This window comes from Micrococcus sp. TCR-5 (assembly GCF_052220525.1).
Lineage (GTDB): Bacteria > Actinomycetota > Actinomycetes > Actinomycetales > Micrococcaceae > Micrococcus > Micrococcus luteus.
Window position 1 is genome coordinate 56065 of record NZ_JBQPDO010000005.1, and the last position, 56374, is coordinate 112438.

Here is a 56374-nt window from a genome sequence, read left to right on the forward strand (position 1 = left end):
GGCGTCGCCGTCGGCCTCCATCGGCTTGCCGGCCTCGAGCCACGCGCCGGAGCCGCCGGCCACGTTGATGGCCGAGTAGCCGCGGCCGGTCATGAACTCGGCGGCGCGGGCGGAGCGGCCGCCGGTGCGGCAGATCAGGTAGTAGTCCGTGTCCGGGTCCAGCTCCTCGAGCCGGTCCGGCAGCTGGCCCAGCGGGATGTGCTGGGCGCCGGCGGCGCGGCCCAGGGCCCACTCGTCGTCCTCGCGGACGTCCAGGATGGTTGCATCGGCGGGGATCTCGTTCACATCGACGGTCTCGAAGGCGCTCATGGCTTCAGCGTAGCCACCCGCCCGGACGTCCCAGGAAGGCCCCGCCGTCCATGACCCGGGCCACGCCCGTTAGGCTCGGCCGCATGCAGACCTCCGACGCCGCACCCGCCGCCGACGACGACCGCACCCCCTCCGCCCCCGGCCCGGCCCGGCTCCTGGACCGCTCGGCCGTGCGCCTGCGGGAGGACCTCGCCGCCGGGGCGCTGAGCGCCCGGGAGGTCACGGAGGCGGCCCTCGCCGCGGCCCAGGCCCACGCGGACCTCGGCGCCTTCGCCCTCCTCGACGCCGAGGGCGCCCGGACCCGTGCCGCCGAGCTGGACGCGGCCCACCCGCGCGTCGGGCCCCGGGCCGTGCCCGGTCCGCACACCTCCCCCGCCCCGGACGACGACGGCGCCCCCGCCTCCCTGCACGGCCTTCCGCTGGCGTACAAGGACCTGATCGACGTGCGCGGGATGCCCACGCGGTTCGGCTCCGCCCTGCTGGCCGACGCGCCGCCGGCCGCGCAGGACGACCCACTCGCGCTCCGCCTGCGCGGGGCCGGCACCGTCACCCTCGGCAAGACGACCGTGCCCGAGTTCGGCCTGGACTCCTACTCGGAGAACCTCGTGACGGCGCCGGCCCGCAACCCCCTGGACCCCACCCGCACCGCGGGAGGCTCCTCGGGCGGGGCCGCGGCCGCCGTCGCCGCGGGGATCCTGCCGTTCGCCCCGGGCTCGGACGGGGGCGGGTCCATCCGCATCCCCGCCGCGGCGTGCGGGCTCGTGGGCCTCAAGCCCGGTCGCGGGGAGCTGCCGATGGACGAGCACGCGGACACGGTCCGCAACCTCACGGTGTCGGGCCCGCTGGCCCACACGGTCGAGGACGCCGCCCTGCTCTACGACGTGATGCTCACCCCCGAGGGCCTGCCCGGCCGGGTGCTGTCGGACCTGCGCCGCACCGTGGAGACCGCCCGGGCCGGGGACGCCGTCGACGTCCGCCGGATCGGCGTCACCACGGCCTCGCCGTTCGCCCCCGACCTGGAGATCTCCCTGGCCCGGCCCGCCCTCACCGCCCTGACGAAGGCCGCCGCCGCCCTGGACGCGGGCGGCCACGCGGTCGAGGACCTCTCCCCCTACTACGGCGAGGACTACCACCGGGACTTCCGCACGGTGTGGACCGCCGGGCTGCTCCGGGCGCCGCTGCCGGAGGACGCCGAGGCCCACGTGGGCGCGGTGGCCGCGCACTTCCTGCGCACGGCCCGGGCCGCAGGGCGCGCCGAGCTCGACGACGCCGCCCACCGGCTCGAGGAGTGGGCGCGCGGGGTGCGGGCGCAGTTCGCCGCCGTCGACGTGGTGATGACCCCGGTGCTGGCCACCGCGCCCCCGCCGGTCGGCCACTTCCTGGCGATGGAGCCCGAGGCCAACTACGAGGCGCAGTGCGCGTTCACGCCCTACACCTCGATGGTCAACGTGCTCGGCCTGCCCGCGGTCGCGGTGCCCGTGCTCCGGGACGAGCGGGGCCTGAACTGGTCCGTCCAGCTCATCGGCCGGCCCGGCACGTCCGCGCCCCTGCTCGCCCTGGCCGCGCACCTCGAGCTGCTGCTGGCCGGCTGAGCCGGCCGGTCAGGTCGAGGTGTAGTCGCCCAGGGACATGCCGGCGATCACCAGGATCACGAGGAACACGACGGCGAGCAGCAGCAGGGCGAGGGACACGTAGTTCATCACGAGGCCGGCGATCGCCATGCCGCGGCCGTGGGGCTCGCGCTTGAGGCCCAGGTGTCCGAGGACCACGCCCACGATCGGCGGGAGGAGGAACGTGAACCCGCCCACCACGGAGATGATGCCGAGGATCATGGACGCCACCGAGCGGCCGATGCCCTCGGTCTGGCCGGGCTGCAGCGGGGCTCCGAAGCCGTGGCCGGGCGTGCCCTGCCCGTAGCCGTAGGCGGGGACGGTGTTCGCGTCCTGGCCGTAGCCGTACGGCTGCCCGTAGGCGGGGCGGGTCTGCTCCTCCTGCTCGGCGTACGAGGGGGCCCGGTCCCAGGCGGCGCGGTCGGCGTCGCCGGCCGGGGCGTCGGGCCAGCCGGCGGCGGAGGAGCCGGTGCCGGAGGAGCCCGCACCGGCCTCGGACCCGTACCAGCTCGGCCGGGCGGCCTCACGGCGCGGGTCGTGGGAGGCGTGGGGGTCGGTCATGACGGTCCATCCGGTTCGGGGCGTCGCGGTCCGGTGCCGAGTCTAGGCGGTGCCCCCGGACCCGGCCCGCCCCCGCACCCCTGCTCCACGGCCGGCCTCACCCGGGCCGGCCCACCGCCTTGAGGTACCCGGAGAACCCGCCGGGGGTCCGCCCCTCCAGGCGGGACGAGGTGAGCACACGGGTGGTGTCGGTGGCGATCACGCGCACCCGGCGGCCGTCACCGCCGTCGCGCTCCCCCGCCAGGGCCCGCACGGCCTCGGCCAGACCGACGTCCTCGTGCTCGGCCACCGGCGGGAACCCGCCCACGGCCTCGTACAGCGACCACGGCAGTCCCAGGTTGGCCCCGTGCACGTGCGGGTGCCCCTCCTCGTGCCGGTAGCCGCGGAGCCAGGCCTGCCGCAGCGGCCCCTGGTGCACGTCCACCGTGCCCAGCACGAGCACCTCGTCGCGGCCGGCGGCCACGGTCTGCGCCAGCAGCCAGTCGGCGGGGACGCGGCTGTCCGCGTCGGTGGAGGCGAGCCAGAGGCGCTCGGCGGGCACGTCGGGGAACAGCGCGCGGGCCCGGCGGGCGCCCTCGAGGCGGGCCCGCCCGACGCCGGCCTGCCCGGCGGTCGGCTCCCCCAGTTCGAGGACGTGGATGCGCGGGTCGGCGGCGCGGGCCTCGAGGGCGGCGGCCACCGTGGCGTCGTCGCAGCGGTCCGCGGCGACCACGACCGCGGCCGTGCCCTGCGCGTGGTGCTCCTCCCAGCGGTCCAGGGCGGCGGCGAGGGCCGCGAGCGCGGCCGGCAGCCGCTCCTGCTCGTCCTTGGCGGGCACCACGACGACGGCGTGGGTCGCGGCGGCGGCCCGCACGTGGAGGCTGAGCCGGAAGTCGTCCTCCACGAGCTCGGCGCGCAGCCGCCAGCGCGGGTCGGCGGCGACGCGCGCGTGCACGGCATCCCCGTCCAGCGGCCAGCCCTCGATGGGATGGCGCCAGTGGCACAGCAGCAGCTCGCCGCCGGGGGCGAGCGCGGCGTCGGCGTCGTCGATCAGCGCGTCGAGCTCCTCGGGCTGCAGGAAGTAGCCGATCTCGGAGGCGATCACGAGGTCCGCGCCGGCGACGTCGGCCGGCCAGTCCGCGGGCAGCACGGCTCGGCGCACCTCGGCGTGCGGCGCGCCGGCCAGCCGGGCGGCGGCGCGCTCGACGGCGGTGGAGGACGCCTCGAGGCCGACCACGCGGTCCGCGCGCGCGGCCACGTCCGCGGTGAGCACGCCGATGGACGCGCCCGCCTCCACCACGGTCCCGTAGCGGGGCCGGGGCAGGGCGGCGAGGGTGAGCGCCCGCTTGCGGGCCTCGTACGACGAGCTGAGGTAGCGCCACGGGTCCTCCTGGGCCCGGTAGAGCCGGTCGAAGACGGCGGCGGCCCGGTGGGCGTCGGCGTCGTCGGGGCCGGAGACGCGGTGGGCCTCGAACGGGCGCTCGTGGTGGGCGAGCACGGCGGGGCCGAGGATCGCCTCGTCACCGGGCGCGTCGGAGAGGGGCCGGACCTGGGAGGCGTGCGCGTCGAGGGCGGCACGGCGGGCGGCCCGGTCGTCGTCGGTGAGCGGCAGCCGTCGGTAGCGGCGGGCGGGCAGGTCGGCCGGGTCGGCCCAGTGCCAGAACCAGATGGGGAAGGCGTAGAGCGGCAGGTCGCACTCGCCCGCGACCGCGCCGACGGCGCGGCCCACGGCCTCGTGGTCCGCGTGGCCGTCGCCGGGGTCGTGGGAGGCGAGCACGGCGGGGCCGGGGTGGGCGTCGAGGGCCGCGGCGACGGCGTCGCGCACGGCGTCCTCGTGCTCGGCCACGCCGGAGTCGGGCAGGGCTAGGGACGCCCACGTCAGCCGGTCCCGCGCCGGAGAGCCGGGGCCTGCGGAGGCGGGCAGGCCGGCGGCGAGGGCGTCGAGGGCGTGCTCCATCTCGTCCCGGCGCAGCCGGACCAGGTCCTCGGGCGTGTGCGTGGGCGAGTGCGGGTGGGAGGCCTCGCCGGCGGTGGCGACCAGCACGTGCACGCGCGCCCCGTCGCGCAGGGCGGAGCGGATCAGGCCGGTGGCGGCGAGGGTCTCGTCGTCCGGGTGCGCCACGGCCACGAGCAGCAGCGTCTCCGCGTCCCAGACGGGCAGGCGCAGCTCCGGCAGCTCGCCGACGCCGCCCTCGGCCCAGGCCGCCTCGGACGTGCCGTCGTCGGTGTGGGAGAAGCTCACCACGTCCAGCCGCCGTCGGTCTCGCCGGTCAGGAGCGCGGCGCCCAGCCGGGCGTCGTCGCGGTGTCCGTGGTGCTGGCGCAGGTAGACCTGCAGGTCGGCGACGGCGCGGGCGTGCGCGGCGCTGCCGGTGAGCGGGCCGGGGCCGGTGGCCTGCCCGACGACGTCCATCACCTCGGTGCACAGCTGCGCCACGGTGCCGCGGATCCGGTCGGCCTCGACCATGCCGCGGCCGTGGTCCAAGCGGCCGGCGTCCACGTCGTCGGCGGCACGGGCGAGCAGGGCGGCCATCGCATGGAGCAGCCGGTCGACGCGGCCGAGCGCCGCCTGGCCGATCTGGTCCGGGCCCGGTCCGCGGCCCTCGGCCTCGGCGGCCGCGCGGGCGGCGGTGGCGTTCCGCAGGGTGCGGGCGATGCCGACGGCGCCGCCGAACCACACCGCCGCCGCGCCGATGCCGCCCCATGCGAAGCCGGGCCGGCGCAGGTACCACTCGGCGCCGCCGACGGCGCTGCCGGGGACGGCGTCGAAGGCCAGGCCCACCGTGCGGATCGGGGCGAGGCCGAGCGCGGGCCAGGCCGAGTCGGTCTCGGCGACGCCGGGGTGGGACAGGTCCACGAGCACGGCGCGGCGGGTGCCGTCCGCCTCCCGGCCGGTCACGACGGCGGCCGCGCACCGGTCCGCGAGCGAGCACCACGGCTTCTCGCCGTCGAGCAGCCAGGCGGTGTCGGGGCCGTCCGGGACGGGGCGCAGGGCGGGGGTGCGGCCGCCGGACTCGGAGGCGTAGACGCCGAGCAGCCCGGCCGGGGCGGGGACGCCGGCCTGGGACAGGATCGAGAGCGCGTCCAGATGGGGCTCGAGCACGCGGGCGGCCGAGAGGTCCTGCGCGGCGACGGAGGCGAGCAGCTCCCACTGCTCCCGGGTGCGCCCCGCGCCGGTCAGCGGCAGGTCGAGCGGGGCGGCGTCGTCGCCGGACACGGCGCCGGACGCCGCACGGAGCAGCTCGACCATCGCGTCGACGTCCCCGTCGCAGGCCGCGGCGGCCGCGAGGAGGGCCTGCTCGGCCGGGCGGTCCACGGCTCCACCCGGGACGAGACGGACGGGCTCGGGCTGGGCCATGGGTGGGGACCTCCTCGTCGACGGCGCCCGGGCCGGTGCGCCCCGGGGTCGAGGATTCACCGTAGTCAGCACGGGCACGGCGGGGAATGGCCGGTGCGCCGGGGGCGAAGCGGCCCGCTCTTTCTTGACATGTTCCAGAGAACCGGATGGGATCGACTGGCATGGAGACCACGACGCGGGACGAGGACGAGCGCACGCTGCTGCGCGGCGTCGGCCTGCGCGTGACCCGGCCCCGCCTGGCGGTGCTGACCGCCCTCGCCGACCACCCCCACGCGGACGCGTCCACCGTGCTGGCCGCCGTGCGTCGGGCCCTGCCCGGCACCTCGCACCAGGCCGTCTACGACTGCCTCCACGCGCTCACCGAGGCCGGGCTCGTGCGCTCCCTGCAGCCCGCCGGCTCCCCGGCCCGCTACGAGATCTGCACGGGCGACAACCACCACCACCTCGTGTGCCGCGGCTGCGGCACGGTCGTGGACGTGCCGTGCCGCACCGGCTCCGCCCCGTGCCTCGACGCCCCCGAGGGCCACGGCTTCGCGGTCGACGAGGCCGAGGTCTACTACTGGGGGCTGTGCGCCGGCTGCCGGGAGTGACCGCCGGCGTCGCCCCGGTGGGCCGCGCGTCTTCCCCCGTCCGCCCGCCCGTGCCAAGGTGTGGCACATGACCGAGAACACCGCCGCCCTGCCCGCCGCCGAGCGTCCCGGCACCCCCGCCCTGCCGCAGGACCTGATCGACGTCGACGCCCTCCTGGAGGCGTACCACACCGGTCACCCGGACGTGACGGACCCGGCGCAGAAGGTCGTGTTCGGCACCTCCGGCCACCGCGGCTCCGCGTTCACGACCTCGTTCAACGACGACCACATCGCCGCCATCACGCAGGCCGTGGTCGAGTACCGCGCGCACCACGGGATCACGGGGCCGGTCCTCGTCGGCAAGGACACGCACGCCCTGTCCGGGCCCGCGCAGGACACCGCCGTCGAGGTGCTGCTGGGCAACGACGTCGAGGTGCTCGTCGACTCCCGCGGCGGCTACACGCCCACCCCCGCCGTCTCCCACGCGATCCTGCACCTGAACGCCGGGCGCGAGCTGTCGCCGTCGGGCTTCGCGGTGGACGGGGACAACGCCGGCCTCGTGGACGGCCTCGTGATCACCCCCTCGCACAACCCGCCCGCGGACGGCGGCTTCAAGTACAACCCACCCCACGGCGGCCCCGCGGACACCGAGGCGACCACGTGGATCGCCGACCGCGCCAACGAGCTGCTCGCCGCCGGGCTGGCGGGCGTGCACCGGGTGGCGAGCGCCGACGTCGCCGGCCACGCGAAGCTGGGCGGCTTCGACTTCCTGGACCGGTACGTGTCCGATCTGCCGCAGGTGATCGACGTGGAGGCGATCCGCGAGGCGGGCGTGCGCATCGGCGCCGACCCCATGGGCGGGGCGTCCGTGGCGTACTGGGGCGAGATCGCCGACCGCCACGGGCTGGATCTGACCGTGGTGAACCCGGAGGTGGACCCGCGGTTCGGGTTCATGACCCTGGACTGGGACGGCAAGATCCGCATGGACTGCTCGTCGCCGAACGCGATGGCCTCGCTGATCGAGCGGATGACCCCGGACGCGGACGGGCAGGCGCCCTTCGACGTCGCCACCGGCAACGACGCCGACGCGGACCGGCACGGGATCGTCACCCCCGACGGCGGGCTGATGAACCCGAACCACTACCTCGCCGTGGCCATCGACTACCTGTACCGCCACCGCCAGCAGTGGCCCCAGAGCGCGGGCGTGGGCAAGACCCTGGTGAGCTCCTCGATGATCGACCGCGTGGCCGGGGACCTGGGCCGCGAGCTCGTGGAGGTGCCGGTGGGCTTCAAGTGGTTCGTGCCGGGCCTGCTGACGGGCACCGGCGTGTTCGGCGGCGAGGAGTCCGCGGGCGCGTCCTTCGTGCAGTTCGACGGCAGCCCGTGGTCCACCGACAAGGACGGGCTGCTGCTGTGCCTGCTGGCCGCGGAGATCATCGCCGCGACGGGCCAGTCCCCGTCCGAGCGGTACCGCGACCTCGTCGCCCTGCACGGCGACCCGGCGTACGCGCGCATCGACGCCCCCGCGACCGCCGAGCAGAAGGCGAAGCTGAAGACCCTCTCCCCCGACGACGTCCCCGTGACCGAGCTGGCCGGCGAGACCATCCTCGCGACGCTGACCAACGCCCCGGGCAACGACGCCCCGATCGGCGGGCTCAAGGTGGTCACGCAGCACGCGTGGTTCGCGGCGCGGCCCTCCGGCACCGAGGACGTCTACAAGATCTACGCGGAGTCCTTCCGTGGCCCCGAGCACCTGACGCAGGTGCAGGCGGAGGCCCAGAAGCTGGTGGACGCGGTCATCGGCTGAGCCCTCCCCCCCGTCCGCTTTCGTTCGGAAAACGGCGGCGTGTCGCACCGCTTTCGTTCGGGAAACGGCCGGGCGCGTGCGCCGTTTCCCGAACGAAAACGCCGTGGCGCCCGTCGGGGCGACACCAGCGGCCGAGGGACGACGACGGCGCCCCGCCCTGCCGCCGCACAGGGCCGCTCGGTAGCGTGGCCGGCATGAGCACGCAGCCCCCCGGTCTGACCACCGACTCCCCCGCCGACGATCCGGTCCGCGAGCCGTTGCCCACCGAGGCCCTGCCGATCGCGCCGGCCGGGCCCCGACCCGAGGAGCCGCGGGCCGCCGTCGAGCGGCTGCGTGCCGCCGCCCGCTCCCGCGCCGCCCACCCGCGCGCGGTGCGGGTGCGCCAGCTCAAGGGCCTGAAGCGGATGCTGACCGAGCACGCGGACCGGTTCGTCGCGGCGCTCGGCACGGACCTGGGCAAGCCGGCCACCGAGGCGCTGATCACGGAGATCGTCTCGGTGCGCTCCGAGGTGGACCACGCGCTGCTGCACCTGACCGACTGGATGGAGCCGCGGCCCGTGAAGCTGCCGCTGGCCCTGCGGCCCGCGAGCGCGGAGGTCCGGCCGCGGCCCAAGGGTCTCGTGCTGGTCATCGGCGCGTGGAACTACCCGGTGCAGCTCGCGCTCGCCCCGGTCGTGGGTGCGCTGGCGGCCGGCAACACGGTGGTGCTCAGCCCGTCGGAGAAGGCCCCGGCCACGGCGGCGGCGCTGCGGGAGCTGGTGCCGCAGTACCTGGACTCCGCGCTGGTCTCCGTGGTGGCGGGCGGCAAGGAGTGCAACACCGCGCTGCTGGCGGAGCCGTGGGACCACATCCTCTACACCGGCGGGGAGCGCGTGGGCCGGATCGTCTACGAGGCGGCGGCGAAGACCCTCTCCCCCGTGACGCTCGAGCTGGGAGGCAAGTCGCCGGCGGTGGTGACGCCGTCGCGGAACACGGGCGCGATGGCCCGCCGCATCGCATGGGCGAAGTTCACCAACGCGGGCCAGACGTGCGTGGCCCCGGACTACGTGCTGGCCGTCGGCGAGGCCGCGCTGCGCCAGGTGACCGCCGAGATCCCCGCCGCCCTGCGCGAGTTCTACGGCGACGACCCCCGCGCGTCGAAGGACTACGGCCGGCTCATCTCCGCCGAGCACGCGGAGCGGCTGCGGGAGATGCTCCAGACGGACCTCGACGCCGGCGCCGAGCTGCTCGTCGGCGGCGACGTGGATGTGGCAGGACGGTACATGGCGCCGACCGTGGTGACGGGCGTGCGGCCCGACGGCGCGCTCATGCAGGAGGAGCTGTTCGGCCCGATCCTGCCCGTGCTGACCGTGGACACCTTCCAGGACGCCCTGGACTTCATCGCGGAGCGCCCGCACCCGCTGGCCGCCTACCTCTTCACGGACCGGCCGAGCTACCACCGCGCGTTCGACGACCAGGTGCAGGCCGGCGGCCTCGGCTACGACGTCGGCCTGCTGCACGCCGGCATCGCGACGCTGCCGTTCGGCGGGATCGGCGCGTCCGGGATGGGCGTGTACCACGGCATCCACGGGTTCGAGACGTTCTCCCACCTGCGCCCGTCCATCACGAAGTCGGACCAGGTGGACACGCTCAAGACCGCGTACCCGCCGTACGGGCGGATGAAGCGGGCGCTGCTGCCGAAGATGCTCTGAGGGGGCGGGGGTCAGCGATGCGGCCAGAGTCCGCGGCGGGCGTAGACCTCGGCGAGGACGTCGGCGCGGTCGGTCATGATCCCGTCGACACCGAGGTCGAGCAGGCGCTCGATCTCCGCGGGCTCGTCCACGACCCACACGTGCACCGGCAGGCCCGCCGCGTGGCAGCGGCGCACGAAGTCGGCGGTGGCCACGGGCACGCGGCCGTGCCGGACGGGCACCTGCACGCAGTCGACGTCGAGGGCGTACCGGCGCAGCCAGCGGGTCAGTCCCAGCGGGCCGAGCGTCACGAGCGCCGCGATGGCGGCCGCCCCGCCCGACGTCGCCACCCGCTCCGGCCCGTACGCCCGCTCGGGGTGGCCGAGGCGGGCGAGGGCGCGCCGGAAGAGGCGGCGCTGCGAGTCGTGGAACGAGGCGACGAGCACGCGGTCCCAGGCGCCGTGCTCGGCGAGGATGCGGGCCAGGGCCGGGGCCGACGCGCGGTCCTTGAGGTCCACGTTGAGGCGCGCCTCGGGGAGCGCCGTGAGCAGTTCGGTGAAGCGCAGCAGCGGCTCCCCGCCGACCGTGACGTCCGCCAGCCGCTCCCACGTGTGGTCGCGCAGCCGGCCGCGGCCCGTGCTGACGCGGTCCAGGGTCTCGTCGTGGAACACGACGAGCTCGCCGTCCGCCGTGGTGCGCACGTCCAGCTCGAGGTAGGTGAATCCGGCGGCGTGGGCGTCCACGAACGCGGCCAGGGAGTTCTCCCGGTCGACGGCGGCGCCCCGGTGCGCGAACCCCAGCGGGTGGCCGCGACGGGCGGGGACGGAGTCGGTGAGGTAGGCGGGGGCGGGACGGGGCGAGGTCGGACGCACGGGATCACCGTAGCGGGGACGGACGGCCGAGTGCCCGCTGCCGCAGCCGGGAACGCGAGAGGTCGGAATGAGCGTCAGATCCGCCCTCATTCCGACCTCTCGCGTGACCGGAGGGGCCGAAGCGCCCGCCCTCAGTCCTCGACCGGGAGCTCCAGCATGGGCCGGTGCTCGTAGAAGGTCTGCAGCACCACGGTGGTCCGGGTGGACACCGACGCCGTCTGGCGGATCTCCGTCACCAGCGCCTCGAGCTCCCGCGGGGAGCCGACGCGGACGAAGAGCATGTACGCGGCGTCGCCGGCCACGGAGTGGCACGCCTCGATCGCCGCGATGGACTCGAGGAGCTCGGGGGCGTCGTCGGGCTGACGCGGGTCCAGCGGGCTGATCTCGATGAAGGCGGAGAGCGGCTTGCCCACGGCCTCGGGGTCGAGCAACGCGCGGTAGCCCGTGATCACGCCCGTGCTCTCGAGCCGGCGCAGGCGCGCCTGCACCGCGGAGGTCGAGAGGCCGACCCGCTCGGAGAGCTGGGCGAGCGTGGCGCGCGGGTCATGGGAGACGGCGGCCGCGAGCCGCGCGTCGACAGGGTCGTCCATGCGCCGCACGCTATCAGCCGGCCCCGGCCGCCGGGTTGACAGCCCCGTGCCCTCATGGAACCCTTCCGGCAAGTGATCCGCCTCACCGGATATTTTCCGGCGATTCGACCTCAGGAGGGTTCCATGTCCACCACTCTGCAGCCCGCCCGGACCGACGTCGTCGTTCCGGAGACCCCGGCCGACGCGCGCACCGTCGAGACCCACCCGGCCTGGCTCCGCCTCAAGGCCGCCGCCACCGCCCTCCAGCCCCTGCAGGTCAAGGACGGCTCCATCCCGGACCCCGCGGACCACGCCGCCGCGCGTGAGCACGTGGAGACCATCGTCGCCGCCGTCGAGGAGCTCGCCCCGCTCTTCCCGCACGACGCCGCCTACCTCGCCACCCTGCCCCGCGACTTCGCCCGCTGGGCCGACGGCGGCTTCGCCGAGCCCGACTTCCTGGACTCCCTCGTCGCCTTCCAGCCGCAGGACCACCGTGTCGACGGCGTCCGGCACCTCGTGGTCTTCCCGATGTACACGCAGAACGGCTCCCCCGACCGGCACGTGGAGGCCCTCGTCGTCGAGACCATCTGGCCCGAGTTCATCGCCGCACTGGAGGCCGGCGACTACGGCAACCGCCTCTTCCTCTCCCTGCGCCTGATCGACTTCACCCCCGGCTACGACACGAACTCCGCCGTGCTCTTCCCCGAGACCGTGGCCATGCGCGAGATCCCCACCTTCACGTGGGGCGCCATCTTCCAGGACCGCGAGGCCGCCCGCTTCCGCCGGGTCGTCACCGCCGCCGCCGAGGTCACCCAGCTCGAGCTCCCGGCCGAGCTCGCCGAACTGCTCTCCAGCCAGGAGCTCGCCGAGGGCACCTTCGTGATGTGGGACCTCATCCACGACCGCACGCACATGCGCGGCGACCTGCCCTTCGACCCGTTCATGATCAAGCAGCGCATGCCCTTCTTCCTCTACACGCTCGAGGAGATGCGCTGCGACATGACCGCCTTCCGCGAGTGCGTGGCGATCGAGCGCCGCCTCACGGCGCGCGCCGCCGCCGGTGAGCAGCTCACCGCGCTCGAGGAGCAGACCCGCCGCCACGCCGGGCTCGTGCAGCACGCCGTCCTCTTCGACCGCGTCTTCCGCTTCGCCCTCACCGGCTCCCGCGTCCGCAACTACGACGGCCTCGGCGGCCAGCTGCTCTTCGCCTGGCTGCACCGCAAGGACGTGATCCAGTGGCGCGACGTCGAGCTCAGCGTGGACTGGGACCGGCTCGCCGACGCCGTCGTCGAGCTGGGCGACGCCATCGACACGCTCTACTGGGAGTCCATCGACCGCCCCAAGACCGTGCACTGGCTCCAGGCCTACGAGCTCGTCGCCTCCGTGGTCACCCCGCACCCGGCCTCCGTGTGGGCGCAGGGCCTGCCGCGCGAGGTGCTCGCCGGTCCGCCCAAGGGCTACACCGACCTCGTGCTCGACGACGAGTTCCCGCTGTCCATGTTCTTCGAGGCCCTCGAGAAGAAGATGCGCGGCGTCATCGAGTCCACCGCCGGGATCCGCGGCACGGACGCCTGACCCGTGGCCGCCCTGACCGACCGCGCCGTCCTGATCGCGGGCGCCACGAGCGCCTCGGGCCGGGCCGTCACGCGCACGCTCCTCGACGCCGGCGCGCACGTCGTCGCGACCGGGCGCGACGCCGCGAAGCTCGCCCCCCTCGCCGCACTCGGCGCCGAGACCGCGGCCCTGGACCTCACGGACGAGGCCGCCGTCCGCGGCCTCGTCGAGGACCTGCACGCCCGCGGCACCCGGATCGACGGCCTGCTCCACCTGGTGGGCGGCTGGCGCGGCGGCGGGGGCCTCGCCGGCCAGTCCGAGGAGGACTACCGCGCCCTCGAGGCCTCGTTCACGGCGCTGCGGCACGTGAGCCGGGCCCTCGACGACGACCTGCGGGCCTCGTCCGCCGGTCGCCTCGCGATCGTCTCGTCCACGGCGGTGACCCGGCCGCTCGCCGGCGGCGCGAACTACACCGCGGTGAAGGCGGCGAGCGAGGCATGGACCCGCGCGGTGGCCCAGGGCTGGGCCAAGGCCGCCCGGGACGCGGAGGCGCCGCTGCGCTCGGCGGCCGTCGTGTTCCGCGTGAAGTCCCTCGCCGGGCTCGAGGAACGGCTGGCCGAGGAGTGCGCGCGACTGTGGAAGGCTGAGGCGGGCGCGCTGAACGACGCCGTCCTCACGCTCCAGGAGAAGGGAACGTAACTGACATGCAGAGGATCCACGATCCGCAGGAGCGGGGCTTCGCCTCGGACAACTACTCCGGCGTCCACCCGGAGGTGCTCGCGGCGATCGCCGAGGCCAACGGGGGCCACCAGGTCGCCTACGGCGAGGACGTGTACACGGCCCGCCTCCAGGAGGTCGTGGCCCAGCACTTCGGCGAGGACGCCACCGTGTGGCCGATGTTCAACGGCACCGGGGCGAACGTCGTCGGGCTCCAGGCCATGCTGCCCCGCTGGGGCGCGGTGATCTGCGCGGACACCGCGCACATCCACGTGGACGAGGGCGGCGCGCCCGAGAAGTCCGCCGGCATCAAGCTGCTGCCCGTGGCCACCGACGACGGCAAGCTCACCCCCGAGCTGATCGCCGCCGAGGCGTGGGGCTGGGGCGACGAGCACCGTGCCCAGCCCCTGGTCGTCTACCTCACCCAGTCCACCGAGCTCGGCACGGTCTACACCCCGGAGGAGGTCAAGGCCATCACGGACTACGCCCACGAGCACGGGATGCGCGTCTACATGGACGGCGCCCGCATCGCCAATGCCGCGGCCTCCCTGGGCCTGCCGCTGCGCGCCTTCACCACCGACGTCGGCGTGGACGTGCTCTCCCTCGGCGGCACCAAGAACGGGGCGCTGCTGGCCGAGGCCGTCGTCGTGCTCGACCCGGACGCCGCGGACGGCCTCGTGTACCTGCGCAAGAACCAGATGCAGCTGGCCTCGAAGATGCGCTTCATCTCGGCGCAGCTGCTCGCCCTGTTCGACGGCGACCTGTACCTGCGCTCCGCCCGCCACGCCAACGCCATGGCCGCCCGGCTGCGCGCCGGCATCGAGGCGGGGGTCGCCGACGGCTCGCTGGCCGGCGTCGAGTTCACGCAGGCCACGGACGCCAACGCCGTGTTCGCCGTCCTGCCCGAGGGCGTGGCCGACCGGCTGCGCGCCCGCTTCCGGTTCTACGACTGGGACGCGGCGCGCCGCGAGGTGCGCTGGGTGTGCGGCTTCGACACGACCGAGGAGGACGTGGACGCGTTCACGGCGGCGCTGCGCGCCGAACTCGTCCCCGCCGTCTGACGGACGCGCCCGGCCGGGATACCCTTCTACCACCGTGCAGCAGGGTGGGACGCCGCGGCCTTCGACGCGCGTCCGACCGCTCCTCCACCGAAAGGCCACCGTGGACACCAGCGCACCCCGGACGTCCCCGTCGACGCCGCCCGCCTCCGCCGCCCACATCACCCCCGAGGGCGGCTCCCTGCGGCGCACCCTCAAATCCCGGCACCTGACGATGATCGCGATGGGCGGCGCCATCGGCACGGGCCTGTTCGTGGCCTCGGGCAACACCATCGCGACCGCCGGCCCCGGTGGCGCCCTTGCGGCCTACGTGGCCATCGGCTTCATGGTGTTCCTGCTGATGCAGTCGCTCGGCGAGATGTCCACGTACCTGCCGGTCTCCGGCGCGTTCGAGGAGTACTCGACCCGCTTCGTGAGCCCCTCGTTCGGCTTCGCCATCGGCTGGAACTACTGGTACAACTGGGCGATCACGGTGGCCGCCGAGCTCGTCGCGGCGGCCCTGATCATGCGGTACTGGCTCCCGGACGTGCCCTCGTGGATCTGGTCCGCGACCTTCCTCGTGCTGCTCTTCGGCCTCAACGCCCTCTCCACGCGCGCCTACGGCGAGAGCGAGTTCTGGTTCTCGCTCATCAAAGTCGCCACCGTGGTGATCTTCCTGGTGCTCGGCGTCCTGATGATCGTCGGCATCCTCGGCGGCTCCTCCCCCGGCTTCCACAACTGGACGGACGGCGAGGCCCCCTTCGTGGGCGGCGGCGCCGGCATCCTGGCGATCTTCATGGTGGCCGGCTTCTCCTTCCAGGGCACCGAGCTGGTCGGCGTGGCCGCGGGCGAGGCCGAGGACCCGGAGAAGAACGTGCCCAAGGCGATCCGCACCGTGTTCGTGCGCATCCTGCTCTTCTACGTCGGCGCGATCACCGTCGTCGGCTTCCTCATCCCCTACACCAGCCCCCACCTGCTGGGCAGCGACGTCGAGGACATCTCGATCTCCCCGTTCACGCTCGTCTTCGAGAACGCGGGCGTGCTCGCCGCCGCCTCCGTGATGAACGCCGTGATCCTCACGGCCATCCTCTCCGCGGGCAACTCGGGCCTGTACGCCTCCACCCGCATGCTCTGGGCCCTGGCCGACTCCGGCAAGGCCCCGCGCTTCCTGGCGAAGGTGAACCGGCGCGGCGTGCCCATGAACGCCCTCTACGCCACCACCGTGGTGGGCGCGGCGTGCTTCCTGACCACGTTCATCGGGGACGGCGCCGCCTACGTGTGGCTCGTCTCCGCCTCCGGCCTGGCCGGGTTCATCGTGTGGATGGGCATCGCCTGGAGCCACTACCGGTTCCGGCGGGCCTACGTCGCGCAGGGCCACGACCCGAAGGACCTGCCCTACCGCGCGTTCCTGTTCCCCCTGGGCCCGATCGTCGCGCTGGTCATGTGCGCCGTCGTGATCCTCGGGCAGAACTACCAGGCGTTCATGGGCGACGTGGACCTCGTGGCCGTGGCCACCGCCTACATCGGCCTGCCCCTGTTCCTCGCGCTGTGGCTCGGCCACAAGCTCGTCACCGGCTCGAAGCCGGTCCGCTACGAGGACGCCGACCTCACCCGCGTCCTGGACTGAGTCCCCCACCTCGGAGGTCGCCGTGCCCGCCCCCTCCTCCCACGCTCCCGCCGCCACCCACACCGCCCGGGGCCGCCTGGTCTGGGTGGACGTCGCGCGCGGCCTGGCCCTGGTCGCGATGATGGTCGCCCACACGGCGCCCGCCGGCGGCCCGGGTGGGGTGCTCCACCTCTCCGAGCACCTCACCGCGCCCCTGTTCGCGGCGCTCGTGGGCGTGGGCGCGCGCCTCGAGGCGGAGTGGCTGGGCCGTGGCCGGGCCGTGCCCCGCGCGCTTGTGCGGGCGGCCGCCCTGTGCGGGGCGGCGTGGCTGACCGGGCTCTTCGGGGCGGCCGTCGTGAACGTGCTGGCGCACCTGGCTGTGCTCACGGTGCTCATGGCACTGCTGGCCGCCCTCCCCCTCGCCGCGCACCTCGTGCTCGCCGTCCTGGCCGGCGGAGGCGGCCTCCTGCTCGCCGCCACACCGACGGCCGACGTCGTCGACCGGCTCCTCCCCGCCGCGCAGGCGCTCGGGCTGAGCCGCGCGACGCTGACCCCGTGGGTCTCCGCGTTCCTCACGGACGGCCCGTACCGTCTCCCCCTGTTCCTCGCGTGGGCGCTGCTGGGGGCGGTGCTGGTCGCCACCGTCCACGGCACGACGACGGCGGCCCCGGCCCGGCGCGCACGGCTCACGGGGCTCGCCTGGGCGGCCGGGGGGATCGCGCTGGCCGGCGTCGTGCTCGCCCTGTCCCGGACGCAGACCGGCGCCGCCCCCGTGCCCTACACGGCGACCCCCGCGGAGGCCCTGCTGGACACGGGCCTCGTGCTGACCGTGCTCGGCGGGTGCGCGGCCCTGGCGCCGCGGTGGGCCGGGCTGCTGGCCGTGCCCGGCGCGATGACGCTGTCCGTGTACGTGGCGCACCTGTGGTACCTCGGCTGGGTGCGGGGGCTCGGACCCGGGCCGTGGCGCAGCGCCACGGGCACGGACGACACGTGGTTCAACCTGGCCGTGCTGGTGGCCGGCGCGCTGCTGCTGCCGCTGCTGTGGCGGGCCGTCGTGCGTATCGGCCCGTTCCGCGCGGGGCCGCTGGAGGGCGTCGTCCGCCTGCTGACGGCCCCGTTCGACCGCGCGCGCTGACCGACGTCCACCCCAGCGGGTAGCCTCGAGAGCGTGAGCGAGCGAACCACCTACCTGCTGATCGACGGCGAGAACATCGACGCCACCCTCGGCACGTCCATCCTGCAGCGGCGCCCCCAGCCCGACGAGCGGCCACGCTGGAAGCGCCTGCTCGGCTACCTCGAGGACCGCTGGGACCAGCCGGTCAAGGGCCTGTTCTTCCTCGCCATCGACGGTGAGATCCCCATCCCGTTCGTCCAGGCGCTCACCGCCCTCGGCTTCCAGCCGATCATGCTGCGGGGCGAGGGCAAGGTCGTGGACATCGGCATCCAGCGCACCGCGGAGGCGCTGCTGGGCCGGGAGGACGACGTCGTCCTCGTCAGCCACGACGCCGACTTCGCCCCCCAGCTCACCGACCTCGCGGCCACGCCGGGCCGACGCACCGGGATCATGGGCTTCGAGGAGTTCCTCTCCCACGAGCTGCGCCGCATCCCCGGGGTCGAGTTCTTCGACCTGGAGCACGCGGTGGGCGCGTTCGACTCGTCCCTGCCGCGCCTGCGCGTGATCGACGTCGAGGCGTTCGACCCGTACGAGTTCCTCTGACCCGCCGGGGGTGGCCCGCGGCTCAGTCCGTGGGCAGCTCCAGCAGGCGTTCGACGGTGGCGGCCACCCCGTCGTCGTCGCACGCCCCGACCACGCCGTCCGCCGCGGCCAGCAGCGACGGATGGCCCGAGGCCACGGCCAGGCCGAGACCAGCCCACTGGAGCATCTCCAGGTCGTTGGGCATGTCCCCGAACGCGACGACGTCGACCGGCGCGACCCCCCGGCTCGCGGCGAACTCGGCGAGGGTCGCGGCCTTGTGCACGCCCGGGGCGGACATCTCCACGAGCGCGATGCCGGGCGCGGAGTGCGTGGCACTCACGAGCTCGTCCAGCTCGGCGCGGGCCGCGGCGAGGAAGGCGTCCGGGGCCAGGGTGTCCGAGCGGGCCAGCAGCTTCACCACGCCCAGCCGACCCGGCAGCGCGGCCTCGAGCGTGGCCGCCGCGTGGACCTCGGCCCGGAACTCGGCGCGCTCGGAGAACGCGTGCTCCCAGAAGAAGCCCTCGAGGGTCTCGGCGCCGAAGGACACGGTGCGGTCCAGGGCGCGCAGCCGGTCCGTGGCTGTCCACACGGCCTCGACGGGCATGGGGTGGGCGATCAGGACGTCGTCCGTGGCGGTGTCCACGAGGACGGCGCCGTTGGAGCAGATCACCGGGCCGACGGGGCCGAGCTGCGCGCTCAGCGGGCCGAGCCAGCGGAGGGGACGGCCGGTCACGAACACCACCTCGACGCCGGCGTCGTGGGCGTCCCGCAGCGCCGCGATGGTGCGCGGGCTCAGGCGCCCCGACCGCGTGTGCCGGTACCCGATGATGGTGCCGTCCAGGTCCGTCGCGATCATCCGCGGACGGCGCGAGGGCAGGGGCAGGGCGGGCATGCGCTCAGTCTAGGCCGGGGCCGTGCGGCGGGCCGGGGTGTCCTCCGCGGGCGAGCGGGGGCACGATGGGGGCGTGGACACCGCACAGCAGACCACCGCACAGGACACCGCCCCGGACCCCGCGTCGACGACGCCCCGCACGGTCACCGTCACCGGCGCCGCCGGCAACATCGGCTACGCGCTGCTCTTCCGCATCGCCGCCGGCGGGATGCTCGGCCCGGACACCCCGGTCCGGCTGCGCCTGCTCGAGATCCCGGCCGCCCTGGGCGCCGCGGAGGGCACCGCCATGGAGCTCGCCGACGCGGCCTTCCCGCTGCTGGCCGACGTGGAGGTCACGGACGACCCGGCCCGCGCCTTCGACGGGGTCCAGCACGCGCTGCTCGTCGGCGCGCGGCCGCGCACGAAGGGCATGGAGCGCGGCGACCTGCTCGAGGCGAACGGCGGGATCTTCGGGCCTCAGGGCCGGGCGATCAACGACCACGCGGCGCAGGACGTGCGGGTCGTCGTCGTCGGGAACCCGGCCAACACCAACGCGCTGATCGCCGCCGCCCACGCCCCGGACGTGCCGGCCGCGCGCTTCACGGCGCTGACCCGGCTGGACCACAACCGGGCCGTGGCGCAGTTGGCCGCGCGGGCCGGCGTCGCGGTGACGGACGTGTCCGGCGTGACGATCTGGGGCAACCACTCCGCCACCCAGTTCCCGGACCTCACCCACGCCCGCGTGCGGGTGGACGGGACGTGGCGGCCGGCGCTCGAGGTGGTGGATCCGGCGTGGGCGGGCGAGGAGTTCGTGCCGCGCGTGGCGAAGCGGGGCGCGGAGATCATCGAGGTGCGCGGGGCGAGCTCGGCGGCGTCGGCGGCGTCCGCGGCGATCGATCACCTGCGCGACTGGACCCTCGGCACCGGTGTGGACGCGGACGGTGCGCCGCGCCGGACGTCGGCCGCGGTGGTCTCGGACGGCTCCTACGGGGTGCCGGAGGGGCTGATCAGCTCGTTCCCCGTGACCTCCGACGGCGGCACCGCGTGGCGGATCGTGCCGGGGCTGGAGCCGGACGAGTCCGTGCTGCCGGGTGAGGGCGGGCGGCTGGCCGCGACCGTCGCCGAGCTGGAGGCCGAGCGCGACGCCGTGCGAGGGCTGGGCCTGCTCTGAGGCGGCCGGGATCGTCTGCGTCTCTGACCCTTCTGGGGGCGTCCCCGCCCGCCGGAAGGGTCGGATGCGCAACAGATTCGTGCGAGGACGGGAGGGCGTGGGGTCAGTCCGCCAGCTCGGCCCGCGTGGGCGGGTCCGCCCCCGGGCGGGAGGCCGTGATCGCCGACGCGCGGGAGGCGTAGATCAGCACCGACTCGACGTCGGCCGGGTCCATCGCGTGCAGGCGGCCGCGGTTCGCGGCGCCGAGCAGGGAGCGGTCGTCGAGGGCGGCGAGCAGGGCGGCGGTGAACGAGTCACCGGCGCCCACGGTGTCCGCGACGTCCACGGGCACGATCGGGCGCTCCACCACGCCGTGCGCGGTGACGGCCACGATGTCCTCGGCGCCGCGGGTCATCACCACGAACGCCGGGCCCATCTGCTGCCACGCCTGCAGCGACTCGCGCAGCGGGCGGTCCGGGTACAGCCACGCGATGTCCTCGTCCGAGGCGTGCACCACGTCCGCCAGCCGCACGGACTCCTCCGCGCGGGCGCGGGCGAACGCCCGGTCCGGCACGATCGTGGGCCGCACGTTGGGGTCGTAGCTGATGGTCGTGACCGCCGAGATCCGCTCGAGCAGGGCCATCACCTCGGCGTCGCCGGGGGCGAGCATGGTGGCGATGGAGCCGGCATGCATGTGGTGCAGCGGGCCGCCGGCGGCGTCGTCGAAGTCCCGGGCGAGCGCGGCGGCGGGCGGCAGCGTCCAGTCCAGCTCGAACTCGTAGCTGGCGGCGCCCGTGGGGTCCAGGCGGGCGGTGGCCACGGAGGTGGCGGCGGCATCCGGCTCGAGCAGGCAGCGCACGCCGTTCTCCCGCAGATGCGAGGCGATCATGTCCCCGTGCGCATCGCGGCCGAGGCGGCCGGCGAACAGGACGGGCCGCTCCAGCCGGCTCAGGCCCACGGCCACGTTCAGGGGGCTGCCCCCGACGTGCACGCGGGGGGTCGCGGTGTCCGAGACCACGACGTCGACGAGCGCCTCTCCGATCACACCACAGTACTGAGCCACGCGCCCCACGGTACCCTAATCACCGGCGCAGAACCGGGGCTGTGCGCAGGCTTCCAGGCCCCCGAGAAACGCCCGACACCCCCATCCCCGACCCCTCGGCAGGCGGCCATGTCCCCCACCCCCACCCGGCCCTCACGCGGCCCCGGCTGGCGCCTCCACGGCGACGGCCGGACCATCACCCCGGGCACCGTCGTCGCCCCGGACGAGCGGCTGAGCTGGCCGCGGACCGTGGGCATCGGCGTGCAGCACGTGATGGCCATGTTCGGCGCCACCGTGCTCGTGCCCGCCCTGACCGGCATGCCCGCGACGACGGCGCTGCTCTTCTCCGGCCTCGGCACCCTGCTCTTCCTGGTCATCACGGGCAACCGCCTGCCCTCGTACCTGGGCAGCTCGTTCGCGTTCATCGCACCGCTGACGGCCGCCGCCACGATCGGCGGCACGGGGGCCGCGCTCGGCGGCATCCTCGTGACGGGCCTGCTGCTCACGGTGATCGGCGTGATCGTGCACCGCGCCGGCACCGGCTGGATCCACGCGCTCATGCCGCCGGCGGTGATGGGCACGATCGTGGCCCTGATCGGCCTCAACCTCGCCGGCGCCACGACGACGGCCATGCAGGAGGTGCCGGTCACCACGTTCGGCACGGCCCTGGCGGTGGTGCTCACGGCCGTGACGTTCCGGGGGCTCCTGGGCCGCCTGTCCATCCTCGTGGGCATCGTGGTGGGCTACGTGCTGGCCCTCGCGCAGGGCCAGGTGGACTTCGCCGCCGTCGGGGAGGCCGCCTGGATCGGGCTGCCGCCCTTCCACGGCCCGGAGCTGCGCTGGGACCTGCTGCCCCTGTTCCTGCCCGTCGTGCTCGTGCTGGTCGCGGAGAACATCGGCCATGTCAGGACCGTCGGGCTGATGACCAAGCGCGACCTGGACCCGCTCACCGGCCGTGCCCTGATCGCGGACGGCCTGTCCACCGTGCTCTCCGGCGCGGGCGGCGGCGTCGGCACCACCACGTATGCGGAGAACATCGGCGTGATGGCCAGCTCGCGCGTCTACTCGACGGCGGCGTACTGGGTGGCCGGCCTGACCGCGATCGCCCTCGCGTTCCTGCCGAAGTTCGGGGCCGCCGTCGCCACCATCCCGGCCGGGGTGGCCGGCGGCGCGGGCATCATCCTCTACGGGATGATCGGCATGATGGGCGTGCGCATCTGGGTGCAGAACCGCGTGGACTTCTCCAACACCGTGAACCTCATGACGGCGGGTGCGGGCCTGATCATCGCGATCGCCGACCCCCAGCTCGTGGTCGGCGGGCTCGTGTTCGGCGGCATCACGCTCGGCACGGTCGCCGCCCTGGTGGTGTACCACCTCATGACGGCGATCGCCCGCGCCCGCGGCACCGAGCCGGTGCCCGAGGACGAGGAGGAGTTCGAGGCCTCGGAGGCCGGCCGGCTCGGCTGACCCCGATCCCGCGCCACGCGCACTTTCGGTCGTGAGATAGGGCCAATCTCACGACCGAAAGCGCTGAGAACCCCCCTTTCACGTTCGAAAACGCGGGGTGGGCGGACTGGGGCGGGGCCGGGCGGGGCTGGGGGGCGGGTCCCGTCAGCCGGCCGCGACCTCCTCGTCGGCGAGGGCGAGGACCTGGTCGAGCACGTCGAGGCCGAAGCGCAGGTCCTCGTCCGAGATGTTCAGCGGCGGGCACAGGTGGAACCGGTTCTCGGCCATGAACAGCAGCAGCCCGCGGTCCTTGGCCTCGGCCATCATCCGCCCCATCACGGGCGCGACCTGACCGAGCGGGGCCAGCCGCTCCCGGGTCTGCCGGTCCTTCACCAGCTCGACGGCCCAGAACGCGCCGGCGCCGCGCACGTCGCCCACGCTCGGGTGGGCCGCGGCGATCTCGGCCAGGCGCGGCCCGATGACCTCCTCGCCGATGCGCTTCGCGTGGGCGACCATGCCCTCCTCCTCCATCGCGGTGATCGCGGCGACGGCGGCCGCGCACGCGAGGGGGTGGCCCGAGTAGGTCAGGCCGCCGGGGTAGGGCGTGGTCGCGAAGCTCTCGTAGACGTCGTCGCTCATGGCGACGCCGCCCAACGGCACATACCCGGAGTTGACCCCCTTGGCGAACGTGACGATGTCCGGGGTGACGCCCGTCAGCTGGTGGCCGAACCACTCGCCCACGCGGCCGAAGCCGACCATGACCTCGTCGATGATCAGCAGGATCCCGTGCTCACGGCACAGCTCCTTGACGCCGGCCATGTAGCCGGGCGGCGGCAGGAAGATGCCCGCGGTGCCGGGGACGGCCTCGAGGATCACGGCGGCCACGGTGGAGGGGCCCTCGAGCTCGATCACGTCGCGCAGGTGGGCCAGCGCGCGCTCGGCCTCCTGCTCGTCGCTCTCCGAGCCGAACGCGGAGCGGTACGTGTACGCGGGCTGGAAGTGCACGACGCCGTCGGACGCCGAGTCCGAGCCCACGCGCCGCAGGGAGCCGGTCAGGTTCGCCGTCAGGCGCGTGGCGCCGTGGTACGAGAGGTACGCGGAGAGCACCTTGTGCCGGCCCGTGTGCAGGCGTGCCATCCGCACCGCGTGCTCGTTGGCCTCCGCGCCCGCGTTCGTGAAGAACACGTGGTTGATGGACTCCGGCAGCCGCTCCGTGATCAGCCGGGCCGCCTCGGACCGGGCGTCGTTGACGTGCTGCGGGGCCACGGTGGCGAGCGTCTCGGCCTGCTCCCGGATCGCGGCCACGATCTTCGGGTGGCGGTGGCCGACGTTCGTGAAGACGAGCTGCCCGCTGAAGTCGACCATGGGCCGACCCTCGCCGTCCCACACCCACGACCCCTCGGCGTCGAGGATGGTCATGGGTGTGAGGTCGCGCTGCGCGCTCCACGAGTGGAACACGTGCGCGCGGTCGAGCTCGTGGGCGCGGCGGCCGCGCTCGATGGCCTCGTCGCTGATCCGGGGGTCCCGGCGGCCGACGTGCTGCTGATGCTCGGACATGCGCCCTCCTTGAGTGTGATGCGGCTCATTCCGAGCATAGGCGCGCCCGCCCTCAGCGCGAGCTGGCGCCCCGCCGCCCGCGCGCCACCCCCACGAACGCCTGCACGAGCTCCGAGTCGGCCGCCTTGAGCCAGGCCAGGGCGACGTCCCAGCCGGGGTGGCGGGCGTCGTCGTCGCCCTGACCCGCGGGATCCGCCCCATCGACGACGGCGGCGCCCGCCTCGGCCTGGGCCCGCGCCTGCTCGTCCGCGAGCGCGGACCGCGTGGCGGCGGCCTCGCGGTCGGCGCGGGACAGGCCCACGGTGTCGTCGAGGGTGGAGGCCAGCGGCAGCACGATCACGTCCTTGCGGCCGAACATGCGGGCCACGGACATCGGCAGCACGACGTGGCCGGCGCCGGACGCGGCGATCTCCAGGGCCATCCGCTCGCCCGCGCCGGGCAGCTCGGCGGCGTCCATCGGCTCCGCGCTGGGGGCCGGGGCGAAGCGGGCGGGATCCAGCTCCTCGTCCGGGTCGAGCTCGGCGGGCGGCACCGGGCCGTCCGCGTCCACGTCCCACGCGGCGAGCAGGTGGTCCCTGCCCACGCACACCACCGGCAGCTCGGAGTAGACGCCCACGAGGTGCACGTGCCGCGGGTCGACGTCGCCGGCGCGCAGGAACTCCTCGGCGGACACGTCGCGCCGGCGCCGCACGTAGCCCAGCTGCGGCAGGAAGTGGCGGGGCTGACCGGCGTCGTCGTGGGCGAGGTGGGCCAGCTGGGCCGCGTCGTCGTGGTTGACGAGCTGCACCGTGCGCTGGCGCGTGGTGAACCGCTCCACCCACGTGGACGGCGTGGCCCCGGGGATGGTGGCCAGGAAGAGGGTCTCGGGCGGGACGGGCAGGTCGGCCGGCGGCGCGGGCGCGGGACGACGCCGGCCCTCGCCCCCGGCACGGCCCGCGGGCTTCACGCCCTTGGCCACGCCGCGCCCGCCGGAGCGGGTGGACCGGGCGGGGCCGCCCCTGCTCGCGCGGGACTTCCCGCCCCGGCCGCCACGGGAGCCGCTCAGCGGACCTTCTCCTTCAGGAAGGAGACGGCGCGGTCCCAGGCGAGGGCCGCGGCCTCGGGCCGGTGGTTGCCCTGGGGGTTCTCGTCGTTGTGGAAGGCGTGCGGGGCGTCGTAGTAGAAGTACTCGACGTCGGCCCCGGACTCCTCACGGATCTGCTGCTCCTGCTGCCGCGCGTCCTCGACGGGGAAGGAGTCGTCCTGCTCGGCGTAGTGGCCCTGGACGGCGGCGGTGACGCCGGAGAAGTCGCCGGGCACGCCCTGGCCCACGCCGTAGAACGGCACGGCGGCGGAGACCTTGTCCCCCTGCTGGGCCGCGAGGGCGAGCACGAAGCCGCCGCCCATGCAGAAGCCGATCGCCCCCACGGTCTGCGAGGTCACCTCGTCCCGGGCGAGCAGCCAGTCGACGGCGCCGGCCAGCTGGCGGGCGCCCTCCTCGGCGGGCAGGTTCTGCATCATCTCGCCGGCCTCGTCGCCGTCGTGGGCGATCCAGCCGCCGTAGAGGTCCGGGGCGAGCGCGACGAAGCCGAGGTCGGCGAGGCGGTCGCACACGTCCTTGATGTGGTCCACCAGACCCCACCACTCCTGGATCACGATCACGCCGGGGCCCTTCCCGGCGGCGGGCAGCGCGAGGTAGCCGTGGCCCGTCCGGTCGCCGTCCTGGCCGGCGTCCTTGGTGGGCAGGTCGAACGTGACGTTCTGGTGCGGGGTCTTCGAAGCCATCATGGGCCCCACCCTACGAGGAGACCGGGCCCCTCATCGAGGGACCCGGTCTCGACGCGCGAGGTCGACTCAGGCTCAGGCCTGGGCGTCGGCCTCGGGCAGCACGAAGGCGGCGCCGATCTCGAGCTTCACCTTGTCCGATACCAGGAGGCCGCCGGCCTCGGTGGCCGCGTTCCAGGTCAGGCCGAAGTCCTTGCGGGAGATCTCGCCCGTGGCCTCGAAGCCCACGCGGGTCACGCCGAAGGGATCCTTGTCCTGGCCGCCGAACTCGGCCTCGAGCTCCACGGTCTGGGTGACGCCGTGCAGCGTCAGCTCGCCGACCAGGGTGAACTCCTCGGGCTCGCCGCGGACCTCGGTGGAGCGGAAGGTCATGGTGGGGAACTGCTCCACGTCGAAGAAATCGGCGGAGCGCAGGTGGGCGTCGCGGCCCTCGTTCTTGGTGCTGATGGAAGCGACGTCGACGGTCACCTCGACGGAGGACTGGGTGAACTCCTCGGCGATGACGAGCTGGCCCTCCACGGCGTGGAAGGTGCCGCGGACCTTGGAGATGCCGGCGTGGCGGACGACGAAGTCGACGTCCGAGTGCGCGGGGTCCAGGTTCCAGGTTCCGGGGGTGATGGCGTGCATGGGGTGCCCCTTCTCAGCGGGTCTGTCTGGTGCGTCCGGGGTGGGTCGTCGCGGGGGGCGATGGCTCCGTGGCCTCCGAACTTGTTTCAAATTCAAACATCATCCGGGCGGTCCGTCCACGCTCGATCGTCAAAATTCGAAATAGAGACGGACGTCACGGGCCGGGGGCACATCAGGGACGAGTCCGCCCACGACGACGGCCCGGAACCTCCGGGGGTTCCGGGCCGCCGGCCCGCGGTCGGGCAGCGGGGCCGCGCTCGGGCGGCCGGACGGGGTCAGGCGGCGGGGCCGCCCCCCGTCACGGGTAGAGGCCGCGGGTGCGGTGGGCCTCGGCCACGCGCTGGACAGCGGTCAGGGTGGCGGCCTCCCGCAGGCTCACGCGGCGACTCTCGGAGGTGGCCAGCACGGCCTGCCACGCAGCGACCATGCGCCGCTTCAGGCGCTCGTCCACCTCCTCGCGGCTCCACCAGTAGGCCTGGTTCGCCTGGACCCACTCGAAGTAGGAGACGATCACGCCGCCGGCGTTGGCCAGGATGTCCGGGACGACCAGGACGCCCTTCTCGGAGAGGATGCGGTCGGCCTCGCCCGTGGTGGGGCCATTGGCGCCCTCCACCACCAGCCGGGCGCGCACGCGCGGGGCGTTCTCCTCGGTCAGCACGGACTGCACGGCGGCCGGGACCACGAGGTCCACGTCCATCTCGAGCAGCTCGTCCGCGTCCATGGGCGCGGTGCCGGGGGTGTCCTTCACGGAGCCGGTGTCCCAGAGCTGCCTCTGCAGGGCGTCGTAGTGCAGGCCCTCGTCGCGCACGGCGCCGTACTGGTCGGACACGGCCACGACCTTCACGCCGGCCGCCTCGAGCAGCTCGACCGTGCCGGCGCCGACCTTGCCGAAGCCCTGGACCGCGGCCGTCGCCCGCGACGGCTCGATGCCGAGGTGCTCGAGCGCGGCGAGCGCCACGTGGACCACGCCCGCCGAGGTGGCGGAGGCGCGGCCCAGCGAGCCGCCGAGCGAGACGGGCTTGCCGGTGACCACGCCGAGCGTGGTGTGGCCGACGTTCACCGAGTAGGTGTCCATCATCCAGGCCATGGTCTGCTCGTTCGTGCCCACGTCCGGGGCGGGGATGTCCACCTCGGGGCCGATGATCGGCTGGATCTCGGAGGTGTAGCGACGGGTGACGCGCTCGAGCTCGGCCTTCGAGTACTGGCGCGGGTCGATGGTCACCCCGCCCTTGGCGCCGCCGTAGGGCACGTCCAGCAGGGCGCACTTCCAGGTCATCCACATGGCCAGTGCGCGGACCTCGTCCAGGTCCACGTCCAGGCTGAAGCGCACGCCGCCCTTGGCCGGGCCGCGGGAGAAGTTGTGCTGCACGCGGTAGCCGCGGAGCACCTCGGTGGAGCCGTCGTCGCGGCGCAGGGGGATGGAGACGGCCATCTCGCGGCGGGGGGCGGCGAGCATCTGGTGCAGGCCCTCGTCGTAGCCGAGCGTCTTCACGGCGGCGGAGAGCTGGGCCAGGGCGTTGTCGAGCGGGGAGGACGGGGCCGTCACGGCCTCGTCCTCGGCGGGGATCCTCGTCATTGAGCGTCCTCGTGGTCCGGTGGGAAGGGATGTGTCGCGGCCCGACCGACGCGCGGAGGGCCGCGCCCCATTGCGCGGCCGACGCCGTCCGGACCGCGATGAACGCTACGCGCTCCCCCCGCACCCGTCACCCCTTCTGAGCCGAGATCCACGCCCACCCGGGTGACGTCGGACACGGTGGCGTGTACTGTGCTGTGGACGCGCCGCACACCCGCGGCGCCCTTCGGCGTCGAACCGACGCCGCTCGCTCAGGGCCCACCTGGTCCGTCCCCCGGCCGTCCGCCGCGCGAGGCACCCCGCCCGCGACGTCGGCCCGACGCCCCAGCCCCGTGAAGGAGCCCCTCATGACCGTGACCCTGCCCGCCGCGATCACCCCCTCCCCCGCGTTCCAGCCCGTGCCCGGCCAGCGCATCGACCCGGAGCTCGCCCGCTCCTGGCTGCTGGTCAACGCCGCCCAGCCCGAACGGTTCCAGCCCGCCGAGGACTCGGCCGCGGACATCGTCATCCTCGACATCGAGGACGCCGTGGCCCCCAAGGACAAGGACCAGGCCCGCGGGGACGCCGTCGCCTGGCTGACCTCCGGGCACACCGGCTGGGTGCGGCTCAACGGCTACGGCTCGCGGTGGTGGGAGCAGGACGTCGAGGCGCTCGCCGCGGCCCTGCCCGCGCACCTGGGCGGGCCGGTCTCCGAGGGCGGCCTGGCCGGCGTCGTGCTGGCGATGGTGGAGTCCACGGACCACGTGAACGAGACCGCCCGACGGCTGCCCGGCGTGCCCGTCGTGGCGCTCGTGGAGACGGCGCGCGGGCTGCAGCGGATCGACTCGATCGCCGCCGCGAAGGGCACGTTCCGGCTGGCCTTCGGGATCGGCGACTTCCGCCGCGACACCGGCCTGGGCGAGTCGCCGATGGCGCTGGCGTACACGCGGTCCCAGTTCACGATCGCGGCGCGGGCCACGGGGCTGCCGGGCGCGATCGACGGGCCGACCGTGGGCTCCACCGGCGTGAAGCTCGCCGAGGCGACGGCGGTGACCGCGGAGTTCGGCATGACCGGCAAGCTGTGCCTCGCGCCGGAGCAGTGCGCGGCCGTGAACGAGGGGCTCAGCCCGTCCCAGGAGGAGCTGGCGTGGGCCCACGAGTTCCTTGCGGACTTCGAGGCCGACGGCGGCGAGATCCGCAACGGCTCCGACCTGCCCCGCAAGGCGCGTGCGGAGAAGATCCTCGGGCTGGCCACCGCGTTCGGGGTGCACTCCACGCGGTACCCGGACCAGGACAACGCGATCACAGCGCCGTCGGACACGTACCACTACTGAGCGGGGCCGCCGCCCACCAGAAACGCGGGTTGAGTTGTCATGGGTGCGGAGGCCGCACACCGGTGACAACTCAACCCGCGTTGCCTTCGGGGGTGCGGATCCCGCCTCCGCTCACACGTCCTGACGCGTCCGGCGCACGACGGCGGCCCGCACCGAGAACGCCAGCACGATCGCCAGGATCCCGTAGATCACCCACGTGATGGGGGTGGAGACGAGCACGGCCGGGTCGCCGACCGAGCTGAGCAGGGCGTCTCGCAGGCTGGTCTCCGCGAGCGGGCCGAGCACCATGCCGATCATCAGCGGCGCCAGCGGGTAGCCGTACCGCCGCATCAGGAAGCCCAGCACGCCGATCCCCAGGAGCATCAGCAGGTCGAACACCGCGCCCGTGGTGGCGTAGATGCCCAGCCCGCAGAACAGCGTGATCCCCGCATAGAGGTAGTGCTTCGGGATGAGCAGGAGCTTGGCCCACAGCTGCGCGAACGGCAGGTTGATCGCCAGCAGCACGATCATCGCGATGAAGAAGCTCGCCAGCAGCGCCCACACGAGGTCCGGGCTGCGGTCGAACAGCAGGGGGCCGGGCTGCAGCCCGTACTGGCGGAACGCCGCCAGCATGATGGCCGCCGTCGCGGAGACGGGCAGGCCGAGCGTGAGCAGGGCACCCATCGCCATGCCGGTGGTCGAGTTGCCCGCGGCCTCCGGGGCCGCCAGCCCGCGGATCGCGCCGCGGCCGAACTGTGGATGCGCCCGGCGCCGGTCCAGGCGCCGCTCGGCCGAGTACGCCAGGAACGTCGGCACCTCGGAGCCGCCCACCGGCACGATGCCGAACGGCAGGCCGATCGCCGTGCCGCGCAGCCACGCCGGGGCGGCCTCGCGGAACTCGGCGCCCGAGAGCCACGGCCGGCCGGTGCGACGGATGCGCAGGTCCTCGTGCTCGCGGCGCACCCGGGAGGCCACGTGGAACACCTCGCCGAGCGCGAGGATCGCCACCGTGACGGTCACGAGCGGGATGCCGTCGAACAGCTGCGGGGAGCCCATCGTGAAGCGCTCGGTGCCGGTCACCGCGTCGATCCCGACGACGGCGATGCCCAGTCCCAGCACCAGGGAGGCCAGGCCGCGCAGCACCGAGTCGGCGACCACCGAGGAGGTGGCCACGAACGCGAAGAGCGCGAGCGCGAAGTACTCCGCGGGCCCGAAGCTCGTGGAGAACTCCGCCAGGACGGGGGCGAGGAACACGACGCACACCGAGGCCACCATGCCGCCGATGAAGGCGCCGAGCGCCGCCGTCGCCAGGGCCTGGGCCGCCCGGCCGTCCTGGGCCATGCGGTGGCCCTCGAACGTGGAGGCGATGGCCGAGGCCTGGCCGGGGGTGTTCATGAGGATGGCCATGGTGGAGTCGCCGAAGAGGCCGCCGAAGTACACGCCGGAGAACATGATGAACGCGGCGGTGGGCTCGAGGGCGAAGGTCATGGGCAGCAGCAGGGCCACGGCCATCGAGGAGCCCAGTCCGGGCATCACGCCGACCGCGGTGCCGAGCAGACAGCCCAGCACCACCCAGAGCAGGTTCATGGGGGTGAGGGCTCCGGCGAAGCCCTCCATGAGGAGTCCGAGGGTCTCCATGTCAGAAGCCACCTCCCAGGATGCCCGAGGGCAGGGTCAGGCCCAGGGCCACCGCGAAGCCGAGGTAGGCCAGCGAGGAGACGAACAGGGCGACGAGGATGTCGAACACGGGGTGCGGGGCGCCGAACGCGCGGGTGACGCACCAGAACAGCAGCGCCCCGGCGAGGATCCACCCCAGCCAGGGCAGCAGGACGGCGAACGCGAGGAAGCCGAGGAAGCACCAGGCCAGCGCGCCGAAGTCCGAGTGGAACAGGGTCAGCGGGCCGGCCGCCTGGCCGACCTCGCCGTCCGCGTCGGCCTGACCCTCGGGGGCCTGGCGCACGCGCACGACCTCCACTGCGAGCGCGGCGGCGATCACGAGGCCCGCGACCGCGAGGATCAGCGGGAAGAAGTCCGGGCCGGGGAAGTCGGCGCCGTCGGTGTCCATGGCCAGGGATCCCAGCAGCAGGTAGAGGCTGAACGCGGCCAGCACGGCCGGCATGACGAGCGCGGAGAGCCCGGCGGCGCGTCCCCAGCGGGAGGGGGCGTCGGCGGCGGGGGGGACGGTGGATGCGTGGCTCACTTGATCTCCTCCGTCAGCGTGCCGATGCGCTCCTTCTCGGCGGCGATGAACTCCTCGAGTTCGGCGCCGGAGAGGGGCACGGGGTTCCAGTAGTTGCGCTGCACCGCTTCCTTCCACTCGGGGGTGTCGACCGCCTCGGCGATGAGGGCCTCGAGCTCGGTGCGCTCCTCCGCGGAGACGCCCGGGGGCACGAACAGGGCGCGCCAGTTGGTGAGCGTGACGTCGTAGCCCTGGGAGCTCAGGGTCGGGATCTCCTCGACGCCGGCCAGCGGCTCGGCCGCCACCACGCCGAGGGCGCGCAGTCGGCCGGCCTCGACCTGCGGGTAGATGTCCGCGAAGCCGCCGGCGGAGGCCTGGGCGGTGCCGTTGAGCAGGGCCTGGATGGCCTCACCGCCGCCGTCGGACGGGATGTAGGTGGTGTCCGCGACCGGCACGTCGGCCGTGCGGGCGATGTCCGCCATGACGAGCTGGTCGAAGGAGCCGCCGCCGGTCCACGCCACGTGGGCGGGATCGGCGCGCCAGGCGGTCACCAGGTCGTCCATGCTCTGGTACGGCGAGTCCGCCGGGACCACCACGAGGCTGTACTCCTCGACGACGCGGCTGACCGCGGTGACCTGGGAGAGCTCGGGGCCGGTGCCACGGGCCGCGTGGGCGGCGATCTGGCCGGTGCCGCCCACCATGAGGTTGTTCGCGTCCTCGAGCGTGGTCAGCTGACCGAGGGCGATGTTGCCGCCGGCGCCGGGGATGTTGACCACCTGGACGTTGTTCACGAGCCCGTTGACGCGCATGGTCTGCTGCAGCTCGCGCTGGAACGAGTCCCAGCCGCCGCCGGCGGCCGCGGGGGCGATGAGGGTCAGGTTGGTGCGGATGTCGTTCCCTCCCGAAGCCGAGCGGATGGAGAAGGCGGAGGCCGCGAGCACGGTGAGCACCGCGATCACGCTGAAGACGATCCGGCCGATCCCCGTGCGTCGGCGCGGGGGGCCGTCGGGGGAGGTGGAGGGCATGGCGGTTCCTAACAGAGACACCCCGCCGCCAGGGAGTGGCGCCGGGGACAGGTGCGAGTGGTGGAGGTCACGGTAACAGCGCGGCGGGGCCGCGCGCGCTCTGCGTCCGCAGAGTGACCGACGACAACCGGTCCGGGTGGTGACGGGGGCCGCGTCCATGACGCACAGTGGTCCCCATGACGATCATCAGCACCGGAACCAGCACCCCCGAGAGCGCCGCGGCCTGGCGGGCCGCTCTGGCCGAGGCAGCCCTGCGCGGAGAGGACGTGGTCTGGTTCTCCCTCGACGGGACCGAGCCGGACGAGGCGGAGGCGCGCGAGGCCGGCGTCGTCGCGTCCGTGGCGCACGCCCAGGAGCGCGGCCGGGACGCCGTCGGCGACCTGCTCGAGCACGCCGAGCGCGTGGGCGCGAGCCGGATCGTGGTGGGCGTGAAGCACCGCTCCCCCGTGGGCAAGCTGCTGCTGGGATCGGCCGCGCAGCAGATCATCCTCGAGGCGCGCGTCCCGGTGGTGTGCGTCAAGCCGTGAGGGCCGGCGTCGGGCGCGCGGCCCCGCACCCGGCCCACCCCGCGGCGTTTGGGGGCGGTTTCGGGCGGTATTCGGCGTGGATACCGCCCGAAACCGCCCTCAAACGGTGAGTGGGGACCAGCCCGGGAACGCCGAAGGCCCCGGAACCGTGTGGTTCCGGGGCCTTCGTCCTCGGTGCGCGAGGGGGGACTTGAACCCCCACGTCCTTGCGAACACTGGCACCTGAAGCCAGCGCGTCTACCAATTCCGCCACTCGCGCGAGCGGCTTCCTGCTCTCAGCCCCGGACATCCGGCGACCGTCACAGGCAGCGAGGAATACTCTAACCCCCGCTCGCCCGGGCGCGCAAATCGGCCCCGACGCCCGCCCCCGCGTCCCCACCACCCCCGCGGCTCGCCCCCTCCGGCACCTCTCCCACCCGCGTTCCACCCGGCAGGATCCCGCTGTTCTCGGCGGTCTCCCAGCCCGGCCCGTAGTATCGGGACGGACAACTGTGGAAAGGGGCCCCGTCGTGGGACTTCTGGACAACCTCGAACGCGGCCTCGAGCGGGTCGTGCGCTCGGCCTTCTCGGCCGGCGGTCCGCGGGCGGTCAAGCCGGTGGAGATCGCCTCGGCCCTGCGGCAGGCGATGGACGACGAGTCTCTCGCCCTGTCGGAGGGCCACACGGTCGCGCCCAACAGCTACGTGGTCCACTTCTCCCCCGCCGACTTCGAACGCGCCCGCTCGTGGGGGTCCACCCTCGCCAGCGAGCTGTGCGATGAGGTCATCCGCCACGCCGACTCCCAGGGCTATGCGCTGCCCGGCACGGTCCGGGTCGCCTTCCACCCGGACGCGGACGTGCGCGCCGGGGACCTGCGCGTGGTCACCCGCCTGGACGACGGCTCGCTCACCGCCCCGGCCCCCCACGACGACGGCGCCTCGCCCGCCACCGCCCACGGCCCGGGAGCCTCCGCCGCGGCGCCGGACCGACTGGTCGAGGACCTGCCGGCGGCCGCGCCCCGTGAGCCCTCCCCCGCCCCGCGCGTCGGACCCCGTCCGGCGCCCCGCCGGGCCGCCGCCCCGGCCGCGCCCGCCGCCCCCTCCCACGCCGACCAGCCGACCGTCGTGATGGGCCGCCCCGTGACCGAGCCCGCCGGCCCGGCCCTCGAGCTGGACGGCCGCATGCTCCCCCTGGACGGGGACGACCTGATCCTCGGCCGCTCGGCCGAGCGTGCCGACCTCGTGATCCCGGACTCCTCGGTGTCCCGCGAGCACCTGCGCCTGCTCACCGTCGGCTCCACGGTCACGCTCCTGGACCTGGGCAGCCGCAACGGCGTGCTCGTCAACGGCCGCCGCGTGGACGGCTCCGTCACCCTGCGCGACGGGGACGTGGTGACCGTCGGCCAGACCGAGCTGCTGTTCTTCGGCGGGACGGGGGGCCGCGCATGAGCGAGCTCGCCGTCGCCGTGCTCCGCATGGGCCTGCTGCTGGCCCTGTGGGTGCTGATCATCTCCATCGTCATGGCGCAGGGCCGCGACCTCGTGGTCGGCCGGCGCAACAAGACGCGCCTCCAGCAGGCCCAGCGCGACGCCGGCCTGGTCACCGCGGCGCCCGCGGCCGGGGTCGCCGGGGCGGGCTCGTCCGCGGTCGACCGACCCGCGCCCGCGTCGACGCCGGCCCCCGCCGCGTCCGCGCCGACGACGCCGGCCCCGCGGCTGTCCCGGACCCTGCGGGTGGTCGAGGGCCCGAAGGCCGGGCAGACCATCGCCCTGGAGGGCCGTCCCCTGCTGATGGGCCGCGCCCAGGACGCCGACCTGGTGCTCGTGGACGACTACGCCTCCGGCCGCCACGCCCGGCTGTTCCCGCAGGGCACCCGCTGGTTCCTCGAGGACCTCGGCTCCACGAACGGCACCTACGTGAACGGCGCCCCCGTCACCCGCGCGCTGCCCGTGGGCCCCGGCACGGCCATCCGCATCGGCAAGACCGTCATGGAGCTCGAGGCCTGACCCATGACCCTCGTCCTCCGCTACGCCGCCCGCTCCGACGTCGGCCGCGTCCGTGCCAAGAACGACGACTCCGCCTACGTGGGCCGTCATCTGGCCGTGCTCGCGGACGGCATGGGCGGGCACGTGGGCGGCGACGTGGCAAGCGCGTCCACGGTGCTGGATCTGGCCCCGCTGGATGCGGTGGGCTACGAGGACCCGGCCACGGTGCTGCCGGACGAGATCCAGAACGCCAACCTGATCCTCAACGAGCTGGTGCACGCCAACCCCAAGCTCGCCGGCATGGGCACCACGTGCACCGCCGGCCTGCTCGCGGGGACCACGCTGCACATCGCGCACATCGGCGACTCCCGTGCCTACCGGCTCGCGGACGGCGAGTTCTCCCAGGTCACCACGGACCACACGTTCGTGCAGAAGCTCGTGGACGAGGGGCGCCTCGAGGCCGGGGAGGCCCCGTTCCACCCGAACAAGAACGTGCTCATGCGCGTGCTCGGCGACGTGGACGCCTCCCCCGAGCTGGACGTGTTCGAGGTGCCCGTCGCCCCCGGAGAACGGTGGCTGTTCTGCTCGGACGGCCTCACGGACGTGGTCCCCCCCGAGAAGATCCACGAGGTGCTGCGGGACTCGGAGGCTCTCAACCAGGCCGTCGACACCCTCGTGGACCTCACCCTCAAGGGCGGCGCCCCGGACAACGTCACCGTGGTGGCGTTCGAGATCGCGGAGGGCACGGCGGAGGAGCTGGCCCCCGTCCCGGACGTCCACCTGTCCGAGCAGGCCCTCGCCGCCGCCCACCCGCCCGAGGTCGGCCCGGTCTCCGGCCTGCTGCTGCGCGAGGACCTGGACGCACGGCCTCACCTGCTCGTCGGCGCGGCCTCCAACGCCGTGAAGACCGATCGCATCCCCGTGGTCACCCGCAGCTCCACGCGCCGCCGTGCCGCCGCCCTGCTCGGCGAGACGCCCGTGCCGGAGAACCGTCCCCGGCGCACCGCGGCCGTCCTCACGGACGGGCCGGATCCCGCCGCCGCCCCGCGCCCGGACGCCTCCGTCCCGCCCGCCGCGCAGAGCGGCACCGCTGCCGCCGCCGGCTCCTCCTCCGCCGCCACACCGGCCGCCACCGCTGCCGACCACCCGTCCGACGAGGCCGCCGAGCCGATGACCACGGCCCCCACCCCGGCCCCGGCGACCGCCGGGCCCGCCGGCGGCCCCGAGGACGGGGCCGCGCGTCGGCGGCGTGGAAAGGACGACCGCCCGGTGCAGTACCGCCGCGGCTGGTTCATCCCCGTGTTCACCACGCTGCTCGCCCTCACCCTCGCGGCCGTGGCCGTGTGGGGCTACCTGTGGACCCAGACGCAGTACTACGTGGGGGCCAACGACGGCCGGATCGCCGTGTTCAAGGGCGTCTCCCAGCGGCTGGGCCCGCTCGAGCTGTCCCACGTGGACCGCCAGACCGACCTCCCGGTGGACGCGCTGCCCGCGTACGCACGCGACCGCGTGAACGCCGGCATGCCCGCCCGGGACGTGGACCACGCGGAGCAGATCGTCGCCGAGCTGCGCGACTCGCTGCACCCGAACGCCCCCGCCCCCGCCGGTGAGCCCTCCGAGCGGGCCCGGCCGAGCACGACGCCGTCGTCGTCCTCCGCCCGCCCCTCGGACGCGTCCGGCTCCACCGCGCCGACGAGCCCGGCGTCGTCCCCGAGCGCGACGGGAGGTGAGGCCCCGTGACCGAGGTGATCTCCCCCGCACGCCCGCGCCGGAACATCGAACTGGTCCTGCTGCTGGCCGCCCTGGCCATCGCCCTGGGGGCGGACCTGCTGGGCATGATCGGCACGGACGCCCCGCTGGACTCCACCGCCTGGGTGCCGCTGGGCGTCTTCGGCGCCGCCACCCTCGTGCTGCACGTGGTCCTGCGGCTGCGGGCCCCCTACGCGGACCCGTTCATGCTGCCGATCACCGCCCTGCTCAACGGGCTGGGCCTGGCCATGATCCACCGGCTGAGCCAGGACGCCGCGATGGCCAACCCCACCTCGCAGCTCGTGTGGTCCGTCCTGGCCGTCCTGGTGGCCTCCGCCCTGGTGTTCCTGGTGCGCGACCACCGGGTGCTGCGGCGCTGGCCCTACCTGTTCCTCGCCGCGTCCGGCGTGCTGCTGCTCCTGCCGCTCGTGCCCGGGCTGGGCCTGAGCATGTACGGGGCGCGGATCTGGATCGACGTCGGATTCGGCACCTTCCAGCCCGGCGAGATCGCCAAGATCACGCTGGCCATCTTCTTCGCCGGCTACCTCTCCGCGAACCGCGACCTGATCCTGCTGGCCGGCCGCCGTGTGGGCCCGGTGACCTTCCCCCGAGCCCGGGACCTCGGCCCGTTGCTGGCCGGCTGGCTCCTGGCGCTCGGCGTGCTCGTGTTCCAGCGCGACCTGGGCTCGGCCCTGCTGTTCTTCGGCATGTTCATGGCGATGCTCTACATCGCCACGTCCCGCGCCTCCTGGATCCTCCTCGGCCTGGGCCTGATCGCCTTCGGCGCGGCGCTGGCGTTCCTGTTCATGCCGCACGTGACCGCCAGGTTCGAGATCTGGCTGAGGGCCTTCGACCCCGAGATCTACCATCGCGACTTCGGCGGCTCCTACCAGGTGGTCCAGGGCCTGTTCGCGATGGCCTCAGGCGGGCTGATGGGCACCGGCCTGGGCGCGGGCAACCCCACCCAGGTGCCGCTGTCCTTCTCGGACATGATCCTCACGGCCATCGGCGAGGAGCTCGGCTTCGTGGGCCTGGCCGCCGTGCTCGTCCTGTACCTCCTGCTCGTCACCCGCATGATGCGCGCCGCCCTCGGCGTGCGCGACGCGTTCGGCAAGGTGCTCGCCTCCGGCCTGGCCTTCACCATGGCGTGGCAGGTGTTCGTGGTGATGGGCGGCGTGACCCTCGTGCTGCCGCTCACCGGCCTCACGACGCCGTTCCTCGCCGCCGGCGGCTCGTCGCTGCTGGCCAACTGGATCATCGTGGGGCTCGTGCTGCGCATCTCGAACGCCGCCCGCCGTCCCGTGGTCGTGGACGGGATGGTCAACGCGTCCGGGCCCGGCGCCGGCCACCTCGACCCCGGCACGGCGCTCCCGGCGGCGGCCGTGCCCCCGGGAGGAGGTGAGGAGCGGTGAACGAGGCGATCCGACGCACGTGGACCGTCATGGCGGCCATGATCCTGGTGCTCGCGCTGGCCGCGTCCGTCATCCAGGTGCTGGCCGCGGACCAGCTCAAGACGCACGCCCTGAACTCGCGGCAGATGTTCCTGGAGTTCGGCGCCCCGCGCGGGCCGATCCTCGTGGACGGCGAGCCGATCGCCGAGTCCGTCCCCTCCGACGACGCGTACCACTACCAGCGCGTCTACCACGAGCCCGAGCTGTACGCCCCGCTCACAGGCTTCTATTCGCTCACCTACGGCACCGACGGGCTGGAGGCGGCCATGAACGAGCAGCTCTCCGGCACCCCCACGTCCCAGTTCGTGGACCGCGCCATGGAGATCATCACGGGTGCCACGCCTGAGGGCGACCAGGTGGAGCTGACGATCGACCCCGAGCTGCAGCGCCTGGCGTACGACGCGCTCCCGGACGGCGTGCGCGCCTCCGCCGTGGTCACGGACCCGACGACAGGCGAGATCCTGGCCATGGTGTCGAAGCCGAGCTTCGACTCCAACGCGCTCTCCTCGCACAGCCCGGCCGAGGCGCAGGCGGCCATGGCCGCGATCGACCAGATCCCCGGTGCCAGCGCGTACCGCAACCGCGCCGCGGAGCAGCTCGTGTCCCCCGGCTCCACGTTCAAGCTGATCGACGCGGTGGCCATGCTCGAGTCCGGTGACTACACCCCGGACGGGACGGTGGACATCCCCGCCGCGTGGACGCTGCCCGGCACGACCACGGAGCTGCCCAATTACGACGGCTCACCGTGCAACACCGTGGGGCGTCAGACCCTCACGTGGGCGCTGGCGCAGTCCTGCAACACGCCGTTCGCCATGGCCGCCGTCGAGCTGGGCCAGGACCGGATCCGGGAGGTCGCCGAGCGGTTCGGCTTCAACGACTCCTTCGACTACCCGCTGCCCGTGACCGGCTCCGTGTTCCCCTCCGACCTGGACGACGCCGCGCTGGCGCAGTCCTCGATCGGCCAGCGGGACGTGCAGGCCACCGCGCTGCAGATGGCTATGGTGGCCGCCGGCATCGCGAACGACGGCGTGGTCATGGAGCCGCAGCTGATCAAGGCGGTCCGCCGTTCGGACCTCACCACGGTGCAGGAGTTCAGCCCCCGTGAGCGCGGCCGGGCCACGACCCCCGAGGTGGCCGGGCAGGTCTCGGACATGATGGTCTCGGCGGTGGAGGACGGCATCCTGGGATCCGTGCAGTCGGACACGGTGCGGATCGCGGCGAAGTCGGGCACGGCCGAGGTCGGGGACACGGGCAACGTGCACTCCTGGATCACCGGCTTCGACGCGAGCGAGAACCCCCGGGCGGCCGTGACGATCGTGGTGGAGGACGAGCCGCCGGGGGTTGGACATCAGACAGTCGTCAGTGGCATGAAGGCAATCATGGAAGCGGTGGTCACGGAATGAGGCCGACATCGGGCATCACCCTCGGCGGCAGGTACCAGTTGACCGATCGCATCGCGATCGGCGGCATGGGTGAGGTGTGGAAGGCGCGGGACAAGGTCCTGGGCCGGATCACCGCCGTGAAGATCCTCAAGGAGGAGTACACAGGTGACCCCAACTTCCTGCGCCGCTTCCGGGCGGAGGCCCAGCACACGGCGCTGCTGAACCACCCCGGCGTCGCCAACGTCTACGACTACGGCGAGGAGAAGGGCTCCGCCTACCTCGTCATGGAGCTCGTGCCGGGCCAGCCGCTGTCCTCCATCCTCGAGAAGGAGAAGGTGCTCTCCCCCGAGCGGACCCTGCGGATCATCGCGCAGACGGCGGCCGCGCTCTCGGCGGCCCACGCCCAGGGGCTCGTGCACCGCGACGTCAAGCCCGGCAACCTCATGATCACGCCCACCGGCCGGGTGAAGGTGACGGACTTCGGCATCGCGCGCCTGGCGGACCAGGTCCCGCTCACGGCCACCGGCCAGGTGATGGGCACCGCCCAGTACCTCGCGCCCGAGCAGGCCACGGGGCAGCAAGCCACCGGCTCCTCCGACCTCTACTCGCTGGGCATCATCGGCTACGAGGCCCTCGCCGGGCATCGCCCGTTCACGGGCGAGTCCCAGATCGCGATCGCCCTCGCCCAGGTCAACGACACCCCGCCGCCCCTGCCGGACACCGTCCCGGCCCCGGTGCGCGCCCTGATCATGTGCATGCTCTCGAAGGACCCCAAGGAGCGGCCCTCGGACGCGACCGCGCTCTCGGAGGCCGCCGACGCGCTGCGTCGCAAGGACACCCGCGGCGCGGTGGAGGCCGTGCCCGGCCTGGCCGCCTTCCTCGAGGAGCAGGGCGTGGCCGACCCCTCGGGCGCCGAGACCGCCCCCCTGGACTACGACGGCATGCGCACCACCCATCCCCGCGCCGAGGGCACCCGGACGGACGGCTTCCCCGCCACCGCGGCGCTGCCGGTGACCGCGGCCCAGCCCCGCACCGACGACGACGCCCGCGGCCCCGGCGCCGCCGGTGCGGCGGCCGTGGGCGCGGCCGGTGTGGCCGGCGCCGCCGCGAGCGCGAGCACGCGCGACCACGAGATCGCCGCCGTGCGTGATCAGCAGACCCGCCCGGGCGACGTCGTGGACCCGGGCCCGCCCGCCGGGGGCGGCTCCGCACCCGCCCGCCGGCGACGCGCCAACCGCTGGCCGCTGTGGGCGCTGCTCGGGCTCGTGGTGTTCGCCCTGCTGGGGGCCCTGCTGTGGCCGCTGCTCACGGGTGGCCGCGGCGTCGGCGGCTCGGCGCCGGCGACCTCGCAGGAGGAGTCGTCCGTGCACGTGGACCCGGAGGCGTACAAGGGTCGCCCCGTGAGCGAGGTGCGCACCGAGCTCGAGGGCCTCGGCCTGGCGGTGCGCGAGGAGGACCGCGACGCGCAGAGCCCGCAGGGCACCGTCGAGGAGATCAACCCCGTGGGGGCGCTGCGGCGCGGTGAGACCGTCACGCTGGCCGTCTCCACCGGGGAGGGCGTCATCCCGGAGGGCCTCGTGGGCCAGCCCGTGGAGAGCGCGATCCAGACGCTGCGCGACCGCGGCTTCACCGTGGACCGGGTGGACGACCCGTCCGCCGACGGCGCCGACGGCGAGGTGGTGCGCGTGGTGCCCGGCGAGGGCGAGCGACACCGCTATGACACGCACGTGCAGCTGATCGTGGCCACCGGCGGGTCCGACGCCGCGCCGACCCGCGAGGCGTCCCAGCCCGCCTCGGAGCCGGAGCCCAGCGCGTCGGAGGAGCCGAGCACCGGGCCGAGCCCGTCGGCCTCGGACGAGCCCAGCCCGTCCCCCACCGCCGAATCCCCGACGGCCACCGCCGACCCGGAGCCCATGCCGGAGCCGACCGAGGAGCCGACGACACCCACGGGGGATCCGACGACGGAGTCCTCCGGCGAGTCCACGGCGCCGACGGGCCAGCCCACCACCGACCCGTCCGCTGACGCGCGCGGCGCGGAGGCCTCCTCCGCCGACGCGCGTGGCGCGCAGGCCTCGTCCGCCGACGCCACGCCCTCCGCTTGAGCGGCGGGCGGGACGGGCACGCGGACGTGTCTGTGGATGAGCAGAGGATCCTGAACGGGCGGTACCGGATCGGTGAGCTGATCGGGCGCGGCGGCATGGCGGACGTCTTCCGCGGCGAGGACCTGCGGCTGCACCGCCCGGTGGCGGTCAAGCTGATGCGCCGGGACCTGGCGCGCGATCCGCACTTCCAGGCGCGCTTCCGCAAGGAGGCACGCTCGGCGGCCTCCCTGAACCACCCCTCGATCGTCTCCGTGTACGACACGGGCGAGGTCTCCCTCGAGGACGGCCTCCATCCGGTGGACTGCCCGTTCCTGGTGATGGAGCTCGTCTCCGGCCGGACGCTGCGGGAGATCCTGCACGCCGAGGGCGCCGTGGGCACGGACCGTGCCGTGGCCTGGACCCGGGGCGTGCTGGAAGCGCTCGAGCACGCGCACGAGGAGGGCATCGTCCACCGCGATGTGAAGCCCGCGAACGTCATGGTCACGGAGACGGGCGCCGTGAAGGTGATGGACTTCGGGATCGCCCATGCGCTGGCCGACACCTCCGCCACCACGTCGCAGACCCAGGCCGTGGTGGGCACGGCCCTCTACCTGGCCCCGGAGCAGGCGACGGGCCGCACCGTGGACGGCCGCGCCGACCTCTACGCGGCCGGCTGCCTGCTGTTCGAGCTGCTCACGGGCCGACCCCCCTTCACGGGTGACACGCCGCTGGCCGTGGCCTACCAGCACGTGCGCGAGGAGCCGCCGGCACCCTCCGACGTCGACCCCGACCTGCCGCCCGCGTTCGACCCCGTGGTGCTGCGCGCCCTGCGCAAGGATCCGGAGGACCGGTTCCCCACGGGCGCCGCGTTCCTCGCGGCCCTCGAGGAGGCCGCCGCGGATCCGCACGCCGGCCCCGGCCGTCACACCCCGCCGCTCGATGCCGTCCCTCCCGCCCTCGTCGGCGCGGTGCTGGGCGCCGCGGCCGCGGAGCACGGGGCCGATGTGCCGACGGCCGCGGTCCCGCTGACCCGGCCGACGCCCTCCGTCCCGGCCGAGCCGGACGCCGCACAGCCCCAGGCGGCGAACCATGCCGTGGCGGGTGCGGGACTGCTCGGCGCCGCCTCCGCCGCGCAGCTTGCCGCCGCCGCCGCCATGGACGGCCCCCGCCCGGTGACGGTCGGCCAGCCGGTGATGCCCGGTGCGGTCGCGACGCCCCGGCCCGAACCGCAAGGGGACACGCCGGCGCCAGCGACGGCCACGCACCGTCGCGTCCGCCGGCGCCTCCGCCGGCGCACGCTCCTGGCGGCCGGCGCGGTCCTGATCGCGCTGGCCCTGGTCCTGGCGCCGTGGCTCGCGGCGGCTCTGCCCACCACCGCGGAGGTGCCCGCGGTGGTGGGGCTGCAGCAGGACGAGGCGGTCGCGGCGCTCGAGGACGCAGGTCTGGTGGCCGTCGTCTCGTCCGCGTACATGGCCGACGCCCCGGACGGGACCGTCACCCAGAGCGACCCGCCGACGGGCACGGAGGTGCCCCGCGGGGCCGAGGTGCGGATCCGGGTGTCCCGCGGCGAGGAGGGCATCGCGCTGTCCGACTCCCTGCACGGGCTGTCCGAGGACGCGGCCCGCCGCGAGCTGGAACGGCTGGGCCTGCGTGTCTCCTCCGTGCAGTACCAGGACGACGGCCGACTCGAACGCGGGCTGCTCGCCCGCACCGACCCCGCGATGGGCACGCACGTGCCGCCCGGCTCCTCCGTGGTGCTGCACCTGTCCAGCGGCATGGTCGACGTGCCGGATGTGGTGGGGATGAGCGCTCCGGACGCGCGGCGTCAGCTGGCGCTGAGCGCCCCCGAGCTGCGCGTGCGGATCCAGGACGAGGACGGCGCGACCACGGACACCGGAACGGTCGTGGCCCAGGATCCGCCCGCCGGCGTCCGCGTGGACAACCGTTCCTCCCTGACCCTGACGGCGTCCTCATGGATCGCGCCCACGGCCGAGCCCTCCGAGCCGGCGCCGCCGTCCAGCGAGGCGCCCGAGCCCACGCCGTCGGCGTCCGCGTCACCGAGCCCCCCGCCGTCGGAGAGCCCCGAGCCCTCCGCGAGCGCGGAACCCTCGCCCTCGCCGTCCGCCTCGGCCACGCCCAGCCCCGAGCCGACGACGACCGCGACGCCGTCACCGACGCAGAGCCCGGCGCCGACGTCGGCGGCCCCGTCGACCTCGTCGGAGCCGACCGGGCAGTCGCCGAGCACCTCGTCCACCGCGACGCCGGTGGACCCGCTGCCGACGCTGACGCCGGAGCCCGAGCCCTCGATCGATCCGCCGCCGTCCACCTGAGCGGACGGGGCGCCGTCGGACCCGCGAACCGGGCCCCGGGGCCGGTCAGTCCTGGCGGACGAGGGGCGAGAGCCGGCCGCCGCGCTCGGCGGCCCCGGAGAGCCCCACGGACTCGAGCCAGTTGCCGAGCATCCGGTAGCCGCCCTCGGTGAGCACGGACTCGGGGTGGAACTGCACGCCCCACAGGGGCGCGGTGCGGTGGGCCAGTCCCATCACGACGCCGTCCTCGGTCTCGGCGGTGATCTCCAGGACCGCCTCGTCCACGGTGGGCCGCACGGCGGCCAGCGAGTGGTAGCGGGTGGCGGTGAACGGCGAGGGGACGCCCTCGAACATGGGGTGCTCGCCGCGGCGGACCAGAGACGTCTTGCCGTGCATGAGGGATTCCGCGTGCGTCACGGTGGCGCCGAACGCCTCCGCGATGGCCTGGTGCCCCAGGCACACCCCGAAGAGCGGACGGCCGCCGTCGGCGGCGGAGCGGATGAGGTCGAGGGAGACACCGGCGTCGGCGGGCGCGCCCGGCCCGGGCGAGATGAGCACCGCCGTGTGCTCGGCCGCGAGCTCGAGGGCGCGGGCGGGGGTGACCTCGTCGTTGCGGATCACGGTGGTGCGGGCCCCGAGCTGCTCGAGGTAGCCCACCAGGGTGTAGACGAAGCTGTCGTAGTTGTCGACGACGAGGACGGAGACCTCGGGGCTCTGCACGGGGGCGCTCTTTCCTCCCCGCCGCGTGGGAGCGGGGTGCATAGACTGGCCGGGCACGTCGCTGACCCCGGTCCTGGGCAGGTCAGCAGGATACCGTCCCCGCCCCGGTCCCCGCCGGTGGGGGCGCCCACCACCCCCCACCCGAGGAGAAGACCCGTGGCAGCACCCGCCGGCAAGCGCAAGGACTCGGCCCGTCGGAAGCGCGAGGAGCTCGAGGCCGCGCGCCGCAGCCGCTCCGCCGTGCGGACGGACCTCGGGGACGTGGACCCGGGTCCGAAGCCCCTCTCCCCCGGGTACAAGGCCGTGATGTTCGGCCTGCTGATCCTCGGCCTGCTCTGGATCATCGTCTACTACCTGACCCAGGGCCTCTTCCCGATCGTGCAGATCGGCGGCTGGAACATCCTCGTGGGCTTCGGCATCGCGCTCGTCGGGTTCCTCATGATGTCCCGCTGGAGCGAATGACACGCGTGTAGTTCTCCACAGCGGTGGACAACCCTGTGGATGGCCGATCCGCACGATCCCGCCCGGAGACGAGTTGTCCCCGGAGTTGTCCACAGGTGTGGACACCCCTGTGGGAAGAAGTGCACACCCGCCTGTGGAGAACTCCGGGGACGGTCGGGGACGACGGCCTAGCCGAGCAGGCCTGCCACCGTGACCCGGGCGGCGCCGAGCACCGTGAGCGCCGCCAGCGCCGCCGCCACGACCACGAGGCCGGCCGCCTGGGCGCCCACGGACGGCACGCGCGCGCGGCCGGGCCGCAGCCCGCCGGCCAGGGAGAACACGACGGCGACGACGGCGCCCGTCAGCAGCCCGCCCACGTGCACCTGCCAGGCCACCCCGGGCAGCAGGAACGAGAACACGAGGTTCAGGCCGATCAGCACGGCGATCGAGCGCACCTGCCCGCCCCGCACCCGGGTGAGCAGGAACAGGGCCGCGAACATGCCGTACACGGCGCCGGACGCCCCGACGACGGGCTGCAGCGGGTCCGAGACCCACAGTGCGAACACCGCGCCGCCCACGGCGGAGAGCACGTAGAGGGCGAGGAACCGCCACCAGCCCAGCGCGGGCTCGAGCACGCGCCCGATCACCCACAGCGCGAGCATGTTCAGCAGCAGGTGCGTGGGGCCGGAGACGTCGTGCACGAGCGCGTAGGAGGCCATCCGCCACGGCTCCATGCCGTACGGGGACGTGTAGAGCCCGGCGTACCAGAGCGCCTCGGTCACACCGGACGCCTGATCCCGGGTCATCCACTGCGCCGTATAGACCACCGTCGTGACCGCCAGCAGGATCCAAGTGACGGGCGAGGCGGTGAAGCCCGTCCGCCGTCGGGCCGGGACCGTCGCGGCGGCGCCGGCGGCGGGGGACGGCGTCGGAGCGGGGCCGGCCACGACGCCGGACGCACAGTCCACGCAGACCGGTCCGGCCGCGGAGCCGGGACGCTGGCAGTCGAGGCACGCGGGGCGCCGGCAGACGGCGCAGCGCACATACGCGGCACGGCCCGGATGCCGCGGGCACACCGGGGGTGTGCCGTCCGCGGAGTCCGGGCCGTGCGGGTCAGAGGGGGTGGTGCTCACCGAGGGGCTGCTCAGGCCTCGTCGATGTCGATGGACTCGATGACGACGTCCTCGAGCGGGCGGTCACGGGGATCGGTGGCGACGGCGTTGAGCTCGTCCACGACCTTCTGGGAGGCCTCGTCCTTCACCTCGCCGAAGATGGTGTGCTTGCCGTTGAGCCAGCCGGTGGGCACGGAGGTGATGAAGAACTGCGAGCCGTTGGTGCCGGGGCCGGCGTTGGCCATGGCCAGCAGGTAGGGACGGTCGAACTGCAGCTCGGGGTGGATCTCGTCGCCGAACTGGTAGCCGGGGCCGCCGATGCCCATGCCGAGCGGGTCGCCGCCCTGGATCATGAAGTCCTTGATGATGCGGTGGAACACGGTGCCGGAGTACAGCGGGGCGCCGTTGTTCTTCTCACCGGTCTGCGGGTGGGTCCACTCCTGCTCGCCGGTGGCGAGGCCCACGAAGTTCTTCACGGTCTTCGGGGCGTGGTTGCCGAACAGCTCGACGACGATGTCGCCGTGGTTCGTGTGGATGGTCGCGGTGTGCGTCTTGTTCGCCATGGGCCCCATTGTTCCATCCGCGGCGGCGGGCCGTCCGGATCCCGCCGTCCGGGGTCGGGATCTTCCGCGATCGGCGTACGCACTCCCGGCGTGCCGGGACCCGTGCCACGGCGGGGGTCGGCCACTAGGCTGGGCCTCGAGGACCACCGCGTTCAACGACCATCCAGAACTCACGGGAGGCATCACATGGCCCGCAAGACCCTGCACGACGAGATCCAGCACGACGGCGGCGCGAACGCGTTCGTCGCACGCCAGGCGGAGAACCTGCGCCACTGGGCCGCCCCGAAGGTGGAGTCCACCCGCGCCTGGAGCGAGGTGGCCGCGGCCTACGGGCTGATCGGCGGCTCCGCCGCGGCCGAGGAGGGCCGCCGCAAGGCCCAGGACGCCAAGAAGGAGTACGGCCCCGTGGTCGAGCGCGGGGCGCGGAAGGCCGGTGAGGCCGTCGCGCACCAGTACGGGCTGCTGGCCCCCGCCGTCGCCAAGGGCGTGGACACCGTCCAGGACTTCCTCGAGCACCTGCAGGCCCAGGCGCAGGACGCCGGCCACGAGGTGCAGCAGCAGTTCGCCGCGGCGCGCAAGGACGCCGAGAAGGCCGCGAAGAAGGGCCGCCGTCGTGGGGGCCGCAAGGCCACGCAGGTGCGCCGGGACGGCCGCCAGGCCGCCAAGGGCCTGCGCAAGGACGCGAAGAGGGCCGCCAAGGGCGCCCGCAAGGACGCGCAGCGGTCCGCCGCCCTGTTCAGCGACCGCGCCGGCCAGGCCAAGGACGCCGCCGCCGCGGGCGGCCTGACCCTCGCCGGCCTCCTCGCCACGGGTCTGTCCGCGCTGCAGGAGCAGGGCGGGAAGGTGGCCCCGCAGGTGCAGGCCCGCCTGGCCGACGCCGGCGACTACGCCCAGCGCCGCAAGGAGGAGGTCCTCCCCGTGGCCGCCGCCCGCCTGGCCGACGGCGCCGCGCACGCCCGCAAGACCGCCCACGACGTCGAGGTCCCGGACGCCCTGGAGCAGGCCCTGATCAAGCTCACCGGGGACAAGGCGATCGTGCAGCGCCTGCGCCAGGGCGCCGAGCAGTACGCCGGCGCCGCCGAGAAGGACCTGAACCGTGCCGCCGGTCGCCGGGCCTCCCGCTCGGGCGGCCGCGCCTGGATCGTCGCGGGCATGGCGGCCGCCGCCGCCGGCGCCGGCTTCGCCCTGTGGCGCCTGACCAAGCCGGTGCAGGATCCGTGGACCGCCCCGGTGCCGGGCCCGATCACCGCGAACATCCCGGTGGTGGAGGCCAACAACCCCTACGCCCAGCAGCAGAAGGTCGTGGCCGAGGCCGGCTCGGCCGCGGCGGGTCAGGGCGTGCGGGTGGACACCGCCACGCCGGACCCGGTGGCCGCCGCCAACGCGAAGGTGCTGGGCGTCCAGCCCGGGCAGCAGCGCTGACCCGCTCCCCCGCGCTCTGAGCGCGCCGCGGACGGCGACCGGCCCGCGCATCCTCGGCAGGACCGAGGGGGCGCGGGCCGGCGCGCGTCCGGGCGCAGGTCGGGGCGGGAGCCGGTGGGCCGCCGTCGAACGGGGCGCGGGCCTTGTCCACCGCCGGGAGCGCGCGGGAGGCTGGGAGCGCCCGGGATCCCGACGCCGGGCGGAGGAGTGATCTGCATGAGCACGACCCTGACCCTCTTCGGCCACTCGGCCGTCCGCCTCGAGAAGGCCGGTCGGCGCCTCGCGTTCGACCCCGGCGCGTTCAGCGACGCGGCGGTGCTGGACGGCGCGGATGCCGTCCTCGTGACGCACGGCCACCCGGACCACGTGGTCCCCGAGCAGCTGGCCAGGGCCGTGGCCGGCACGGAGGCGCACGTGTGGGCGCCACGGGATCTGACGGGGCCGCTAGCGGAGGCGGGGCTCGACGCCGGGCACGTGCACACGGCCGTGCCCGGGGAGACGTTCGAGGCCGCCGGCTTCCGGGTGGAGGTGCTCGGCGGGGAGCACGCGGTGATCCACGCCGAGGTGCCGCGCCCGGTCAACGTGTCCTACCTCGTGGACGGGGCCGTGCTGCACCCGGGCGACTCGTTCACGGTGCCGGACGCCGACGTCGAGGTGCTCCTGCTGCCCGCCGCGGCGCCGTGGCTGCGCATCGCGGACGTGGTGGACCAGATGCGGGCCATCGCGGCGACGCACACCCGCCCCATCCACGACGGCATCCTCAGCGAGGACGGCAAGGGCGTGGTGGATCGGGTGCTCTCGGGTCTCGCCGAGGGCGTGACCGACTACCGGCGCCTGGCCCCCGGGGAGCTCTGGACGTTCTGAGGCACGGGGAGGCAGCGGCCGCCCCGGGGCCGGTCACCAGCTGAGGGTGATCTCCAGCTCGGCGTCGCCGCCGTCCTCGACCTCGAGCTCCACCTCGAGGCCCACGCGGTCCGGGACGGTGACGACGACGTCGCGGCCGCCGTGCTCGACCCGCACCTCGTTCTGCCGGGAGAGCTGGTCGGCGAGGTCGCGTAGGCGTGCGGCGGCCTGCTCACGGCTGAGGGTCTGCTGCTGCTCGTGCTCGAAGAGGTCCTTGCCCATGGCACCGACGGTAGCCGGTGGGCGGGGTGCGCGCGACGGACGGGCCCCGGCGCGGCCGCGCCGGGGCCCGTGCGGGTCAGCGGGACGCGGCCGGGGCGAGGGCGGGATCGTCGTCGCGGTGGATCTCGAAGCCGGGTGCCCGGTAGGTGGGCTCCCGGCGCTTGAGGGCGCGGATGACGAGCAGGGTCACCGGCACGATGAGGATCTCCACGAGAGTCTTGTACGCGAAGCCGGTCACCGTGTAGTTCGCCAGTTCCAGCAGCGAGATGGTGCCGGCGTAGGCGATGGTGCAGAAGATCAGGGTGTCGAAGAACTGGCCGACCACGGTCGAGAGGATGAGCCGGAACGCCACGTGCCGTTCCCTCATGCGCTCCTTGAGGCGGACCACGATGGACGCGTTGAGCAGGGAGCCCACGAGGAACGCGACGAAGCCGGCCACGGTGATCCGCAGCATGGGCGCGAGGGCCTGGTCCCACACCTCGAAGCCCTCGACGGGCGTGGTCCAGGAGACCACTGTGTAGGTGAGGGCGGCGAGCACGAGCATCGCGAAGCCGAGGACGATGGCGCGGCGGGCCCGGCGCCAGCCGTACACCTCGGCGAGGATGTCGCCGACGATGTACGCGAACGGGAACAGGAAGGCGCCGCCGTCGAAGATGAGGGGGCCGCCGTCGTAGAAGAGGTCCGAGATGACCGGGACGGTGGGGCCGTAGAAGAGCTTGGCCGCGGTGACGCCGGAGAGGATCAGGAGGGCGATGAAGACGCCCACGAAGATGTCGTAGTAGCTCGCGGGCACCCGGGCGTAGGCCGGAGTGCCCTGCCCAGAGGCGGGTCGGTCGGGGGACGGGGTGTCGATGGTGGTGTTCACCGGACCATCCAACACCACGCACGACGACGGCGGGCACGGTGGGCGGGTCCGGCGGCGGGGGTTCGGGGCAGGCCATCCCCGTCCCTCCGTGGGCAGAAACGCCCTCTCTTCTGCCCACGGGGCCCGAAGTCCTGCGGTTTGTGCCCCAGGAGCCCCCGGGTCGCCGGTTTCTGCCCACGGTGCCGGCGCCGGCGGCCACCCTGGGCATACGAAAGGGCCCGGGAGTCTCACGACTCCCGGGCCCTTCTTCGGTGGAGGCAAGGGGACTCGAACCCCTAACCCCCTGCTTGCAAAGCAGGTGCGCTACCAATTGCGCCATGCCCCCGTGAGGACCGGTCAGTCCTCCGGTGCCGGCTCGACGCCGTCGGCGTCCTCCGGCAGGTCGTCCGTGGCCGTGGCCCAGACGTCCTTCCCCGCACTGTTCTCCCGCCAGAGACGCGCCCCATAGGCGGCTGCCGCGGCGCTGACCACGAGGGCCACGCGTGCCAGTCGACCCATGGGAAGACCTCCGGAGACGAACGGAGCCCCAGCGGACCGGGGCTCTGTGTGGTGGGAGTGGGCGTACCAAGACTTGAACTTGGGACCTCTTCGTTATCAGCGAAGCGCTCTAACCGCCTGAGCTATACGCCCTCACCGTCGCTCACGGCTGACGCCGTTCACAACAGGAGATGACTGTACAGGAACGCCGACGCCCCGCGCAAATCCGCGCGGGGCGTCGTCGAGGGTCTGCTCAGTCGTCCGTCAGCGTGACGCCGAGGCCGCCCACGAGGCTCGCGCAGAGGTTGTAGAGCAGCGCGGCCACGGTGGCCAGGGCGGTCAGCAGGATGACGTTGACCACGGCCAGCACGGTGGCCAGCGAGGTCACGGTGCTCAGCGGGGCCAGGGACGCCACGGTGTAGCGCCCGGCCTCGGAGCCGAGCACGGTGCCGATCACGTCGTTGACCCTGTCGAAGATCCCGAGGACGTCGGACAGCGAGTACAGCGCCACCGCCGCCACCACCGTGAGGATGCCCAGCGCCACCGAGAGCAGGAACGCCAGCTTCAGCACGGACCACGGGTCCACCCGGGTCAGCACCAGGCGGGCGCGGCGCACCTTGGCCTTCGGGACGGCGCGGACCAGGTCCTCCTGCGAGGACCCGCTGGCCTTGCGCACCGGGCGGCCGGACCGCGGCTCGGCGGCCTTCCCGGTGCTCCGTCCCTGGCCGGGACGCGACGACGCGGACGTGCTCACTGCTCTCCTCCGTCTGCACCCTCACCGGCGTCCTGCGTCAGGGCGTCCTCCGGTGCGGCTACGGGGTCGGTCGGGTCGATGTCTGCGTCCAAGGGTACATCCGGCCCCGCCTCGGCCTCGGCGTCCGCCTTCGCCTCCATCTCCTGCTCGTTGTTCAGGGTGACGGCGACGATCCGGTCCCGCTTGTCCGGCTTGGCGAAGATCACGCCCATCGTGTCGCGGCCCTTGGCCGGCACACCGGCGACGGCGGAGCGCACCACCTTGCCCGAGGCCATCACCACGAGGACCTCCTGGTCCTCGCGCACCACGAGACCGCCGGCGAGCTCGCCGCGGTCGTCCACGAGCTTGGCGACCTTGATGCCGAGGCCGCCGCGGTTCTGCGGGCGGTACTCGTCCACGTGGGTGCGCTTGGCGAAGCCGCCGTCCGTGACGGTGAAGACGTAGCCGTCCTCCTCCACCACGTCCATCGTCAGCAGGGAGTCGTCGTCGCGGAACTTCATGCCGGTCACGCCCGAGGTCGCACGGCCCATGGGACGCAGCGCCTCGTCCGTGGCGGTGAACCGCAGGGACTGGCCCTTGTGCGAGATCAGGATGAGGTCGTCGTCGGGCGAGACCACGCGGGCCGAGACCAGCTCGTCCCCCTCGCGCAGCTTGATGGCGATCAGGCCGGCGGTGCGGTTCGTGTCGTAGTCCAGCAGCGGCGTCTTCTTCACGAGGCCGCCGCGCGTGGCGAGCACGAGGTACGGGGCTCGGCCGTAGTCCACGAGCGGCTGGATCTGGGCGATCCGCTCGTCCGGCTGGAACGCGAGCAGGTTGGCCACGTGCTGGCCCTTCGCGTCGCGGCCGGCCTCGAGCAGCTCGTACGTCTTGATGCGGTACACGCGGCCGAAGTTCGTGAAGAACAGCAGCCAGTGGTGCGTGGACACGGTGAGGAAGTGCTCGACGACGTCGTCGCCGCGCAGCGTCGCCCCCCGCACGCCCTTGCCGCCGCGCGCCTGGGACCGGTACTGGTCGATCCGGGTGCGCTTGACGTAGCCGCCGCGGGTGATGGAGACGACCATCTCCTCCTCGGGGATCAGGTCCTCGATGGACATGTCCCCGTCGAAGCCGGCGATGATCTCGGTGCGGCGGTCGTCGCCGTGCTTGGCCACGATCTCGGCGAGCTCCTCGGAGATGACCTCGCGCTGACGCTGCGGGGACTCCAGGATCCGGTTGTACTCGGCGATCTTCGCCATGAGGTCGTCGTACTCGTCCTGGATCTTCTGGGACTCCAGGGCGGCGAGCTGGCGCAGCTGCATCTGCAGGATGGCCTGGGCCTGGACGTCGTCGATGTCCAGGAGCTCCTTGAGAGCCTCGCGGGCCACCTCCGCCGAGGCCGAACGGCGGATGGTCGCGATGACCTCGTCCAGCATGTCCAGGGCCTTGAGCAGGCCGCGCAGGATGTGCGCGCGCTCCTCGGCCTTGCGCTTGCGGAACGCGGTGCGACGCACGATCACGTCGATCTGGTGCTTCACCCAGTGGTGCACGAAGCCGTCCAGGGACAGGGTGCGCGGCACGCCGTCCACGAGCGCGAGCATGTTGGCCGAGAAGTTCGACTGCAGCTCGGTGTGCTTGTAGAGGTTGTTCAGCACCACCTTGGCGACGGCGTCGCGCTTGAGCACGATCACCAGGCGCTGGCCGGTGCGGCCGGAGGTCTCGTCGCGCATGTCCGCGATGCCGTTGATCTTGCCGTCCCGCACCATCTCCGCGATCTTCGCGGCGAGGTTGTCCGGGTTGGTCATGTAGGGCAGCTCGGTGACCACGAGGCACGTGCGGCCCTGGATCTCCTCCACGTTGACCACGGCGCGCATGGTGATGGGGCCGCGGCCGGTCCGGTAGACCTCCTCGATGCCCTTGCGGCCCAGGACCTGGGCGCCCGTGGGGAAGTCGGGGCCGTGCACGCGGGCCAGGAGCGCCTCGAGCAGCTCCTCGCGGGTGGCCTCGGGGTGCTCGAGATACCACTGCACGCCCGCGGCCACCTCGCGCATGTTGTGCGGCGGGATGTTCGTGGCCATGCCGACGGCGATGCCCGAGGAGCCGTTGACCAGCAGGTTCGGATACCGGGCGGGCAGGACGACGGGCTCCTGCTGCTTGCCGTCGTAGTTGTCCTGCATGTCGACGGTGTCCTCGTCGATGTCCCGGACCATCTCCATGGCCAGCGGGGCCATCTTGGTCTCGGTGTAGCGCTGGGCGGCCGCGCCGTCGTTGCCCGGGGAGCCGAAGTTGCCCTGGCCGAGCGCCAGCGGGTAGCGCTGGACCCAGTCCTGGATGAGGCGCACGAGGGCGTCGTAGATCGCGGTGTCGCCGTGCGGGTGGTAGTTGCCCATCACGTCGCCCACCACGCGGGCGGACTTGTTGAACGCACGGTCCGGGCGGTAGCCGCCGTCGTACATCGCGTAGAGCACGCGACGGTGCACGGGCTTGAGGCCGTCGCGCACGTCCGGCAGCGCGCGGCCGACGATCACGGCCATCGCGTAGTCCAGGTACGAGCGCTTCATCTCCGACTCGAGGTCGACGGGCTCGACCTTGTCGGCGGCGCCCTCGGGGAGCACGTAGTGCTCGACCTCGATGTCCAGGCCGGTCTGGCCGGTCTGCGGGGTCGGGGCGCCCTCGACGGGCTCGTCCGGGGTCTGGGGGGTGGTCTCGTCGCTCACGCGGGTCCTCTCGTGCTCCCCGCGACGGCGGGGAGGATGGTCGGCTCAGGCAGGTCTGCGGGTCCGGCTCAGACGTCCAGGAAGCGGATGTCCTTGGCGTTCTGCTGGATGAAGGTGCGGCGGGACTCCACGTCCTCGCCCATGAGCATGGAGAAGACGGCGTCCGCGGCGGCGGCGTCCTCCATGGTCACCTGCAGCAGGGTGCGGTGCTCCGGGTCCATGGTGGTGTCCCACAGCTCCTGGTAGTTCATCTCGCCCAGGCCCTTGTAGCGCTGCACCCCGTTGTCCTTGGGGTAGCGCCAGCCCTTGGCCAGGCCGGCCTCGACGGCGGCGTCGCGCTCCTCGTCCGAGAACACGTAGTCGTGCGGGGCGTTGGACCACTTGATGCGGTACAGCGGCGGCTGCGCGAGGAACACGTGGCCGGCCTCGATGAGCGGGCGCATGTACCGGAACAGGACGGTCAGCAGCAGCGTGGTGATGTGCTGGCCGTCCACGTCCGCATCCGCCATGAGCACGATCTTGTGGTACCGCAGCTTGGAGATGTCGAACTCCTCGCCGATGTTGGTGCCGAACGCCGTGATCATCGACTGGATCTCGGCGTTGCCGAGGGCCTTGTCCAGGCGGGCGCGCTCCACGTTCAGGATCTTGCCGCGCAGCGGCAGGATGGCCTGCGTCTCCGGGTTGCGGCCCTGCTTGGCCGAGCCGCCGGCGGAGTCGCCCTCCACGATGTACACCTCGCAGCGCTCGGGGTCCTTCGAGGAGCAGTCGGCCAGCTTGCCGGGCATGCCGAAGGACTCCAGCGGGGACTTGCGGCGCGCGTTGTCCCGGGCCTTGCGGGCGGCCAGGCGGGCGTGCGAGGCCATGATGGCCTTGCGGATGATCTCCTTGGCCGGGCCCGGATTGCGCTCGAACCAGTCGCCGAGGTGGTCCGTGACCGCCTTGGACACGAACCCGCGGGCCTCGGAGTTGCCGAGCTTGGTCTTGGTCTGGCCCTCGAACTGCGGCTCGGAGAGCTTCACGGAGATCACGGCGGTCAGGCCCTCGCGGATGTCCTCGCCCGTGAGGTTGTCCTCCTTGGGCTTGAGGATCTCCTTCTCCCGCGCGTAGCGGTTGACCAGGGAGGTCAGCGCGGCGCGGAAGCCCTCCTCGTGGGTGCCGCCCTCGTGGGTGTTGATCGTGTTCGCGTAGGTGTGCACGGACTCCGAGTAGGCGGAGGTCCACTGCATGGCCACCTCGACGGCCATGGAGCGACCGTCCGAGACGTCCTCGGCCTCGAAGGCGATGACGTCGTCGTGGACGTACTCGACCTTCTTGGCGGAGTTGAGGTGCTGGACGTAGTCGAGCAGGCCGTTCTCGTACAGGTAGGTGACGGAGCGGCGCTGGGGCTCCTGCTCCGCCTCCTCCGCCAGGCCGTTCTCCGCGACGTCCTCACCGGCGGCGCCCTCGCCCGCGATCTCGTCGTCGACGACCTCGTTGGACTCCTGGACGCGCTCGTCCGTGAGGGTGATGCGCAGGCCCCTGTTGAGGAAGGCCATCTGCTGGAAGCGGGCACGCAGGGTCTCGTAGTCGAACTCGATCGAGTCGAAGATCTCCGGGTCCGGGTAGAACGTCTGCACGGTGCCCGTGGCGTCCGTGGCCTCCCCCTTCACCAGCTCGCCCTGGGGCACGCCGCCGTCCGCGAAGGACATGCGCCACACGTGCCCCTGACGGCGGACCTCGGTGTCCACGCGGCGGGAGAGCGCGTTGACCACGGAGATGCCCACGCCGTGCAGGCCGCCCGAGACGGCGTAGCCGCCGCCGCCGAACTTGCCGCCGGCGTGCAGGATCGTCATGACGACCTCGACGGTCGGCCTCCCCTCGGTGGGGTGCAGGTCCACGGGGATGCCGCGGCCGTCGTCCGCCACGCGCACGCCGCCGTCGGCCTGCAGCGTGACGTCGATGCCGGTGGCGTAGCCGGCCAGCGCCTCGTCCACGGAGTTGTCCACGACCTCGTACACGAGGTGATGCAGGCCCCGCGGGCCGGTGGAGCCGATGTACATGCCGGGGCGCTTGCGGACGGCCTCGAGACCCTCGAGCACGGTGATGGCGCTGGCGCCGTACTCACCGGGCACCTTCCGGTCCTTCACGGGGGTCTCGGGCTGCCCGACGGCGTCCGGCACGGCCTCCGGGTTCGGCGCGGCCGACGCGGCGGTCGGCTCCTCCGCGGGGTTCTCGGGCATGGCGTCAACCACGGGTGGCTCACTTCCTCGGACGTCGGCGGCTGGGTCGACCCGCGCGCAGGCGCGCGACGCCGCCCGGACA

Annotated in this window: 49 protein-coding genes and 3 tRNA genes (1 of these 52 cut by a window edge); 24 read left to right on the plus strand and 28 right to left on the minus strand. The window is 73.9% G+C overall.

Annotated elements, in window-relative coordinates:
- Window positions 1-309 carry the 5' portion of a rhodanese-like domain-containing protein gene (locus tag ACTSKS_RS04440; protein ID WP_002858251.1) on the minus strand. 18 nt of this gene lie to the left of the window's left edge, so 309 of the gene's 327 nt are visible here — the first part of the coding sequence; the start codon lies at window positions 307-309; its stop codon lies off the left edge, out of view.
- 83 nt (window positions 310-392) lie between these two features.
- Between ACTSKS_RS04440 and ACTSKS_RS04445 the strand changes: the two genes are divergently transcribed.
- A complete protein-coding gene (locus ACTSKS_RS04445; RefSeq protein ID WP_141843446.1) occupies window positions 393-1901 on the plus strand; it encodes an amidase in 1509 nt (502 codons plus the stop codon).
- 9 nt (window positions 1902-1910) lie between these two features.
- On the opposite strand, the gene ACTSKS_RS04450 is transcribed toward ACTSKS_RS04445, so the two are convergent.
- From ACTSKS_RS04450 to ACTSKS_RS04460, 3 genes are all read right to left on the minus strand, one after another.
- Window positions 1911-2480 (minus strand): DUF4190 domain-containing protein, encoded by a 570-nt coding sequence (locus tag ACTSKS_RS04450; protein WP_063189161.1) that lies wholly within the window; start codon window positions 2478-2480, stop codon window positions 1911-1913.
- Between the two features lie 97 nt (window positions 2481-2577).
- Window positions 2578-4701, minus strand: a complete 2124-nt coding sequence (locus ACTSKS_RS04455; protein WP_442927313.1) for a PIG-L family deacetylase — start codon at window positions 4699-4701, stop codon at window positions 2578-2580.
- Window positions 4698-5816 (minus strand): acyl-CoA hydrolase, encoded by a 1119-nt coding sequence (locus ACTSKS_RS04460; RefSeq protein ID WP_442927315.1) that lies wholly within the window; start codon window positions 5814-5816, stop codon window positions 4698-4700. The genes ACTSKS_RS04455 and ACTSKS_RS04460 overlap by 4 nt, the downstream gene beginning before the upstream one ends.
- 161 nt (window positions 5817-5977) lie before the next feature.
- Here ACTSKS_RS04460 and ACTSKS_RS04465 point away from each other — a divergent pair, with 161 nt between their 5' ends.
- From ACTSKS_RS04465 to ACTSKS_RS04475, 3 genes are all read left to right on the plus strand, one after another.
- On the plus strand, window positions 5978-6406 hold the full coding sequence (locus tag ACTSKS_RS04465) for a Fur family transcriptional regulator (RefSeq protein WP_036380778.1): 429 nt from the start codon (window positions 5978-5980) through the stop codon (window positions 6404-6406).
- A gap of 67 nt (window positions 6407-6473) precedes the next feature.
- Window positions 6474-8192 carry a phosphoglucomutase (alpha-D-glucose-1,6-bisphosphate-dependent) gene (gene pgm / locus ACTSKS_RS04470; RefSeq protein WP_442927316.1) on the plus strand — a complete coding sequence of 573 codons (1719 nt, stop codon included), beginning with the start codon at window positions 6474-6476 and terminating at the stop codon, window positions 8190-8192.
- A gap of 194 nt (window positions 8193-8386) precedes the next feature.
- Window positions 8387-9883, plus strand: coding sequence for an aldehyde dehydrogenase family protein (locus tag ACTSKS_RS04475; RefSeq protein WP_442927317.1), 1497 nt, complete (start codon window positions 8387-8389; stop codon window positions 9881-9883).
- 11 nt (window positions 9884-9894) lie between these two features.
- Here ACTSKS_RS04475 and ACTSKS_RS04480 read toward each other — a convergent pair whose 3' ends face one another.
- Both ACTSKS_RS04480 and ACTSKS_RS04485 read right to left on the minus strand, forming a co-directional pair.
- Window positions 9895-10734 carry a glycerophosphodiester phosphodiesterase gene (locus tag ACTSKS_RS04480; protein WP_442927318.1) on the minus strand — a complete coding sequence of 280 codons (840 nt, stop codon included), beginning with the start codon at window positions 10732-10734 and terminating at the stop codon, window positions 9895-9897.
- Between the two features lie 131 nt (window positions 10735-10865).
- The gene (locus tag ACTSKS_RS04485) at window positions 10866-11324 is read right to left on the minus strand and encodes an Lrp/AsnC family transcriptional regulator (protein WP_442927319.1); all 459 of its coding nucleotides are present in this window, start codon (window positions 11322-11324) and stop codon (window positions 10866-10868) included.
- Between the two features lie 123 nt (window positions 11325-11447).
- Between ACTSKS_RS04485 and ACTSKS_RS04490 the strand changes: the two genes are divergently transcribed.
- From ACTSKS_RS04490 to ACTSKS_RS04515, 6 genes are all read left to right on the plus strand, one after another.
- Window positions 11448-12878 (plus strand): DUF6421 family protein, encoded by a 1431-nt coding sequence (locus ACTSKS_RS04490; protein WP_216880180.1) that lies wholly within the window; start codon window positions 11448-11450, stop codon window positions 12876-12878.
- Window positions 12879-12881: 3 nt separating this feature from the next.
- Complete coding sequence (locus ACTSKS_RS04495) at window positions 12882-13556, plus strand: SDR family NAD(P)-dependent oxidoreductase (protein ID WP_036380768.1); 675 nt, start codon at window positions 12882-12884, stop codon at window positions 13554-13556.
- Between the two features lie 5 nt (window positions 13557-13561).
- A complete protein-coding gene (locus ACTSKS_RS04500; protein ID WP_036380765.1) occupies window positions 13562-14635 on the plus strand; it encodes a threonine aldolase family protein in 1074 nt (357 codons plus the stop codon).
- 100 nt (window positions 14636-14735) lie between these two features.
- Window positions 14736-16238: an amino acid permease gene (locus ACTSKS_RS04505; protein ID WP_036380762.1), complete on the plus strand. Its 1503-nt coding sequence runs from the start codon at window positions 14736-14738 to the stop codon at window positions 16236-16238.
- A 22-nt stretch (window positions 16239-16260) separates the two neighbouring features.
- Window positions 16261-17352 carry a hypothetical protein gene (locus ACTSKS_RS04510; protein WP_049146377.1) on the plus strand — a complete coding sequence of 364 codons (1092 nt, stop codon included), beginning with the start codon at window positions 16261-16263 and terminating at the stop codon, window positions 17350-17352.
- Between the two features lie 33 nt (window positions 17353-17385).
- The gene (locus tag ACTSKS_RS04515) at window positions 17386-17934 is read left to right on the plus strand and encodes an NYN domain-containing protein (protein WP_002858225.1); all 549 of its coding nucleotides are present in this window, start codon (window positions 17386-17388) and stop codon (window positions 17932-17934) included.
- Window positions 17935-17956: 22 nt separating this feature from the next.
- Here ACTSKS_RS04515 and ACTSKS_RS04520 read toward each other — a convergent pair whose 3' ends face one another.
- Complete coding sequence (locus tag ACTSKS_RS04520; RefSeq protein ID WP_036316534.1) at window positions 17957-18805, minus strand: HAD family hydrolase; 849 nt, start codon at window positions 18803-18805, stop codon at window positions 17957-17959.
- A 73-nt stretch (window positions 18806-18878) separates the two neighbouring features.
- On the opposite strand from ACTSKS_RS04520, the gene ACTSKS_RS04525 reads away from it, so the two are divergent.
- Window positions 18879-19955, plus strand: a complete 1077-nt coding sequence (locus tag ACTSKS_RS04525) for a malate dehydrogenase (RefSeq protein WP_442927320.1) — start codon at window positions 18879-18881, stop codon at window positions 19953-19955.
- A gap of 103 nt (window positions 19956-20058) precedes the next feature.
- Here the strand turns inward: ACTSKS_RS04525 and ACTSKS_RS04530 are convergent, their stop codons facing one another.
- Complete coding sequence (locus ACTSKS_RS04530; protein ID WP_010079702.1) at window positions 20059-20979, minus strand: carbohydrate kinase family protein; 921 nt, start codon at window positions 20977-20979, stop codon at window positions 20059-20061.
- 126 nt (window positions 20980-21105) lie between these two features.
- On the opposite strand from ACTSKS_RS04530, the gene ACTSKS_RS04535 reads away from it, so the two are divergent.
- Window positions 21106-22443 carry a uracil-xanthine permease family protein gene (locus ACTSKS_RS04535; RefSeq protein ID WP_442927321.1) on the plus strand — a complete coding sequence of 446 codons (1338 nt, stop codon included), beginning with the start codon at window positions 21106-21108 and terminating at the stop codon, window positions 22441-22443.
- Between the two features lie 144 nt (window positions 22444-22587).
- Here ACTSKS_RS04535 and ACTSKS_RS04540 read toward each other — a convergent pair whose 3' ends face one another.
- The 5 genes from ACTSKS_RS04540 to ACTSKS_RS04560 all read right to left on the minus strand — a co-directional run bounded on the left by ACTSKS_RS04540 (window position 22588) and on the right by ACTSKS_RS04560 (window position 27946).
- On the minus strand, window positions 22588-23979 hold the full coding sequence (locus ACTSKS_RS04540) for an aspartate aminotransferase family protein (protein WP_036316513.1): 1392 nt from the start codon (window positions 23977-23979) through the stop codon (window positions 22588-22590).
- Between the two features lie 52 nt (window positions 23980-24031).
- Window positions 24032-24937, minus strand: a complete 906-nt coding sequence (locus ACTSKS_RS04545) for a hypothetical protein (protein WP_036341418.1) — start codon at window positions 24935-24937, stop codon at window positions 24032-24034.
- Window positions 24938-25020: 83 nt separating this feature from the next.
- Window positions 25021-25746 (minus strand): dienelactone hydrolase family protein, encoded by a 726-nt coding sequence (locus ACTSKS_RS04550; protein WP_159228273.1) that lies wholly within the window; start codon window positions 25744-25746, stop codon window positions 25021-25023.
- 72 nt (window positions 25747-25818) lie between these two features.
- The gene (locus tag ACTSKS_RS04555; RefSeq protein WP_010079707.1) at window positions 25819-26370 is read right to left on the minus strand and encodes a YceI family protein; all 552 of its coding nucleotides are present in this window, start codon (window positions 26368-26370) and stop codon (window positions 25819-25821) included.
- Between the two features lie 298 nt (window positions 26371-26668).
- Entirely contained in the window at window positions 26669-27946 is a 1278-nt protein-coding gene (locus ACTSKS_RS04560) for a Glu/Leu/Phe/Val family dehydrogenase (protein WP_442927322.1), read from the minus strand.
- A 344-nt stretch (window positions 27947-28290) separates the two neighbouring features.
- Between ACTSKS_RS04560 and ACTSKS_RS04565 the strand changes: the two genes are divergently transcribed.
- A complete protein-coding gene (locus ACTSKS_RS04565) occupies window positions 28291-29256 on the plus strand; it encodes an HpcH/HpaI aldolase/citrate lyase family protein (protein WP_052007077.1) in 966 nt (321 codons plus the stop codon).
- Window positions 29257-29367: 111 nt separating this feature from the next.
- Here the strand turns inward: ACTSKS_RS04565 and tctA are convergent, their stop codons facing one another.
- From tctA to ACTSKS_RS04580, 3 genes are read right to left on the minus strand one after another with little or no spacing between them, the layout of a single operon-like run.
- Window positions 29368-30873, minus strand: a complete 1506-nt coding sequence (gene tctA / locus ACTSKS_RS04570) for a tripartite tricarboxylate transporter permease TctA (RefSeq protein WP_002858211.1) — start codon at window positions 30871-30873, stop codon at window positions 29368-29370.
- Between the two features lies 1 nt (window position 30874).
- On the minus strand, window positions 30875-31435 hold the full coding sequence (locus tag ACTSKS_RS04575; protein ID WP_002858209.1) for a tripartite tricarboxylate transporter TctB family protein: 561 nt from the start codon (window positions 31433-31435) through the stop codon (window positions 30875-30877).
- A complete protein-coding gene (locus tag ACTSKS_RS04580) occupies window positions 31432-32439 on the minus strand; it encodes a tripartite tricarboxylate transporter substrate binding protein (protein ID WP_442927323.1) in 1008 nt (335 codons plus the stop codon). Before ACTSKS_RS04580 ends, ACTSKS_RS04575 begins: the two co-directional genes overlap by 4 nt.
- Before the next feature lie 176 nt (window positions 32440-32615).
- Here ACTSKS_RS04580 and ACTSKS_RS04585 point away from each other — a divergent pair, with 176 nt between their 5' ends.
- Window positions 32616-32966, plus strand: a complete 351-nt coding sequence (locus ACTSKS_RS04585; RefSeq protein WP_041103511.1) for a universal stress protein — start codon at window positions 32616-32618, stop codon at window positions 32964-32966.
- A gap of 175 nt (window positions 32967-33141) precedes the next feature.
- On the opposite strand, the gene ACTSKS_RS04590 is transcribed toward ACTSKS_RS04585, so the two are convergent.
- Window positions 33142-33225, minus strand: a tRNA-Leu gene (locus ACTSKS_RS04590).
- Between the two features lie 250 nt (window positions 33226-33475).
- On the opposite strand from ACTSKS_RS04590, the gene ACTSKS_RS04595 reads away from it, so the two are divergent.
- From ACTSKS_RS04595 to pknB, 7 genes are read left to right on the plus strand one after another with little or no spacing between them, the layout of a single operon-like run.
- The gene (locus tag ACTSKS_RS04595; RefSeq protein ID WP_095695170.1) at window positions 33476-34393 is read left to right on the plus strand and encodes an FhaA domain-containing protein; all 918 of its coding nucleotides are present in this window, start codon (window positions 33476-33478) and stop codon (window positions 34391-34393) included.
- On the plus strand, window positions 34390-34950 hold the full coding sequence (locus tag ACTSKS_RS04600; protein ID WP_002858202.1) for an FHA domain-containing protein FhaB/FipA: 561 nt from the start codon (window positions 34390-34392) through the stop codon (window positions 34948-34950). Before ACTSKS_RS04595 ends, ACTSKS_RS04600 begins: the two co-directional genes overlap by 4 nt.
- Window positions 34951-34953: 3 nt before the next feature.
- On the plus strand, window positions 34954-36669 hold the full coding sequence (locus tag ACTSKS_RS04605) for a PP2C family protein-serine/threonine phosphatase (protein WP_049146851.1): 1716 nt from the start codon (window positions 34954-34956) through the stop codon (window positions 36667-36669).
- Window positions 36666-38090: an FtsW/RodA/SpoVE family cell cycle protein gene (locus ACTSKS_RS04610; protein WP_036314455.1), complete on the plus strand. Its 1425-nt coding sequence runs from the start codon at window positions 36666-36668 to the stop codon at window positions 38088-38090. Before ACTSKS_RS04605 ends, ACTSKS_RS04610 begins: the two co-directional genes overlap by 4 nt.
- Complete coding sequence (locus ACTSKS_RS04615; RefSeq protein ID WP_036384638.1) at window positions 38087-39532, plus strand: peptidoglycan D,D-transpeptidase FtsI family protein; 1446 nt, start codon at window positions 38087-38089, stop codon at window positions 39530-39532. The genes ACTSKS_RS04610 and ACTSKS_RS04615 overlap by 4 nt, the downstream gene beginning before the upstream one ends.
- Window positions 39529-41613, plus strand: coding sequence for a protein kinase domain-containing protein (locus ACTSKS_RS04620; RefSeq protein WP_442927324.1), 2085 nt, complete (start codon window positions 39529-39531; stop codon window positions 41611-41613). Before ACTSKS_RS04615 ends, ACTSKS_RS04620 begins: the two co-directional genes overlap by 4 nt.
- A 32-nt stretch (window positions 41614-41645) precedes the next feature.
- On the plus strand, window positions 41646-43922 hold the full coding sequence (gene pknB / locus ACTSKS_RS04625; RefSeq protein WP_144918968.1) for a Stk1 family PASTA domain-containing Ser/Thr kinase: 2277 nt from the start codon (window positions 41646-41648) through the stop codon (window positions 43920-43922).
- Window positions 43923-43967: 45 nt separating this feature from the next.
- Here pknB and ACTSKS_RS04630 read toward each other — a convergent pair whose 3' ends face one another.
- Window positions 43968-44621: an anthranilate synthase component II gene (locus ACTSKS_RS04630; RefSeq protein ID WP_036337278.1), complete on the minus strand. Its 654-nt coding sequence runs from the start codon at window positions 44619-44621 to the stop codon at window positions 43968-43970.
- A 156-nt stretch (window positions 44622-44777) separates the two neighbouring features.
- Between ACTSKS_RS04630 and ACTSKS_RS04635 the strand changes: the two genes are divergently transcribed.
- Window positions 44778-45083 carry a cell division protein CrgA gene (locus ACTSKS_RS04635; protein ID WP_044659935.1) on the plus strand — a complete coding sequence of 102 codons (306 nt, stop codon included), beginning with the start codon at window positions 44778-44780 and terminating at the stop codon, window positions 45081-45083.
- 167 nt (window positions 45084-45250) lie between these two features.
- On the opposite strand, the gene ACTSKS_RS04640 is transcribed toward ACTSKS_RS04635, so the two are convergent.
- Together ACTSKS_RS04640 and ACTSKS_RS04645 are read right to left on the minus strand one after the other, a co-directional pair.
- Window positions 45251-46195, minus strand: coding sequence for a rhomboid family intramembrane serine protease (locus ACTSKS_RS04640; RefSeq protein ID WP_237069402.1), 945 nt, complete (start codon window positions 46193-46195; stop codon window positions 45251-45253).
- An 11-nt stretch (window positions 46196-46206) separates the two neighbouring features.
- Window positions 46207-46737: a peptidylprolyl isomerase gene (locus ACTSKS_RS04645; protein WP_010079725.1), complete on the minus strand. Its 531-nt coding sequence runs from the start codon at window positions 46735-46737 to the stop codon at window positions 46207-46209.
- Window positions 46738-46923: 186 nt separating this feature from the next.
- Here ACTSKS_RS04645 and ACTSKS_RS04650 point away from each other — a divergent pair, with 186 nt between their 5' ends.
- Complete coding sequence (locus ACTSKS_RS04650; RefSeq protein ID WP_237069400.1) at window positions 46924-48159, plus strand: hypothetical protein; 1236 nt, start codon at window positions 46924-46926, stop codon at window positions 48157-48159.
- A 216-nt stretch (window positions 48160-48375) separates the two neighbouring features.
- Entirely contained in the window at window positions 48376-49023 is a 648-nt protein-coding gene (locus ACTSKS_RS04655) for an MBL fold metallo-hydrolase (protein WP_144826394.1), read from the plus strand.
- 33 nt (window positions 49024-49056) lie between these two features.
- On the opposite strand, the gene ACTSKS_RS04660 is transcribed toward ACTSKS_RS04655, so the two are convergent.
- From ACTSKS_RS04660 to gyrB, 8 genes are all read right to left on the minus strand, one after another.
- Window positions 49057-49284 carry an amphi-Trp domain-containing protein gene (locus ACTSKS_RS04660; protein WP_020624434.1) on the minus strand — a complete coding sequence of 76 codons (228 nt, stop codon included), beginning with the start codon at window positions 49282-49284 and terminating at the stop codon, window positions 49057-49059.
- A 76-nt stretch (window positions 49285-49360) separates the two neighbouring features.
- Window positions 49361-50149, minus strand: coding sequence for a queuosine precursor transporter (locus ACTSKS_RS04665; protein ID WP_049145006.1), 789 nt, complete (start codon window positions 50147-50149; stop codon window positions 49361-49363).
- Window positions 50150-50401: 252 nt separating this feature from the next.
- Window positions 50402-50474, minus strand: a tRNA-Ala gene (locus tag ACTSKS_RS04670).
- An 11-nt stretch (window positions 50475-50485) separates the two neighbouring features.
- The gene (locus ACTSKS_RS04675) at window positions 50486-50647 is read right to left on the minus strand and encodes a hypothetical protein (protein ID WP_020624432.1); all 162 of its coding nucleotides are present in this window, start codon (window positions 50645-50647) and stop codon (window positions 50486-50488) included.
- A 58-nt stretch (window positions 50648-50705) separates the two neighbouring features.
- A tRNA-Ile gene (locus ACTSKS_RS04680) sits at window positions 50706-50779 on the minus strand.
- Between the two features lie 100 nt (window positions 50780-50879).
- A complete protein-coding gene (locus ACTSKS_RS04685; RefSeq protein ID WP_010079768.1) occupies window positions 50880-51380 on the minus strand; it encodes a DUF3566 domain-containing protein in 501 nt (166 codons plus the stop codon).
- Complete coding sequence (gene gyrA, locus ACTSKS_RS04690) at window positions 51377-54073, minus strand: DNA gyrase subunit A (RefSeq protein WP_237069399.1); 2697 nt, start codon at window positions 54071-54073, stop codon at window positions 51377-51379. Before gyrA ends, ACTSKS_RS04685 begins: the two co-directional genes overlap by 4 nt.
- 68 nt (window positions 54074-54141) lie before the next feature.
- Window positions 54142-56292, minus strand: a complete 2151-nt coding sequence (gyrB, locus tag ACTSKS_RS04695) for a DNA topoisomerase (ATP-hydrolyzing) subunit B (protein ID WP_036314432.1) — start codon at window positions 56290-56292, stop codon at window positions 54142-54144.
- Between the last annotated feature and the right edge of the window lie 82 nt (window positions 56293-56374).

What these genes read in the sequence shown, in the direction of transcription:
- ACTSKS_RS04475 (WP_442927317.1), top strand. Translation starts at nt 8,387, where the DNA reads ATGAGCACGCAGCCCCCCGGTCTGACCACCGACTCCCCCGCCGACGAT.
- ACTSKS_RS04555 (WP_010079707.1), bottom strand. Translation starts at nt 26,370, where the DNA reads ATGCACGCCATCACCCCCGGAACCTGGAACCTGGACCCCGCGCACTCG.
- ACTSKS_RS04520 (WP_036316534.1), bottom strand. Translation starts at nt 18,805, where the DNA reads ATGCCCGCCCTGCCCCTGCCCTCGCGCCGTCCGCGGATGATCGCGACG.
- ACTSKS_RS04600 (WP_002858202.1), top strand. Translation starts at nt 34,390, where the DNA reads ATGAGCGAGCTCGCCGTCGCCGTGCTCCGCATGGGCCTGCTGCTGGCC.
- ACTSKS_RS04500 (WP_036380765.1), top strand. Translation starts at nt 13,562, where the DNA reads ATGCAGAGGATCCACGATCCGCAGGAGCGGGGCTTCGCCTCGGACAAC.
- ACTSKS_RS04655 (WP_144826394.1), top strand. Translation starts at nt 48,376, where the DNA reads ATGAGCACGACCCTGACCCTCTTCGGCCACTCGGCCGTCCGCCTCGAG.
- ACTSKS_RS04645 (WP_010079725.1), bottom strand. Translation starts at nt 46,737, where the DNA reads ATGGCGAACAAGACGCACACCGCGACCATCCACACGAACCACGGCGAC.
- ACTSKS_RS04565 (WP_052007077.1), top strand. Translation starts at nt 28,291, where the DNA reads ATGACCGTGACCCTGCCCGCCGCGATCACCCCCTCCCCCGCGTTCCAG.
- tctA (WP_002858211.1), bottom strand. Translation starts at nt 30,873, where the DNA reads ATGGAGACCCTCGGACTCCTCATGGAGGGCTTCGCCGGAGCCCTCACC.
- gyrB (WP_036314432.1), bottom strand. Translation starts at nt 56,292, where the DNA reads ATGCCCGAGAACCCCGCGGAGGAGCCGACCGCCGCGTCGGCCGCGCCG.
- pgm (WP_442927316.1), top strand. Translation starts at nt 6,474, where the DNA reads ATGACCGAGAACACCGCCGCCCTGCCCGCCGCCGAGCGTCCCGGCACC.
- ACTSKS_RS04445 (WP_141843446.1), top strand. Translation starts at nt 393, where the DNA reads ATGCAGACCTCCGACGCCGCACCCGCCGCCGACGACGACCGCACCCCC.
- ACTSKS_RS04585 (WP_041103511.1), top strand. Translation starts at nt 32,616, where the DNA reads ATGACGATCATCAGCACCGGAACCAGCACCCCCGAGAGCGCCGCGGCC.
- ACTSKS_RS04450 (WP_063189161.1), bottom strand. Translation starts at nt 2,480, where the DNA reads ATGACCGACCCCCACGCCTCCCACGACCCGCGCCGTGAGGCCGCCCGG.
- ACTSKS_RS04460 (WP_442927315.1), bottom strand. Translation starts at nt 5,816, where the DNA reads ATGGCCCAGCCCGAGCCCGTCCGTCTCGTCCCGGGTGGAGCCGTGGAC.
- ACTSKS_RS04490 (WP_216880180.1), top strand. Translation starts at nt 11,448, where the DNA reads ATGTCCACCACTCTGCAGCCCGCCCGGACCGACGTCGTCGTTCCGGAG.
- ACTSKS_RS04540 (WP_036316513.1), bottom strand. Translation starts at nt 23,979, where the DNA reads ATGTCCGAGCATCAGCAGCACGTCGGCCGCCGGGACCCCCGGATCAGC.
- ACTSKS_RS04580 (WP_442927323.1), bottom strand. Translation starts at nt 32,439, where the DNA reads ATGCCCTCCACCTCCCCCGACGGCCCCCCGCGCCGACGCACGGGGATC.
- ACTSKS_RS04675 (WP_020624432.1), bottom strand. Translation starts at nt 50,647, where the DNA reads ATGGGTCGACTGGCACGCGTGGCCCTCGTGGTCAGCGCCGCGGCAGCC.
- ACTSKS_RS04605 (WP_049146851.1), top strand. Translation starts at nt 34,954, where the DNA reads ATGACCCTCGTCCTCCGCTACGCCGCCCGCTCCGACGTCGGCCGCGTC.
- ACTSKS_RS04650 (WP_237069400.1), top strand. Translation starts at nt 46,924, where the DNA reads ATGGCCCGCAAGACCCTGCACGACGAGATCCAGCACGACGGCGGCGCG.
- ACTSKS_RS04465 (WP_036380778.1), top strand. Translation starts at nt 5,978, where the DNA reads ATGGAGACCACGACGCGGGACGAGGACGAGCGCACGCTGCTGCGCGGC.
- ACTSKS_RS04485 (WP_442927319.1), bottom strand. Translation starts at nt 11,324, where the DNA reads ATGGACGACCCTGTCGACGCGCGGCTCGCGGCCGCCGTCTCCCATGAC.
- ACTSKS_RS04535 (WP_442927321.1), top strand. Translation starts at nt 21,106, where the DNA reads ATGTCCCCCACCCCCACCCGGCCCTCACGCGGCCCCGGCTGGCGCCTC.
- ACTSKS_RS04550 (WP_159228273.1), bottom strand. Translation starts at nt 25,746, where the DNA reads ATGATGGCTTCGAAGACCCCGCACCAGAACGTCACGTTCGACCTGCCC.
- ACTSKS_RS04660 (WP_020624434.1), bottom strand. Translation starts at nt 49,284, where the DNA reads ATGGGCAAGGACCTCTTCGAGCACGAGCAGCAGCAGACCCTCAGCCGT.
- ACTSKS_RS04620 (WP_442927324.1), top strand. Translation starts at nt 39,529, where the DNA reads ATGAGGCCGACATCGGGCATCACCCTCGGCGGCAGGTACCAGTTGACC.
- ACTSKS_RS04560 (WP_442927322.1), bottom strand. Translation starts at nt 27,946, where the DNA reads ATGACGAGGATCCCCGCCGAGGACGAGGCCGTGACGGCCCCGTCCTCC.